The 57,671-nt window shown below is 62.1% G+C and carries 52 protein-coding genes and 2 pseudogenes (1 of these 54 running past the window's edge); 37 read left to right on the top strand and 17 right to left on the bottom strand.

Annotated elements, in window-relative coordinates; translation table 11 throughout:
* The 4 genes from AC57BR_RS09175 to AC57BR_RS09160 all read right to left on the bottom strand — a co-directional run.
* Positions 1–136, bottom strand: the 5' portion of a protein-coding gene (locus AC57BR_RS09175) for a hypothetical protein (RefSeq protein WP_410549942.1). The gene continues 92 nt to the left of window position 1, outside the view; only the first 136 of its 228 coding nucleotides appear in the window; it begins with the start codon at positions 134–136; its stop codon lies beyond the left edge, outside the window.
* A 139-nt stretch (positions 137–275) separates the two neighbouring features.
* The gene (locus AC57BR_RS09170; RefSeq protein ID WP_496359734.1) at positions 276–1,727 is read right to left on the bottom strand and encodes an MFS transporter; all 1,452 of its coding nucleotides are present in this window, start codon (positions 1,725–1,727) and stop codon (positions 276–278) included.
* A gap of 267 nt (positions 1,728–1,994) precedes the next feature.
* Positions 1,995–3,041: an AraC family transcriptional regulator gene (locus AC57BR_RS09165; protein ID WP_496359732.1), complete on the bottom strand. Its 1,047-nt coding sequence runs from the start codon at positions 3,039–3,041 to the stop codon at positions 1,995–1,997.
* A gap of 1,136 nt (positions 3,042–4,177) precedes the next feature.
* Positions 4,178–5,224, bottom strand: coding sequence for an AraC family transcriptional regulator (locus AC57BR_RS09160; RefSeq protein WP_496359730.1), 1,047 nt, complete (start codon positions 5,222–5,224; stop codon positions 4,178–4,180).
* A 261-nt stretch (positions 5,225–5,485) separates the two neighbouring features.
* Between AC57BR_RS09160 and AC57BR_RS09155 the strand changes: the two genes are divergently transcribed.
* The 12 genes from AC57BR_RS09155 (at position 5,486) to AC57BR_RS09100 (ending at position 16,778) form a co-directional block, all read left to right on the top strand.
* Positions 5,486–6,022 carry a flavin reductase family protein gene (locus AC57BR_RS09155; protein WP_496359728.1) on the top strand — a complete coding sequence of 179 codons (537 nt, stop codon included), beginning with the start codon at positions 5,486–5,488 and terminating at the stop codon, positions 6,020–6,022.
* Between the two features lie 73 nt (positions 6,023–6,095).
* The gene (locus tag AC57BR_RS09150; protein ID WP_496359726.1) at positions 6,096–7,298 is read left to right on the top strand and encodes an LLM class flavin-dependent oxidoreductase; all 1,203 of its coding nucleotides are present in this window, start codon (positions 6,096–6,098) and stop codon (positions 7,296–7,298) included.
* Between the two features lie 35 nt (positions 7,299–7,333).
* Positions 7,334–7,855: a cupin domain-containing protein gene (locus AC57BR_RS09145; RefSeq protein WP_496359724.1), complete on the top strand. Its 522-nt coding sequence runs from the start codon at positions 7,334–7,336 to the stop codon at positions 7,853–7,855.
* Positions 7,852–8,802 (top strand): isocitrate lyase/PEP mutase family protein, encoded by a 951-nt coding sequence (locus AC57BR_RS09140; protein WP_496359722.1) that lies wholly within the window; start codon positions 7,852–7,854, stop codon positions 8,800–8,802. Before AC57BR_RS09145 ends, AC57BR_RS09140 begins: the two co-directional genes overlap by 4 nt.
* A gap of 20 nt (positions 8,803–8,822) precedes the next feature.
* A complete protein-coding gene (locus tag AC57BR_RS09135) occupies positions 8,823–9,578 on the top strand; it encodes an SDR family NAD(P)-dependent oxidoreductase (RefSeq protein ID WP_496359719.1) in 756 nt (251 codons plus the stop codon).
* Between the two features lie 43 nt (positions 9,579–9,621).
* Positions 9,622–10,545 (top strand): SDR family NAD(P)-dependent oxidoreductase, encoded by a 924-nt coding sequence (locus AC57BR_RS09130; RefSeq protein WP_496359717.1) that lies wholly within the window; start codon positions 9,622–9,624, stop codon positions 10,543–10,545.
* Positions 10,546–10,618: 73 nt separating this feature from the next.
* Entirely contained in the window at positions 10,619–11,362 is a 744-nt protein-coding gene (locus AC57BR_RS09125; RefSeq protein WP_496359715.1) for an NADPH-dependent F420 reductase, read from the top strand.
* A gap of 42 nt (positions 11,363–11,404) precedes the next feature.
* The gene (locus AC57BR_RS09120; RefSeq protein WP_496359713.1) at positions 11,405–12,595 is read left to right on the top strand and encodes an acetyl-CoA C-acyltransferase; all 1,191 of its coding nucleotides are present in this window, start codon (positions 11,405–11,407) and stop codon (positions 12,593–12,595) included.
* Positions 12,596–12,607: 12 nt separating this feature from the next.
* A complete protein-coding gene (locus tag AC57BR_RS09115) occupies positions 12,608–13,228 on the top strand; it encodes a nuclear transport factor 2 family protein (protein ID WP_496359711.1) in 621 nt (206 codons plus the stop codon).
* Positions 13,221–14,141 carry an SDR family NAD(P)-dependent oxidoreductase gene (locus tag AC57BR_RS09110; RefSeq protein ID WP_496359709.1) on the top strand — a complete coding sequence of 307 codons (921 nt, stop codon included), beginning with the start codon at positions 13,221–13,223 and terminating at the stop codon, positions 14,139–14,141. Before AC57BR_RS09115 ends, AC57BR_RS09110 begins: the two co-directional genes overlap by 8 nt.
* Complete coding sequence (locus tag AC57BR_RS09105) at positions 14,138–15,754, top strand: FAD-dependent monooxygenase (RefSeq protein ID WP_496359707.1); 1,617 nt, start codon at positions 14,138–14,140, stop codon at positions 15,752–15,754. The genes AC57BR_RS09110 and AC57BR_RS09105 overlap by 4 nt, the downstream gene beginning before the upstream one ends.
* Before the next feature lie 208 nt (positions 15,755–15,962).
* On the top strand, positions 15,963–16,778 hold the full coding sequence (locus tag AC57BR_RS09100) for an enoyl-CoA hydratase/isomerase family protein (RefSeq protein WP_163163285.1): 816 nt from the start codon (positions 15,963–15,965) through the stop codon (positions 16,776–16,778).
* A gap of 169 nt (positions 16,779–16,947) precedes the next feature.
* On the opposite strand, the gene AC57BR_RS09095 is transcribed toward AC57BR_RS09100, so the two are convergent.
* On the bottom strand, positions 16,948–17,823 hold the full coding sequence (locus AC57BR_RS09095; RefSeq protein WP_496359705.1) for an isocitrate lyase/PEP mutase family protein: 876 nt from the start codon (positions 17,821–17,823) through the stop codon (positions 16,948–16,950).
* A 175-nt stretch (positions 17,824–17,998) separates the two neighbouring features.
* On the opposite strand from AC57BR_RS09095, the gene AC57BR_RS09090 reads away from it, so the two are divergent.
* From AC57BR_RS09090 to AC57BR_RS09080, 3 genes are all read left to right on the top strand, one after another.
* Entirely contained in the window at positions 17,999–18,826 is an 828-nt protein-coding gene (locus tag AC57BR_RS09090; RefSeq protein ID WP_496359703.1) for a crotonase/enoyl-CoA hydratase family protein, read from the top strand.
* A gap of 264 nt (positions 18,827–19,090) precedes the next feature.
* Positions 19,091–20,347, top strand: a complete 1,257-nt coding sequence (locus tag AC57BR_RS09085; protein WP_496359701.1) for a M24 family metallopeptidase — start codon at positions 19,091–19,093, stop codon at positions 20,345–20,347.
* Positions 20,348–20,389: 42 nt separating this feature from the next.
* Positions 20,390–21,952 (top strand): CocE/NonD family hydrolase, encoded by a 1,563-nt coding sequence (locus AC57BR_RS09080; protein WP_496359699.1) that lies wholly within the window; start codon positions 20,390–20,392, stop codon positions 21,950–21,952.
* Here the strand turns inward: AC57BR_RS09080 and AC57BR_RS09075 are convergent.
* Positions 21,938–22,759: an IclR family transcriptional regulator gene (locus tag AC57BR_RS09075; RefSeq protein ID WP_496359697.1), complete on the bottom strand. Its 822-nt coding sequence runs from the start codon at positions 22,757–22,759 to the stop codon at positions 21,938–21,940. The two genes, AC57BR_RS09080 and AC57BR_RS09075, sit on opposite strands and share 15 nt — an antisense overlap.
* Positions 22,760–22,958: 199 nt before the next feature.
* Between AC57BR_RS09075 and AC57BR_RS09070 the strand changes: the two genes are divergently transcribed.
* The 7 genes from AC57BR_RS09070 to AC57BR_RS09040 all read left to right on the top strand — a co-directional run bounded on the left by AC57BR_RS09070 (position 22,959) and on the right by AC57BR_RS09040 (position 30,895).
* Positions 22,959–23,474, top strand: coding sequence for a VOC family protein (locus tag AC57BR_RS09070; protein ID WP_496359695.1), 516 nt, complete (start codon positions 22,959–22,961; stop codon positions 23,472–23,474).
* A 63-nt stretch (positions 23,475–23,537) separates the two neighbouring features.
* Positions 23,538–25,601: an acetate--CoA ligase family protein gene (locus AC57BR_RS09065; protein ID WP_496359693.1), complete on the top strand. Its 2,064-nt coding sequence runs from the start codon at positions 23,538–23,540 to the stop codon at positions 25,599–25,601.
* A complete protein-coding gene (locus AC57BR_RS09060) occupies positions 25,598–26,746 on the top strand; it encodes an FAS1-like dehydratase domain-containing protein (protein WP_496359691.1) in 1,149 nt (382 codons plus the stop codon). The genes AC57BR_RS09065 and AC57BR_RS09060 overlap by 4 nt, the downstream gene beginning before the upstream one ends.
* Before the next feature lie 210 nt (positions 26,747–26,956).
* Positions 26,957–28,693 (top strand): flavin-containing monooxygenase, encoded by a 1,737-nt coding sequence (locus AC57BR_RS09055; RefSeq protein ID WP_496359689.1) that lies wholly within the window; start codon positions 26,957–26,959, stop codon positions 28,691–28,693.
* A 260-nt stretch (positions 28,694–28,953) separates the two neighbouring features.
* Positions 28,954–29,703, top strand: coding sequence for an SDR family NAD(P)-dependent oxidoreductase (locus tag AC57BR_RS09050; protein ID WP_496359687.1), 750 nt, complete (start codon positions 28,954–28,956; stop codon positions 29,701–29,703).
* A gap of 74 nt (positions 29,704–29,777) precedes the next feature.
* On the top strand, positions 29,778–30,317 hold the full coding sequence (locus tag AC57BR_RS09045) for a flavin reductase family protein (protein ID WP_496359685.1): 540 nt from the start codon (positions 29,778–29,780) through the stop codon (positions 30,315–30,317).
* Between the two features lie 35 nt (positions 30,318–30,352).
* Complete coding sequence (locus tag AC57BR_RS09040) at positions 30,353–30,895, top strand: NUDIX domain-containing protein (RefSeq protein WP_496359683.1); 543 nt, start codon at positions 30,353–30,355, stop codon at positions 30,893–30,895.
* Here the strand turns inward: AC57BR_RS09040 and AC57BR_RS09035 are convergent.
* Positions 30,883–31,233 carry an ArsR/SmtB family transcription factor gene (locus AC57BR_RS09035; protein ID WP_496359681.1) on the bottom strand — a complete coding sequence of 117 codons (351 nt, stop codon included), beginning with the start codon at positions 31,231–31,233 and terminating at the stop codon, positions 30,883–30,885. The two genes, AC57BR_RS09040 and AC57BR_RS09035, sit on opposite strands and share 13 nt — an antisense overlap.
* Positions 31,234–31,285: 52 nt before the next feature.
* Between AC57BR_RS09035 and AC57BR_RS09030 the strand changes: the two genes are divergently transcribed.
* Together AC57BR_RS09030 and AC57BR_RS09025 are read left to right on the top strand one after the other, a co-directional pair.
* The gene (locus AC57BR_RS09030) at positions 31,286–32,101 is read left to right on the top strand and encodes an NADPH-dependent F420 reductase (protein WP_496359825.1); all 816 of its coding nucleotides are present in this window, start codon (positions 31,286–31,288) and stop codon (positions 32,099–32,101) included.
* Between the two features lie 238 nt (positions 32,102–32,339).
* Positions 32,340–32,879 (top strand): nuclear transport factor 2 family protein, encoded by a 540-nt coding sequence (locus AC57BR_RS09025; RefSeq protein ID WP_496359679.1) that lies wholly within the window; start codon positions 32,340–32,342, stop codon positions 32,877–32,879.
* A 98-nt stretch (positions 32,880–32,977) separates the two neighbouring features.
* On the opposite strand, the gene AC57BR_RS09020 is transcribed toward AC57BR_RS09025, so the two are convergent.
* The 4 genes from AC57BR_RS09020 to AC57BR_RS09005 form a co-directional block, all read right to left on the bottom strand.
* Positions 32,978–34,480: an NAD-dependent succinate-semialdehyde dehydrogenase gene (locus tag AC57BR_RS09020; protein WP_496359677.1), complete on the bottom strand. Its 1,503-nt coding sequence runs from the start codon at positions 34,478–34,480 to the stop codon at positions 32,978–32,980.
* A 69-nt stretch (positions 34,481–34,549) separates the two neighbouring features.
* Positions 34,550–36,235, bottom strand: a complete 1,686-nt coding sequence (locus AC57BR_RS09015) for a thiamine pyrophosphate-dependent enzyme (protein ID WP_496359675.1) — start codon at positions 36,233–36,235, stop codon at positions 34,550–34,552.
* Positions 36,236–36,297: 62 nt separating this feature from the next.
* Complete coding sequence (locus AC57BR_RS09010; RefSeq protein ID WP_496359673.1) at positions 36,298–37,605, bottom strand: dihydrolipoamide acetyltransferase family protein; 1,308 nt, start codon at positions 37,603–37,605, stop codon at positions 36,298–36,300.
* A 26-nt stretch (positions 37,606–37,631) separates the two neighbouring features.
* Positions 37,632–39,848, bottom strand: coding sequence for an alpha-ketoacid dehydrogenase subunit alpha/beta (locus AC57BR_RS09005; RefSeq protein WP_496359671.1), 2,217 nt, complete (start codon positions 39,846–39,848; stop codon positions 37,632–37,634).
* A 149-nt stretch (positions 39,849–39,997) separates the two neighbouring features.
* On the opposite strand from AC57BR_RS09005, the gene AC57BR_RS09000 reads away from it, so the two are divergent.
* Together AC57BR_RS09000 and AC57BR_RS08995 are read left to right on the top strand one after the other, a co-directional pair.
* Positions 39,998–40,669 carry a GntR family transcriptional regulator gene (locus AC57BR_RS09000; protein WP_496359669.1) on the top strand — a complete coding sequence of 224 codons (672 nt, stop codon included), beginning with the start codon at positions 39,998–40,000 and terminating at the stop codon, positions 40,667–40,669.
* 22 nt (positions 40,670–40,691) lie between these two features.
* Positions 40,692–41,246: a VOC family protein gene (locus tag AC57BR_RS08995; RefSeq protein WP_496359667.1), complete on the top strand. Its 555-nt coding sequence runs from the start codon at positions 40,692–40,694 to the stop codon at positions 41,244–41,246.
* Here the strand turns inward: AC57BR_RS08995 and AC57BR_RS08990 are convergent.
* Positions 41,243–41,701 (bottom strand): MerR family transcriptional regulator, encoded by a 459-nt coding sequence (locus tag AC57BR_RS08990; protein ID WP_496359665.1) that lies wholly within the window; start codon positions 41,699–41,701, stop codon positions 41,243–41,245. The two genes, AC57BR_RS08995 and AC57BR_RS08990, sit on opposite strands and share 4 nt — an antisense overlap.
* Before the next feature lie 301 nt (positions 41,702–42,002).
* Between AC57BR_RS08990 and AC57BR_RS08985 the strand changes: the two genes are divergently transcribed.
* The 3 genes from AC57BR_RS08985 to AC57BR_RS08975 all read left to right on the top strand — a co-directional run bounded on the left by AC57BR_RS08985 (position 42,003) and on the right by AC57BR_RS08975 (position 45,909).
* Positions 42,003–43,322, top strand: a complete 1,320-nt coding sequence (locus AC57BR_RS08985) for an MFS transporter (protein ID WP_496359663.1) — start codon at positions 42,003–42,005, stop codon at positions 43,320–43,322.
* 518 nt (positions 43,323–43,840) lie between these two features.
* Positions 43,841–44,053 carry a hypothetical protein gene (locus AC57BR_RS08980; RefSeq protein WP_496359661.1) on the top strand — a complete coding sequence of 71 codons (213 nt, stop codon included), beginning with the start codon at positions 43,841–43,843 and terminating at the stop codon, positions 44,051–44,053.
* A 395-nt stretch (positions 44,054–44,448) separates the two neighbouring features.
* Positions 44,449–45,909, top strand: a complete 1,461-nt coding sequence (locus tag AC57BR_RS08975) for an MFS transporter (protein ID WP_496359659.1) — start codon at positions 44,449–44,451, stop codon at positions 45,907–45,909.
* Between the two features lie 593 nt (positions 45,910–46,502).
* On the opposite strand, the gene AC57BR_RS08970 is transcribed toward AC57BR_RS08975, so the two are convergent.
* From AC57BR_RS08970 to AC57BR_RS08955, 4 genes are all read right to left on the bottom strand, one after another.
* Entirely contained in the window at positions 46,503–46,655 is a 153-nt protein-coding gene (locus AC57BR_RS08970) for a hypothetical protein (RefSeq protein ID WP_496359657.1), read from the bottom strand.
* A gap of 728 nt (positions 46,656–47,383) precedes the next feature.
* Positions 47,384–48,796, bottom strand: a complete 1,413-nt coding sequence (locus AC57BR_RS08965; protein WP_496359655.1) for an MFS transporter — start codon at positions 48,794–48,796, stop codon at positions 47,384–47,386.
* 357 nt (positions 48,797–49,153) lie between these two features.
* Positions 49,154–49,702, bottom strand: coding sequence for a P-loop nucleotide/nucleoside kinase family protein (locus tag AC57BR_RS08960; RefSeq protein WP_496359653.1), 549 nt, complete (start codon positions 49,700–49,702; stop codon positions 49,154–49,156).
* On the bottom strand, positions 49,699–50,346 hold the full coding sequence (locus AC57BR_RS08955) for a bifunctional 4-hydroxy-2-oxoglutarate aldolase/2-dehydro-3-deoxy-phosphogluconate aldolase (protein ID WP_496359651.1): 648 nt from the start codon (positions 50,344–50,346) through the stop codon (positions 49,699–49,701). Before AC57BR_RS08955 ends, AC57BR_RS08960 begins: the two co-directional genes overlap by 4 nt.
* 172 nt (positions 50,347–50,518) lie before the next feature.
* Between AC57BR_RS08955 and AC57BR_RS08950 the strand changes: the two genes are divergently transcribed.
* From AC57BR_RS08950 to AC57BR_RS08920, 7 genes and pseudogenes are all read left to right on the top strand, one after another.
* Positions 50,519–51,499 carry a Gfo/Idh/MocA family protein gene (locus tag AC57BR_RS08950; protein ID WP_496359649.1) on the top strand — a complete coding sequence of 327 codons (981 nt, stop codon included), beginning with the start codon at positions 50,519–50,521 and terminating at the stop codon, positions 51,497–51,499.
* Positions 51,492–52,487 (top strand): LacI family DNA-binding transcriptional regulator, encoded by a 996-nt coding sequence (locus tag AC57BR_RS08945; RefSeq protein ID WP_496359647.1) that lies wholly within the window; start codon positions 51,492–51,494, stop codon positions 52,485–52,487. The genes AC57BR_RS08950 and AC57BR_RS08945 overlap by 8 nt, the downstream gene beginning before the upstream one ends.
* Positions 52,484–53,068, top strand: a complete 585-nt coding sequence (locus AC57BR_RS08940) for a VOC family protein (RefSeq protein ID WP_496359645.1) — start codon at positions 52,484–52,486, stop codon at positions 53,066–53,068. Before AC57BR_RS08945 ends, AC57BR_RS08940 begins: the two co-directional genes overlap by 4 nt.
* A complete protein-coding gene (locus AC57BR_RS08935) occupies positions 53,065–53,970 on the top strand; it encodes a sugar phosphate isomerase/epimerase family protein (RefSeq protein WP_496359643.1) in 906 nt (301 codons plus the stop codon). The genes AC57BR_RS08940 and AC57BR_RS08935 overlap by 4 nt, the downstream gene beginning before the upstream one ends.
* Positions 53,967–54,965, top strand: coding sequence for a Gfo/Idh/MocA family protein (locus AC57BR_RS08930; protein ID WP_496359641.1), 999 nt, complete (start codon positions 53,967–53,969; stop codon positions 54,963–54,965). Before AC57BR_RS08935 ends, AC57BR_RS08930 begins: the two co-directional genes overlap by 4 nt.
* A 159-nt stretch (positions 54,966–55,124) precedes the next feature.
* Positions 55,125–55,274: pseudogene (locus AC57BR_RS08925) on the top strand (SDR family NAD(P)-dependent oxidoreductase); the annotation flags it as partial.
* A 20-nt stretch (positions 55,275–55,294) separates the two neighbouring features.
* Positions 55,295–56,296, top strand: a complete 1,002-nt coding sequence (locus AC57BR_RS08920; protein WP_496359639.1) for a shikimate dehydrogenase family protein — start codon at positions 55,295–55,297, stop codon at positions 56,294–56,296.
* A 79-nt stretch (positions 56,297–56,375) separates the two neighbouring features.
* On the opposite strand, the pseudogene AC57BR_RS08915 reads toward AC57BR_RS08920, so the two are convergent.
* Positions 56,376–56,561 (bottom strand): annotated as a pseudogene (locus tag AC57BR_RS08915) (helix-turn-helix domain-containing protein); the annotation flags it as partial.
* Positions 56,562–56,787: 226 nt separating this feature from the next.
* Here AC57BR_RS08915 and AC57BR_RS08910 point away from each other — a divergent pair.
* Positions 56,788–57,087, top strand: coding sequence for a DUF4193 domain-containing protein (locus AC57BR_RS08910; RefSeq protein WP_408978212.1), 300 nt, complete (start codon positions 56,788–56,790; stop codon positions 57,085–57,087).
* The last annotated feature ends 584 nt before the right edge of the window (positions 57,088–57,671 follow it).

The raw sequence follows: 57,671 nt of genomic DNA, 5'->3' as shown, positions 1-57,671 counted from the left end.
CCGCCCCTAGCCAAAGGATCCTGTCGTCGGCCGTGACGGCGTCGACCATCCCTGTCCGGACGAACCGGCCATACTGTCTTATTTGTACGGTTTCCCCAACAAGGGGAAGCCACTCATCCTGCTTGTGGTACATCATTCTGGTGTCCGTTGAGTAGTAGTTTTTCGGCTTGTGAGGCCGGTGAGCAACCCGCGGTTTAGTGGGCGAACTACTCACCGGCCCCGGGGACAGGGCTCGCCTCCTGGCGGCAGGCCGCCAGGATCAGCTTTAGGTCCTTCTAGTGGCTGGCAACATGAACCTTCGTGGGATCGGTCTCTGTGTCGACTGCATGCAGATCTGTGATGCTCTTGGGTGCCAGCACCGCCCAGACGATCACGAAGACCGCGATAATTACGGCGGATGCGATGTAGATACCGGCAAAAGTTGCCTGCGGAATGAATCCGTCGGCAGCGGGGACCAGTACGTTCAGGATGATTGCGACGGCTATCATCGCTCCAACGAACTGGATGATGTTTTGCATGCCCACGGTCACGGCCATGTTGTCCTGGCGGCCTGCGGCTGCAACGAGGGTGTATCCGGTGGTCAGGCAGCTGAGAATTGTGAGTGCGTACAGGAACACCCACAACCAGGACAGCCACACCTGGCCCTGGGCCAGGGCGAGTCCGAGGAAGACGAGGACGGCAGCGGATCCGGAAATGACCAGGACGGTCTTCGGTCCCAGGCGCCGAAGGCCCCACCGGGTCCAGAGGTACCCCAGTGCCGCCCCGGGAATCATAGCGAGCAGTACGAGCGAGGAGTCCAGGGCGGAAAGGCCGTGGCCGTAGCCGGAAGAAGCCGGGGTCTGCAGCCATGCCGGCAGTACGATAAAGATGCCTTGGCCAACCAGGCTGATCAGGAGAATTCCGGAGTATCCGATAAGCGTCTGGCGGATATCCATGTTGCGGAATGACACCAGCGGCTCCTGCGCGCGTCGCTGCTGAATGGTCCATGCAGCCAATGTCACCGCGCTTACGACGAATGCACCAAGCACCAGCGGGGATGTCCAGCCTTGGCCGGGCCCTTCAGCAATGCCGACCAGAAGTGCTGTGACCCACACGCCGAGCCCCAGCGCACCAAACCAGTCCAACTGAACCACAGCACGGGCGGCGGCAGGTGTCTCAGGTGACTTCAAGGCCAGGATCAGCATGGCGCCGTACAAAGCGAAGGTCACCCAGAAGACGGTCTCCCAGGGCAAGCCCAATCCAACGATGAGGCCGCCGGCAATAAGTGCGAGCGGTACAAGGACTGCCATCACTGTCGAGAGCACCAGCGAGACCAGCCGGATTTGTCGGGCGGTGGCCCGTGGACGCAGGAGTCCCCAGCTCAGCGGAATCGTGACCGCGAGGCCCATGAGGAATCGGCCCGCGACCAGAGGCCAGAAACCGTTGGCGGTTGCACCCAGGGCGCATCCCACCAGTGCCAGGAAGATCAGCGCGATGAGGACTTTGCGATGCCCGAAGATGTCACCCATGCGGGCGGTCAGGCTGACGGAAATTACGCTGCCCATCATCAGCGCATTTAGGACCCATCCGATTTCCGAGCCCGTGAGGCCTGATTCTTTAGCAATCACCCCAATAAGCGGAGCGAGTATACCGTACTGGATGTCGAGCGTTATGCCGCTCAGCAGGAGCAGGGCAATTATCGGTATGCTGCGGCCGGTGCGGGACTCGACCGATATTGTTTGTGTCATCTTTGACTACCTTTTGTGTAATGCCCAGCAGTCGCTGGGTTCGTTACTGACCGCGGAGAGCAGCCCATAAGACTGGGTCATTGGTTTGATGTGCCGACGACGTCGACGCCATGCGTTGTCCCACGGACGAATCCGGCTTCTTTACCGGGCTTGTGCAGGCTTCAACGTTAAGTTGGGCCGGCCCCCGTCCGGCACGGCAATCAACGCCGTCCACCTGGGAATGTACGCCAAGGTACTTTGCGGTCTACGAGAGCGGTGCGGGGACGCCTAGGCCATCGATTTGGCGTTGGTTTTGTAGTGGGAAGCTTCCCGATAGGCCGACGGCGGCATCCCCTTCCACCGCTTAAAGGCGATGGTGAAGCTGGCGGGCTCTGTATAGCCAAGTTTGCGGGATATCCGCGCTACCGAAAGATCCGTATTCGAAAGCAAATCGGCGGCGAGGTCACTCAAGGCCTTGTCCCGGAGCTGGGCGAAGTCGTCCCCAGTGAGTTCGAGCTTGCGTTGCAGAGTCCGTGGGGAAACCCGAAGTGTTGCGGCCACATTTGCCAGTTTGCGGTTGAGCTCGGGAGCGGCCCTTATGGTTTTCGCGACAGTGTCGGCCCAGTCTCCGGTCGCCCTGAGGGTGTCCACAATCTGGGTGTCCGCTTTGATCCATGCCGCGTGCTGAAAAGCGTTGCCGAAAGGAAGTTCCTGTGCCGACGTTGCAGGGTCCCACCATAGCCGCAGCGTTTCGGTGCCGCAGTCGATGCTGCAGGGGACGTTTGCCGAAAGTTCGGGGGAAGCTTCTGCGAGAGGAAATTCAATCTGTGTGAAGGGGAATGGGCTGCCGTACAGCCAAGTGAAGTTCCGGGCAATGAAACAAAGGTCCCGGTAAACGCTGAACGGGATCAGTTCTTCCGGGGCATCGGGGTAGGTGAACTCCATCCCGGTTACCGTGCCATCCGATGTCCTGAGCGATGCCAGCTCGAACAGGGCAGGGCCATAGTCAGTGGTACTTGCAACGTCTACCCATGCCTCAATGGTCGGCGCAGTAGCCAGGGCCAGTCCTCTGACCCCGAAGGAGCCCAGTGAGTAGGCACGCGCGGCCCGCACCCAGAGATCGACACGGTCTTCTGTGAGACCGACGAACTGAAGCTGGAAGGCCAGCTCCTTCCTGGCAGGAATAGTGCCTCCCGGGCGGTTGACCGCGTCCGGGTCTATTTCCGCATTCGCCAGCGCAGTCTGCCAATCCAGGTCCGCTTCCTCAAGCAGTCCACGCAGTATGTGAACGCTGAAGTTTGGTACCCGCAGGTTCTGATACGTTCCCCCTTTCACCGTTGCCACCCTCTGCCGCAGGCATACCGGTGCGCCTCAGTATGTTCAGGACCGGTTCTGGGATGCATCGCTCTCCTCTTCTTTGTGGAGGGACGGGCTCCTGCTCGAAAGCGCTTCGGCAAATCCGAGTATCAGAAGGCTCGTGAGGTACGTGAGTAGCTTTGCACTTCCGGAAGCCCTCAACACACAAGAGGTCACGTTTTGGCGCAGTTTCCCACCTACTTGGCGTCGCTTGTCGTGCCGGTCGAACGCCGCAGGCTCCTAACGTTGAAGCTATACAAGGCTCCGCAGTGGAGCGGAATCAACGCAACAAAGGAGAGGAAACGAGATGACGCGCGAAGAAGCCTTTAGACTCTGCCCGTCCGACTCCTACGTGGAGCTCTACGGCAACCAGTGGCTCATCGTTCCGTTTGCGCCGGTCGTACAGCCTCAGTTCTTTGTCTGTACACCGGGCCAGCGAAACTCCCAAGCACGGTAATCGACCCTGTGTACACAGCCACAGCCGAAAGTCCTATGGCATCTTTCATCTTGTGATTGAGCGATGTATGGCTGCCGCGACGATGGCCGGTGGCTGTTAGCCCCGAGTCCGCCGGAGTCCGTTGTCGTAGACCGTCACCCTCTGGCCTCGACGTTCGTACTTCAGACAACGTGGCAGACCAATTCCGGAATTTTGGTGACGGACTTTATGCGGGTGGGGCGCCCAGCCATCACTCGTCCGGCCGGGTAAGCGGCCTCAGCGGGGCAGTCCCTGTGTACCAAGAGGTAAGGATTCATGCGGGGGCTCCGCAGTGTTTCACGCACTCCCCGGCATGATGTGGAAGGCCTACGACAGCGGAGTAAGGGCTGTCAGGGATCACGGACTGCCGGGGCCTCTCGGTGACGAGACGGACGCTGCCCCGCTGGTTTTGCCGCAGGTCGGCTTCCTCGCCTACGACGATGAGCGGATGCTGGGAACAGTCGCCCAGTTGGAGAAGGAGCTACTCCTCACCACCGGGGGCCTGCTGACGCTACCGCACCGAGGCCGGCGTCGACCGATTGGCGCCCGGAGAACGTCCATTCCTTGCCTGCTCCTTCTGGCTGCTGGAACAGTGCCCACGCTCGGGCCGACAGGCAGACGCCATGCGCAGCGAGGGCGTCTAAGCCTTGGACCTCGCGTTGTTCTTGTAGCGCGATGCTTCCCTGTAGGCCGTCGGTGGCATCCCATTCCACCGTTTGAAGGCGATGGTGAAGCTCGTTGGGTCTGTGTAGCCCAGAGTGCGGGATATCCGTGCTACAGAGTGATCCGTTTTCGAGAGCAGATCGGCGGCGAGGTCACCCAGGGCTTTGTCCCGGAGCTGGGCAAAGTCGTCACCCGTTAGTTCGAGCTTGCGTTGAAGGGTGCGGGGGGAGACCCGCAGTGTTGCGGCCACATTTGCCAGTTTGCGGTTTAGCTCGGGCGCGGCCCTGATGGTCTTCATGACAGTGTCCGGCCAGTCGCCGGTTGCCCTGAGATTGTCAAGAATCTGGTGATCCGCTTTGAGCCATGCTTCGTGTTGGAAGGCGTTACCGAAGGGGAGCTCGTGTGCCGATGTTGCAGGAGCCCACCAGAACCGCAGGGCGTCGGATCCGTAGTCGATGGCGCAGGGGACGTAGGGGAGAACCTCGGGGGAGACTTCTGCCAGAGGGAATTCGACCTGGGTGAAGGGGAATGGGCTGCCGTACATCCACGTGAAAGTTCGGGCAATGACGCAGAAATCGCGGTAGACGCTGAACGGGATGAGCTCTTCAGGGGTGTCGGGGTAGGTGTACCCCATACCAGTCACGGTGCCATCCAATGTCCGAAGAGGCGTAATCTCCATCAGTCCGGGGGCATAGTCTGTTGAGCTGCCGGCTTCTACCCAGGCCGCTATGGTCGGCGCGGTAGCGAGGGCCAATCCGCGAATGCCAAAGGATCCCAGTGTGTAGGCTTGTGCGGCCTTCACCCAGAGGTCGACACGGTCTTTTGTGAGAGCCACGAACTGCAGTTGGAAGGCCAGCTCCTTCTTCGCAGGAATAGTGCCTCCGGGGCGGTCAATCGCTTCGGGGTCGATTTCCGCATTTGTGAGCGCAGTTTGCCAATCTAGGTCAGCGTCCTTCAACACTTCGCACAGTCCGTGAACGCTGAAGTTGGGTAGTCGCAGATTCTGATACGAGCTGAGTTTCACTGCTGCCTCCTTTCACCGTTGAGGAAGAGGCGCTCCAGCGTTTAAGGGCGCCAGTACGACGAGTAGCAGCGGCCCAGCATGTGAAGCACGTCACCAGCTTTGCATCCCACGCCATGCATTCACAAGTGGCCCGAGCATGACGCGGTTTCCCATCTCTTTGGCATGTCTTGCCATGCCGCCTACCTCACCTGCGCACCTAACGTTGAAGCCCTGAGCAAAGGCCGGCGGTGAAGCCGGCGCACTGATATCAAAGGAGATCCGGTGAGCTTATCCATCACCCAAAGCCTGGAACCGGCAATCACTGCCGACGAGTTCAAGGCGGCCTTCCGCAACCATCCCGGTGGTGTCGCTGTCATCACGGCTGATGCGGGGAACGGGCCGGTTGGCCTGACAGCAACGTCTGTCATTTCGGCCAGTGCCGAACCTGCGATTCTGGCATTCTCAGTGTCGGAATTTTCGTCCAGCACCCCGACCATCCTCGGCGCAGACACCGTCGTCGTGCATCTACTGGGCGCTGACCAAGTGGACATCGCCAAACTCTGCGCCACCAGCGGGATCGACCGCTTTGCTGACACCTCTCTCTGGTCGCGACTGGAGACCGGCGAGCCCTACTTTGTGCAGGCCCAGGCCTGGATCCGGGGCAGGATCATCAACTCGATGGCCGCCGGCGGGTCATCCATCGTGGCCGTCGAGGCGCTCCAGGCGTCACCGGCGCTGTCAGGCGACGCGGCACCCGGAGACCCGCTGGTCTACCACAACCGGCGCTGGCACGCCCTTGGGGATGCATCCCTGATCTGAACCGTGACCCTGTTGGTCATAAGAAATCCAATCCCCCAGACCCAATTTCTATCTTCCCGAAAGGACGGCGATTATGAGCATCGCATCCCACGAAACTTCCACCGACCGACCCGTTGATCGTGACTTTGTCGCGGATTACACGGTCGAGCGCGACAAAGGCCCGATGGTCGGAGGCGATAACGCTTTCAAAGTCGCGATCTTCGGCGCGAACGTGTCCACGGGGCAGGGCGGCCTGAACTTCGCCGACAACAGCATCAAGCTTGGCAACTGGGGCGAAGTGCAGCATCTCGCGCAGAAAGCGGACCGGTACGGCGTAGACGGATTCATTCCTATCGCGCGCTGGCAGGGGCTCGCCGGTCCCGACCGGCCTTGGGGCCGTCAGTTCGAGACGTTCACCTGGGCGGCAGGAATCGCCGCAGTGACGCAGAATATTCAAATCATCGCCACCTGCAACGTGCAGTTCATCAATCCCGTGATGGGCGCGAAAATGGTGACCACCATTGACCACATCAGCGGCGGCCGCATGGGGCTCAACGTCACCGCGGGTTACTTCAAGCCTGAATACGACATCTTCGGCGTGGAGCTCCCCGAACACGACGTGCGCTACGAGCTCGCCGACGAGTGGATTGAGATCGCCGAGCGTCTGTGGGCCAACGAGGAGCAGGAGTTCGACTTCGACGGCAAATTCTTCAATCTGAAGGGTGCGCAGGCGCACCCGAAGCCCGTGCAGTCCCCCCGCCCGATGGTAATGAGCGCCGGTTCGAGCCCCGCAGGTCAGGAGTTCGCGTTCAAGCACGCAAACGTCCTGTTCGCATCGGTGGCAAGCGTCGAGCACAGCGGCGAGCTCACGCCGAAAATCCGGCAGAAAGCCGACGCGGCCGGTCGCGAGGACCTCGGCCTGTGGGCGGGCGCGCACATCATCGTCAAGGACACCGAGAAGGAAGCACGCGCCTACGCCGACTACGTCACGGAAAACACCGACTGGGAGAGCGCCCTTCGCTACCGCGAAATCATCCGCAGCGGCACCCAGAGCTTCAACTGGGATGAGTACAAGCAGTCCGAGGACTACAAGCGTGACGAGTCCGTGAGGGCCTTTGGCCGCGCGGCGCTCATGCCGATCACGGGCACTCCCGAGATGGTGGTCGAGGAGCTGCAGAAGTTGCAGGCCTCGGGCATCACCGGCATCTGCACCGGCCTCGTCGACTATGACGAGGGCCTCGACCGGCTGCACGAGCAGGTCTTCCCGCTGATGCGCGAGGCAGGCCTGCGCGCCTGACCACGAAACGTCCATCCACGAAGGAGTGAACACAGATGACTTTTCCTGATCCCAAAAAATTCCAGCTCGTCGTCGCGGGACCGAACGAGTCCGGCGAAGCCGACTTCCTCGACGTCGGCCCGGCCGCCGAGTTCGACTTCCCCGGCGTGGCAGCGGGTGCCTTTTATTGGGCCGTGGACGGGGGCCACGGCAAAACGAACTTTGGTGCCCCGCCAAGCAAGGTCGCCCTTGCGGGACCCAATGGATCCACCTTCGGTATCAGCAGTTTCCCAGCGCACTCGTCAGGCGAAGTGGATGCGGCGACGCTCGACGAAAGCATGAGCGCCACCGACGACGACGGTGACGCCGGGATGCACGCGAGCGACACCATCGACTATGAGGTGGTCATCTCGGGCAAGGTGGACCTCGTACTCCCCGGCGGGAAGAAGCGCACTCTCGTACCGGGAGACCTGCTGGTCATGGCCGGTGTGCCCCATGCCTGGAAGAACCCATACGACGAGGACTGCGTCTACGTCGTGGTCACGGTCGGTTTCAACACCCCTGAGGCGGCATCATGAGCCTGACCTCACCCGGCAAGGCGCTGCGTGCCGTCTTCGACAGTCCCGAGACGGCATTGGTGCCGTTCGGCGCCTTGCCGCTCCACGCACAGATGGCGCAGCACGCCGGCTTCGATGCTTTCCAACTCTCCGGCGGCATGTCTGCCTGGTGGCAGGGTGTCTCTGACACGGGATGGCTCACCCTGACCGAGGTGGTTGAGCATGCGAAGCGCACTGCCCGCGCCGCTGACATTCCCATCTATTGCGACGCCGATACCGGCTTTGGCGCGCCGATCAACGTTCAGCGCACGGTGTCCGAGTTCATTGACGCGGGGGTCGCCGGAATCCACATTGAGGATCAGCGGGAGCCCAAGAAATCAGGCGGTGTCGCCGGGATCGAATTGGTGTCGGACGCCGAGGCTATCGGACGCCTGAACGCAGCCGTCGATGCCCGCGACAAATTGGACGGAGATTTCGTAATCGTTGCCCGTACCGACGGCTACGGTGCCGCCGGTGGTGGCGTGGACGAGGCGATCCGCCGCGCCCAGCTCTACAAAGCCGAGACCGGCGCGGACGTCATCTTCTACGAGGGATTCCATACCTGGGAGCAGGCCGAACTCGCGCTGAAGGAGACACCCGGGCCAGCCTACGCCGTCGGGGTTCCGCTGATCGGACGTAAGACCGTCGCCGAGATGACAAAGATTGGCCAGGCGATTCAGCCCGTGGCCTTCGTGCTTCCCGGGGTCAAAGAGGTTTGGCGCTTGCTGATGCAGGTCAAGGAATCAGGCGAGGCCACACCCATCGGCGAGTACATCGACCACTTGAACGATGGCCCCGACAGCATCGGCTGGGGCGCAATGTTCGGCCGTCCCCTAACCGACTACGTGCGTGAAACGGAGGACAGGTTCCTCCCGCAGGAATCGCGCCGCAACTATGACAACAACGTCCACGTTGGAGAGAGCTACTAATGAATGAGGAGAAACTGATGATGCAGGACAAAGCCGGTCTCGTTACCGGCGCGGGCTCGGGCATTGGCCGGGCAAGTGCCCTTGCGTTCGCGAAGAACGGCGCGCGCGTAGTGGTGTCCGATATTGATGAAGCAGCCGGGCGCGAAACGGTGGAGATCATCGCAGCATCTGGTGGGAAGGCTGTCTTCTTCCAGTGCGATGTCAGCGACGAGGAGCAGGTCAAGGCCCTTGTCGATGCGACGGTGTCGAACTTCGGGCAGCTGGACTTCGCTTTCAACAATGCCGGGATGAACGGTGTCTTCGCACCTATTGGGGAGACCGACAGCGCGACCTGGGACAGGGTCATGAAGGTGAACCTGTACAGCACCTTCTACTGCCTGAAGCACGAAGTCAACGCGATGCTGAAGACCGGAGGCGGTGCCATCGTCAACACTGCTTCTGCTGCGGGCCTCGTCGGAATCGCCAACAACGCCCCGTACACCGCCTCGAAGTTCGGCGTCGTCGGCATTACGAGGAACGCGGCCATGGACTACGGGCCCCTTGGCATCCGTATCAACGCTCTCACCCCGGGGTCGACGACGAGTCCCATGATGAAAAACGCCTTCGAGCAGAACCCGCCCGAATTCCGGGAAAAGATCCTGTCGGCGATTCCGATGCGCGGGCTGGCTGAACCCGAGGATCAGGCAGATGCGGTTGTGTGGCTCTGCTCTGACCAGGCCCGCATGGTTACCGGAATTTCCCTGGCGGTCGACGGCGGCTGGCTGGCTGGAAAGTAAATGGCAACGCCATCCGGATTAAAAGAAATGGAGCAACTGAAAAATGACCAATCTTGATTTCAAGGGCCGGGTGGCAATCGTCACCGGCGCAGGGCAGGGAATGGGCCGCGAGCACGCAAAGATGCTCGCCTCCCGCGGCGCGCGGGTGGTCGTCAACGATGTCAACGCGGCGAACGCGGCCGAAGCTGTGGCCGAAATAGCCAACGCAGGCGGCACCGCAGTGGTGGACAGCCATAACGTCGTCACCGAGGCGCCTGAGATCGTCCAGACCGCAATCGACTCCTTTGGGCAGCTCGACATCGTCGTCAACAACGCCGGGATTAACGCCTTCGGCCGCTTCTGGGAGATGGAATCCGACACGTGGTGGCGCATCTTCGACGTGGCCGTCAAAGGCGTCGTCGGAGTCTCACGTGCAGCCATGCCGCACCTCATTGCCTCGGGCAGTGGCCGGCTTATCAACATCTCCTCGAACGGGGTCATGGGCGTGCCAACGGACTCGGCCTACAACGCCGCCAAGGCCGCCATCTGGGGACTCGGCATCACCCTCGCAGCCGAGGCCCGCGAGGTCGGCGTGCAGGTGACGACCTTGATGCCGGTGGCCTTGACGCCGATGACGGAGGACGCCTTCCCAAATCCCGTCATCAAGGACGCCATGCGCACGACGGTTCCGGCGAGCTCGGTCTCTGCCTTCGTGACGTGGCTGGCGCATCAGGACACGACAGTTTTCGGCGAAACGTTTGAGATCGCCGGAGTCGCAGCCGGCCGAGTGGCTATCGCCGGCATGCCGCGAATGAGGGTCGAAGCACCGACGCCCGAGAGCTGGGCCGACAGCGGGGAGGCGCTCATGAAGGACGGCGAGCTGAGGGCATTCCGCAATGCAAGCGAGTCATTCCGCGACCAGATGGTGTACCTGGCACCCGAACTGGACACAGTCCTCCCGGCCGACGCAGCAGACGTGTCGAGGTGACTGTCCCTGCATCAGCATCTCTTAGCGGCAAGATCAAGACCAAAACTGGCTCACAAAACAAACAAGGATTCTTATGAAGATCGGCATTCTAGGAGCAGGATCGATAGGCGCGACACTCGCCCGCAAACTGAGTGGAGCCGGCCATGATGTCAAGGTTGCGAATTCCCGCGGCCCCGAAACCATCAGTTCCGACATTGTGGCATCGGGAGCCCGACCAGTAGAGGCAAGGCACGCCGTCACTGACGTCGATGTCCTCATCACGTCAATGCCGCTCAGCCGGATGCCCGAGGTCAAGACCCTTATCACCGACCTCCCGGCCAACACCGTCATCATCGATACGTCCAACTACTACCCCCTGCGTGATGGGCGGGTGGAAGCCCTGGAAGACGGGAAGGTGGAAAGCGTCTGGATTACCGAGCAGCTCGGGCGCCCGATTGCGAAGGCCTGGAACGCCATCACCGCCGGTTCCTTCGAAGCCTATGGAAGAGAAAGTGGCGACCCCAACCGGATCGCGATCCCTGTGGCCGCGGATCGCGATCGCGACAAAGCGGTAGCAATGGCCCTCGTCGGGGAGACCGGGTTTGACGCGGTCGACGCCGGGTCCCTGGCGGACTCCTGGCGTCAGCAGCCCGGAGCGCCCAGCTACTGCACCGACTTCACGCGCCAGACGCTACCGGAGGCCCTTGCTGCCGCCGACAAGACCCGGCTCCCGCAGCGACGGGACATCGCGCTTGCAGCCATCACCGAACGGTTCCCGGACTATTCGGAAGTCACCGCCGACTACCTTGTCCGACTGCATCGGGCCATCTACAGCTAAACCCGTGACAATTCACCGCCGGCCGCAGGCCAAGGAGCAGAAGTGAACCGCAAGGAAGAAGTAGTCATCGTGGGGGCTGCCCGGACTCCCCAGGGCAGGTTGATGGGCCAGCTCGCCCCGGTGTCCGCCGTCGAGCTCGGCGGAGCTGCAATCGCTGCCGCTTTGGACAGGGCAGGCATCAGTGCTGATGCTATTGACGCCGTTGTCATGGGCCAGGTGATCCAGGCAGGAACCGGTCAGAACCCTGCACGGCAGGCAGCCGTAGCCGGGGGGATCCCGCTGAGTGCCCACGCTGTCACCGTTAATAAGGTGTGCCTGTCCGGGCTGAGCGCGATCATCGAAGCCAGCCGGCTGCTCCAGCTTGGAGAAGCGGTAGTGGTCATCGCAGGAGGCCAGGAATCAATGAGCAATGCCCCGCATCTGCTTCCCGGTTCGCGCGCCGGGCATCTCTACGGGGATGCCGTGCTGAAAGACTCCGTTGCCCACGACGGACTCACCGATGCCTTCGACCACGAGTCGATGGGCCTTAACACTGATCGTGCCAATGACTTACTCGGCATTGCCCGTGCCGAGCAGGACAAGGCCGCTGCAGACTCCCACCGGCGGGCAGCAGCGGCCCAGGGCGCAGGGTACTTCGACGCGGAAATCGTTGCCGTCAAGGTGCCGCGTCGTCGGGGAGCGCCTGAACTGGCGGGCCGCGACGAGGGTATTCGGCCGGACAGCAATGGGGAGTCCCTCAGCAAACTTCGGCCGGCGTTTTCCGCCGCAGGTACCGTGACGGCAGGCAACGCCTCGCCGCTCACGGATGGCGCTGCCGCCGTCGTCCTGACTACGCGCGGCTATGCGGAAGCCCACGGTTTGGACGTCGTGGCGGTACTTGGGGCACATGGACAGATCGCCGGCCCCGACACATCACTGCCGGACAAACCAGCGCAGGCCATTGCGAAGGCCCTCGGCGTCGCAGGTTGGACCGCGGGGGAGCTGGACTTCGTGGAGATCAACGAAGCGTTCGCCTCCGTGGCGCTCCACTCGGCGGCGCAGCTCGGAATTGGGATGGACAGGGTCAACGTCAACGGCGGCGCCATTGCTCTCGGACACCCCATCGGCGCCTCGGGGGCACGCGTCGTCGTCTCCGCTGTGTATGAACTCCAGCGCCGCGGTGGGGGCAAGGCCGCGGTGGCCCTGTGTGGTGGAGGAGGGCAGGGCGAGGCGCTGCTCCTGTCCCTGAGCTGATAGGTGACTGGAGTGTTTGAGCCCATGAAGGAGGCTGCGCCGAACACCGGCAATCCGGCGGAGTGGGCTGCCGAACTGGAGCAATTGCGTGTCCTCGTTGCGAAGCAGGAGTTGAACGAGAACATGGTCCGCTATTGCCGGGGCATGGACCGCAAGGATCTTGACCTGATGAAGTCCACCTACTGGCCTGAGGCGACTGAGGATCATGGCATGTTCGTGGGCCTGTCCCATGACTTCTGCGACTGGGCGTATTCCATGCGGCGGGAGTCCTCCCACAAGGCCAGCCACTACGTGACCAACGTACTCATTGAACTGAACGGCAACCAGGCCAAGCGTGAAACGGCGTTTATCTACCTGGCCGTGCCAGCCGACGGCGGCCCTACCGACCTGCTTTTTGGCCGCTACAGGGATCTGTGCGAGCGGCGCCAGGGCGAGTGGAAGGTGCTCGCGAGGACTTGCGTCTGGGACGGGGCGCAACGACTCGCTCCGGAAGCGGACGTCGCCGAGCTGTTCGGCATCCCGCCCACGTCCAACTTCGGTGACCGCTATCCGCGCGATCCGACCTATGCCACGGATTGGGGAAAAGCATCCCCGGTCCAGACTACGAATGCAAAGGAGCATCTCCATGACTAGCGATCAAATCCTCGCTGGAAAACACGTCCTCATTACCGGCGCCGGCCGCGGCCTCGGCGAGGCGTATGCACGCGCGGCCGCAGCGGAAGGCGCCCGCGTGGTCGTTTCCGACATTAATGCCGAGAGCGCTGAGGCAGTGGCCGAGTCAATCAACCGCGAGGGCGGCGAAGCATTAGCCGTCGCGGCCGACGTCACCGATTGGGACAGTTGCCAGCGGCTGGTCGCTGCTGCCGTGGAACGCTTCGGGAAGCTGGACGGCCTGGTCAACAACGCCGGGTACCTGGAGACGGTGACGGCCGGGCAGGAGACCCAGGAGCACATTCGCCGCCACGTCGACATCAACGTCTGTGGCACTTACTTCATGTCAGTCCACGGGCTCGCCGCCATGGAGGGACGGGGATCGATCGTCAACGTGACCTCGGGTGCGGTTGTGGGTCTTCGCATGATGAGCGCCTACGCTGCAGCCAAGGCGGCGATCGCCTCCTTGACCTTCGCCTGGGCCACCGAGTTCGGCGCCGAAGGTGGAGACATCCGGGTCAACGCCATGGCGCCCCACGCCGACACACCCATGATGACGGCAGGGACCGAGGCGTACACGAAGTTCTTCGGCGGCAACCCCGTCGCGCCGCCGCCTTCCACAAACGCTCCAGTGGTGCTCTACCTCCTGTCCGACCTCAGCGAGGGAGTAAACGGCCAGGTGGTCCGCTTTGCGAACGGGCATGACCTGATGCTGCTGTCGCACCCCGCCATCGTCGATTCCGCCCTCACCCGCGAGACATGGACGCCGCTTGATGTCAGCGCGGCGTTTGATGACGTGCTCCGCGCCAGGATGCAGCCGTGCGGCCAACTGACGTACATGGACTCCCGCAGCACGGAGCCCGAACTGACGGAGTTTGCAGGAGTCAGCCAGTGAGCGTGCCGAACGAACCCGGGAAGCGCAGCGTCGACGTTCTGATCATCGGGGCCGGTCCGGTCGGGCTTTCGGCGGCGATCCTCCTGGGACGGTTCGGCGTCGACACGCTCGTGGTCGAGCGACGGACCGAGCGGTCGCGCCACCCCAGGTCCCGGGCGGTCAGTTGCCGCACCATGGAGGTGTTTCGCGAGCTCGGCCTCACCGAAGAAGTGCGGGCAGCAGCGCTTCCTGGCGGACCACGCCGCCTGCTCGGAAGCGATGCCGTATCGCCGTGGCGCTCAGTCGTCACCAGCAACGCGCATGCGAGTGGACCCGCGGACACCAGCCTCGGTCCGGAGACGCTGGACGTGGTTCTGTGCTCCCAGGACGCGCTTGAGCCCATCCTCGTTGACGCGGCGCAGGCCGAGGACAGCGTCACCCTCCAGTTCGGCAAGACGGTGTCGACGGTGAACGACACAGGGGAAGAGGTCCTCGTGTCCATCACCAGTGACAAGGGCCCCGAAGTCGTCGCCGCAAAGTATGTGATCGCAGCCGACGGCGCCGCCAGCCAGGTCCGCATCGCCTTGGGGATCGGGACCACCGGGGATCAGGACCTGCAGACGGCGGTGAGTGTGCTGTTCCGTTCGCCTGTAATCCAGCGGCGCACGGGCGACCCGTCCAGCTTCATCTATCTCGATAATCCGGACACGATCGGGGCTGTGGTGATCGCTCCCGTGGACGCGACCGACCGCGTGGCGATGCTGGGCCGCCCGCTGGTCATGGACAGGATGCCCTTCGAGGACATCGACTGGACAACGCAGATACGCGACGCAATCGGGGATCCCGATGAGTCGGTGGAATTGATGGACGCCCGGACCTGGACCGTGGGCGCCTGGGTGGCCGACCGCTACCAGTCCGGCCGGATCCTGCTCGCCGGGGACGCAGTGCACGTCATGCCTCCCTACGGGGGGTTCAACCAAAACACCGGCATCCAGGACGTCCACAACATCGCGTGGAAATTGGCAGCCGTTCTCACGGGCTGGGCCGATCCTGCCCTCCTGGCCACTTACGAAGTCGAGCGGCGGCCCGTCGCCGTGTTCAATAACGCCGAAGCCGTCCGGAACTTCCGCTCGATCGTGGGCAATGCCGATGAAGGCCCGCGCTCCTTCCGGCCGGAAAACTTTGTGCACCCCGGCCTGGACATCGGCTTCCGCTACGACCACGGGGCCGTAGCCGGAGCCACGTCACCGGATGCCGGCTGGCCGGTGGGAACCTTCACCCCAACTGCCGCCGTGGGCGAACGCGCCCCGCATCTCTGGCTCAACGCCGAGGGCACGCTCTCAACACTTGACCTGTTCGGGCGTGAACTGACCATCCTCGCCCGCTCCGGTTCGGAGCCTGCACGGGAGGCGGCGCGGCGTGCAGAGATCCACGGCATTCCATACAGCTCCGTGACGTTCGGGCACATGGGGGACTTCGTTGCTGCCGAGGCCGAGTGGGCAGCGGCTTACCGTGTCAACGGGGACGAGGCCATCCTCGTACGGCCCGACGGGCACGTGCTCGCCCGCCTGGACAGCAACGACCGCGGCGCCGTAGACCGCGCCCTTCTTGCTTACACCGGGCGAACGCCGTGATCCCGGCAGAGCTCGACCTGCCGCCGCCGGGAGGTTGATGACAGGTACGGACGCACCGCTATCCCGGGCGCGGATTTTCCATCTCTACTATTGAGAACTCGCGCTATTTGTATATAAGGTTCATATTACGAGAGTATGGTCGGCGGCTGAAGACCTGCTGAAGCCCCAAACTCATCGCTCAACCACCACAGAAATAAGGAGATTCACGATGGCGTGGATAACGTTTGATGACTACAAGGACAAGTACCAGCACATCAAACTGGAACGCGACGAAGACGGCATTCTGCTTGTCACGTTCCATACGGACGGCAGCGACGTCGTCTGGGGTGTAGGAGTCCATGACAACGTTTCATCGCTCTGGGATGACATCAGCAGGGACCGGGGGAACCGCGTTGTCATCATCACCGGGGCGGGCGACACCTTCATCGACAAGGAGGCCCCGATTGACAACAAGAACTGGGTAACCCCCGAGATATGGCTCGGCCTCCATCACGACGCCAAGCGCCTTGTGCTCGGCCACCTCGACATCGAGGTTCCGATGATTGCCGCAGTAAACGGTCCTGCAAGGTACCACAATGAGCAGGCGCTGCTCTGCGACATCGTCATCGCTTCCGAGGATGCCGTATTCGCCGATCATGCACACTTCTCCCAGGGGAACATTCCCGGCGACGGGATGCAGATTATCTGGCCGCTGGTCATTGGTTTGAACCGCGGCCGGTACTTCCACCTCACCGGCCAGGAGATCACTGCACAGCAGGCCTACGAATGGGGTGCCGTGAACGAAGTGGTGCCCAAGGATCAGGTAGTTGCCAGGGCATACGAACTCGCACGGATGCTCGCTGCGAAGCCGACGCTGACGCTCCGCTCCACGCGGATGCTGATGGTGAACGAGCTCAAGAAGACCATGAATGACGCGGTCAGCCACGGAATGATGACCGAGGGTCTTGTTGCCATGGGCGAAGGCTGGAATCCGACTCCGCTCACCGGACCGGAACTCGCTGCAGGCGTCAAGACGCCCGCCTGACGCAAACGGAAGCGCCGACGACTTGAGATGTCGTCGGCGCTTTCTGCTCTTGTTTAACTGCCCTGACCAGGGGCGTTGGATGTTCGCCACGCGAAATGCTGTGAACGACGCAACCGTTCCTGGCCGGGCCCACGGGGCCGGCAAGGAACGGTTGCGTCCCGAAGATCCGTCAGGAATAACCGAAGTGGCGGGCCCGGCGGGCCCACTCTGCCGCATCGATTGCTTCCATGATGGGTAGGTAAGCGCCGCCTTCCGCTTCACCCTCGAGCAGTTCGCCACGCGCCAGGAGGGACAGGTTCTCGCGAAAGCCTGCCACGGCCCCGTTCACTGTGTTGATAACCAGCAGCATTTTCACGCCGGCGTCTTCGAGTTCCTGGCGCTCCTCCAGGGTGGGATTCTTCACGGTCACCATGACGTACTTGCCAGGGACGACTGCCGAGAGCTTGGGCAGATCGAGAAGGGGGAAGCCGCACGGATAGAGCATGTCTGCGCCGGCGGCAGAATAGGCAGCCATGCGTTCAGCGAGATTGTCGAAGCCAAAGCGGCTGGCGTCCGAGCGGGCAACGATCACCGTGTCCGGGGACGTCCGGGCTTCCACGCAGGCACGGATGATGTTGCTCATCTCCTCGACGCTGCGAAGTTTGAGTTGCGGCTTCCAGCGCTCTCCGCCGTCTTTGGGTGTCCAAAAGTGCTTCGTTGCGGGCACCATGTCTTCGACGAGCAGGGCGGCGACGCCGGCTTGTTCGGCAAGCTGGACGCCGCGGAATGCTTGGAGAGGTGATCCTCCCGCATCATCGAAGTCGAGAATGAGTGGCAGATCGGTGATTGCCGTGATGCGCCTGCCGGCCTCGATGAGTTCTCCCTGGGAAATAAAGCCGTTATCCGGCACCCCGTAGTGGAAGTTGGAGTAGGTGCCGCCGGCGATGAGCACAACGTCGAAGCCGGCTTGCTCAATCATTTTCGCCGAGAGTGCATCGTAGGCTCCCGGCGCGATGATCATTTTGGAGTCCGCAAGCAGTTCCCGGAGTCTTTGTGCTGGTTTCATGGGCTTTTCCCTTCTTTTCGTCGGAGTTTATGGCTACGACGGGAAAGAGTTTTCGCGGAACGTAGCAGTGTTACTATCGTATCACGCTAACTACATTCACTATTTGAAAAAAGCCACGACAGGGGAGTCAGCACCGTGGTGCTCTCTCCTCATCACTACGACCTAAAGGATGACCATGCAACAGACCAAGCCCCAAGAGGCAGCCGGCAACACCGTCAGCGATACAAGTGTTCACGTCACCAGTTCGGGAGGAGTTCGCGTTATAACGATCACCCGTCCACACAAGCGGAACGCGATTGACCGTCCCACCGCACTGGCGCTTGCAGCCGCGTTCGATGAGTTCGATGCCGATGATTCTGCAAGTGTCGCCATCCTCACCGGTGCAGGCGGATATTTCTCGGCGGGCGCTGACCTCGTATCGGTTGCAGCGGGCGATGTCCCGGTCCTTGAGGGACGCGGCTTCGCTGGCATCACCCGGCGGCCGCCGGTGAAACCTGTCATTGCCGCCGTCGAAGGCTACGCGTATGCAGGGGGATTTGAGCTTGCCCTTGCATGCGATTTGATCGTGGCCAGCTCAACGGCGTCGTTTGCCCTGCCCGAGGTGAAGCGCGGACTTATCGCCGCCGGTGGGGGACTGCTCCGTCTTCCGGACCGTATGCCTTATCACATCGCGATGGAACTGGCACTGCTGGGGGAACCCATCACTGCGGCACGCCTCGCCGAGCTCGGTCTCATCAACAGGCTGACGGACCCGGGCGAAGCGCTCGATACGGCGCTGGAACTCGCCGGGAAAATCCAGCTCAATGGTCCCGTTGCAATGAAGACTGCCAAGCGCATCATTACGGAGTCGCGGTATGCGGCGGCGGAGGCGCGCTTCGCCGCCCAGGAAGAAATCGTTGCTCCCTTGCGAAGTGGACCGGAAGCGCGAGAGGGTGCCCTGGCTTTCGTGGAACGGCGCGACCCCGCGTGGGTTGTCGCTGCGCAAGGCAATCACGGCGACTGAATACGAAATCTGGCAGTCTGGCGTGGCTTCCTATGTCATTGGCGTTGTATTCCGTGCCGCTCAGCCTCCGGCGGCTCATAGCGTTATCTCAGAACAAAGGTCGGCCGAAATGCCGCAGCACTGACATCAACGAACATTCGGTGGGCTTCCCCAACTTTTACGGAATGCCCGTGGCTCACGGAAGGACCGACCGCATCGCCGCGGTCAACGCCACCCACGCCGCGGACCACCGATCAGGACAAAACAAGAAAGGCCAAGGCAACGATGCCCGAAAACCACCAGAAATTGCACTTCGGACCGGCGCGTACAGAACTGCACGTAGGCGTTGATCTGGACCGGATGCGCCGTGAGCGCGCTGACCGTATGCGGGCACTGATGCGTTCGAAGGGTATACCGGCGCTGCTGCTCACTGGCGCGGACAATGTGCGTTACCTGACGGGTTTTTGGTGGGGGGAATTCTCGCTCCAGGTCGGCTACGCACTGTTCTTCGCAGATGACGAACCAATTGTGTTCGCGCCGGCGGGATCACTGCAGCAAATGCCCGACCAGGCTCCCTGGATCAAGCACTGGCGCCCAGCCATCTCCTGGCTTGGCGGTGTGGCGCCCAGTTCTGCCATTGCCGAACTATCAGCTGTTTTCGCAGCACAGATTCGCGACGAACTCGCATCACGTTCTCTCGCGGGCGAGCGTCTCGCAGTCAGCGAGATCGATGAGCCAGGTATGAATGCCCTGGCCGATGCGGGAATCGAGACGATCCCGGGGCTCCCGCTGTTGCTCGAATGCTCAACGATCAAGACGGCCGATGAAATCTCCTGTATCTCGATGGCGGCGAGCTTGAGTACCGCAGGGTTCGAGGCGACGCGGGCCGCATTACGGCCCGGAACCAAGCAGGCCCAGATTGCTTTGATGGCCCGTCGCGCCATCGAAGATGCCGGCGCGGAAGTGGGGGCGGCCCGCCTGCTTTCCGGACCACTGTCATTCCCCCGGGGGATCAGCGGTGGTGACCGGATCGTTGAGCATGGCGATCTCGCGTACCTGCTCACCTGCGGAACTTCCTACATGGGGTACACCGCGTGCCTCTACCGCCAGTACGTCGTCGGCCGCGCTCCCACCTCAGCCGAGCGCTCGTCCTATACCAAGCTGACGGACCGTCTGGATCTGGCGATGTCGCTCATGAAACCAGGCGCCAGCACAGCTGACGTGGCCGCCGTCCTTGCACCCGCGGAAGACCTCGGTTTTCCGTCCGAGGCGGAATGCTTCAGCATCGAACTCGGGCATGGAATCGGACTCGTTAACGCAGGATCGCGGGCAATCCACTACAACCCTCCGACTATCACGCGCTCGTGGTCGCTTGACCATCCTGAGGAGATCAAAGAAGGCATGGTCATTGCCATCGAAGGGATCGAAGGGGAGCACCGGGTCGGAGGTGTCCGTCTCGAGAACCTCGTTGTCGTCACGGCCAATGGTGCGGAACTGCTTGACCACTACCCGCGCCTCGACATGGTCCAAACCGCCGGGTGAGCATCCCAGACCGACTGCGAAAGCAACACAGCGAAGGTTGCCATGAACCTCATAGTTGAAAAGCACGTCCCCATCGCAATGCGCGACGGCGTTACTCTCTCCGGAGATGTGTATCGCCCAGGTGACGGCGAACCCCGCTCCACAGTGCTGATGAGGACGCCCTATTGCAAGGATGACCCCGCGCACGCCAACACGTGGATTAATGTTTTGCGCGCTGTGGAAAACGGATGGGTGGTGGTGGTTCAGGACGTACGGGGCCGGTTCCGGAGCGAGGGCCAGTTCGTGCCTTTTGTGAATGAAGCCGATGATGGCGTGGACACTATCCAGTGGGTGCGCGAACAGTCATGGTCCGACGGCAATGTAGGCATGGTGGGCGGCTCATACGTAGGTCTCAGCCAATGGTTGGCGGCAGCCAGAAACCCTGAAGGCCTCATTGGCATTGTTCCGGCTGTGACCGCCGACGACGTCCATTCCGGCTGGCTTTATGAGGATGACAACGTCGTGTTGGGATTCCTTGCACACTGGGTATCAATTCTCCTCGCAAGCAGCGGAATGGATGAGAAAAGCCGGCCGCGGATCGCAGCCCTGGAGCAAAACGTCTCAGAGGGCCGCATCCGCACCTTCCAACAGCTGGTTGAGGAAGCCGGGGAATTCGCGCCCTATCTGCAGGACTGGCGGGATCGAAGCCGTTCCTTAGTGGATCCAGAGCTGGCTGGCCGGACTGACGTGCCCGCCTTCGTCATCGGAGGCTGGTTCGACATTTTCCTTCCAGGAACGGTTGCCAGTTTTGTGCGGCGGGAGGCCGCCGGCACACAAAATCCCCACGACCGACTGTTGGTTGGGCCCTGGGCGCATGGGCTGATGGGCGGCTGGTTCCCGGCCCGCTTCTTCGGTCCGGCATCATCGTTCGATAGCCTCGACCCGACGTCGCTCCAACTGGGTTGGCTGGAGGAGGTACGTGACGGCCGCAATAGCTCTGACCACCCTGTGAGTGTTTTCTCCATGGGAGCTGATCAGTGGCGATGCTTTTCAAGCTGGCCACCTGAAGGCGCCGACCGGGTGCACCTTCGACTGCGCCCCAGCAACATTGAGCATCCCACGGCCAGTATGGATGCCCGCGCAGGGCTGCTAGCGGATTCGCCCGTTCCTACGATCGGCGGGCGGACATTTTTCCCTGGCTACAAGGTGGGTGCGAATTCAGGTCCGCGCATGTTGGAGGCATTGCATGCGCGCAATGACGTGTACGCCTTCGTTTCGGATCCCCTGGCTGACGACATCGAAATCCTGGGCAGTGTCGCGTGCCGACTTAGGGTGACCACTGCTGACCCGACGCCGGTCGTCGTCAAGCTGGCAACGCTCGACGGTACTGGTGCCTCTGAGCTGCTCTGCGAGGGGTCGTCGTACAGCACCCCGGACGCTGGAAACGCAGAGCCAATCACCGTGGATCTGGGTTCCACTGCGATCCGGGTGGCGAAAGGAATGCGCTTGTGCGCCTATGTCGCCGCGTCAGATTTCCCCCGCTTGGAGGACGGACCCCGGACATCCTTGAACGTTTGTGGAGAGGAGGGGCCGGTACTGGAGCTTGACGTACTACCCCTGGATTGAGTTGCCTTCTTCATTGTCCAGGCGGCGGGCTTCCGTGAGGGCATCCAGGCACCGCTGGAAGTGCTCCTCATTGGTAAAGCGGTGAAGCGGGACCGTAATGGACAAGGCGGTGCGGGGGCGCTGCGATCCTTCGAAGATTGGAACCGCCATGCCGCATACGCCCAGGACGTATTCCTGGTGGTCCAAGGCGTAACCACGTGATCTGGTCAATTCAAGATCGGCCAGAAATTCAGGAAGGGTGGTGATGGTGTGCTCGGTTCGTTGTGTGAGTTCACCGTCTACGGCCCGGACCCGTTCCAGTTGTGATTCCGGGCCGAAGGCGAGGAGGGCCTTTCCGGAGGCGCGTGCATGAATGTCGCCGGAGACACCGACCCGAAGATCAGCCACTCTGACAGCGTGGCTGCCTTCCTCCACGGCCACCACAGTGACAGTGCCACCCTGCCATGCAGAAAGGTACGCGCTTTCGCCGGTAGCATCGACCACCATTTTCAAGAGACTCAGTGCCAGGGGCGAGGGGCGCCAGTCTTCTTCCACGCGCGAACTCAAATCCAGGATTTTCCCGGCAGCGAGTTTGTAGGTGCGCTCGTTACGTTCCAGGTAGCCGGCATGGACAAGCGTCGCCAGCAAATGCGACGTCGTCGCAATGTGCAGATTTACGGCGCTCGCGATGGATTGAGCCCGCATCGGCTCCTTGGACGCCGCAACGACATCAACGATATTGAGGGCGCGCGCAACCGACTGGACCAAGTCCTTCGGGGCTTCGACGTCGGTGGGCCGTTTGTCGGCTGTCTTAGTTGTACTTGCCATGCGGAAATCATACGCACATGGCGAAAGAAGGGCTACAAGCCCATGAGAAGCGCCCTGGTTGCAGGGACCCCATTTCTGGCCGTTGACAGCAAGCAGAAGGAAGCGTAGTTATTACATTATGAAAGCTACTATCACAACAAGAGAGTTGGCGGACGGTGGCAACGCTGCCAGGCCCACTGCCAGAGAGGAATCCGCAGACTTGGCAGCCGCTCAGTCCGCAGGTCCTGTTCCGATCGGGAGCGTGGGGCAGGTGGGGATCCTCGTGCAGGACCTCGACGAGGCCATCGACCTGTACGGACGCATCTTCGGCATCGAAGAGTGGAATTGTTACCACTACGACCAGGAGTTCATGCCCTGGTCGCGCTTTGGCGCCGAGGAAGGCGCTTTCGCGATGCGCCTTGCCATGGGCGGTTCCAATCCCCAGATCGAACTCATCCAGCCACTGGCCGGCCCGAGCATTTACCACGAGTTCACCGAGCAGGGCCGCACCGGCCTCCATCACCTGGGCGTATTCGTTGACAGTCTGGATGCCGCGATCACGCTTATGGAGGGGGCCGGATACCGGGTCACACAAACCGCGCGCGGTTATGGCCAGGCCGGTGACGGCGGATTCGCCTACTTTGACACCGAGCGTGATCTCGGCGTTGTGATCGAGGCAATAGAAATCCCGGCCAGCCGCAGGCCGGCGACCGTGCGACGGACTGGAGGAATGTAAATGTTGGATAGCAAGGCTGTTTTGAGCCCCGTTCGGATAGATAACCCGTTGAAGGCAGAGAGTGTGGCTGTGGTTGGTCCCTCCCGGGACCCGTGGAAGACCTCAGGGCGGACACTCGATTACCTCGCGCGCCTCGGATTCGAGGGGCGGTACTACGCGGTCAGCAGTGTGCACAAGGAAGTGCTTGGTGTACCCACGGTGGAGACGCTCTCCGACCTCCCCGAGGTGCCCGACGTTGCCGTCCTCGTGGGACCCGCCGACAGGGTCATCGAGGATCTGCGCGAGTGCGTGGCGCTCGGCGTCCCCTTCGCGGTGGCGTTCGCTGCCGGCTTCGGTGAAACCGGCCGGCATGACCGCGATGAGCTGCTCCGTGCGGAATTGGCCAAGGGCACCACCCGACTCATCGGCCCTAACTGCATCGGCTTTATGCACGTGGGCCGGTCGCTGACCGCAACCTTCTCATCGGTTCTGCAGCGTAGCGCGATTCCGGCCGGTCATGTGGCGATGTTCAGCCAGAGCGGCGGACTGGGGAACGCGCTGATGCAGTCCCTCGCCGCACGCGGTGCGAGCGGGTTGAGCGCCTGGGCCAGCTCCGGAAACGAGATTTCGACGGGCTTTACCGACTGGGCGCAGTGGCTGGGCGCTGATCCGGACACGCATGTGCTCACCTGCATCGTCGAGAGCTTCAGCGCAAACGATGACCTCGAGGCCGCTGCAACCGCCGCGGGGGACCGCGGTATCCCTGTGATCGTCCTGAAGCTGGGACGGTCCACCCGTGGCGCGATGAGCGCCCAGTCGCATACTGGCAAACTCGCTGGCAGCGGCCGCGTCGCTTTAAGCGTCCTCCGCCACCGTTTCGGAATGGTGTGCACGTCGCCGGAGCAGCTCCTTGACCTGACCGAGGCCTTCGACGTCTTCCACGGGCGGCTCTCCGGCCGCGACCAGGAGCTGACCGTCGTCACCACCTCCGGCGCCCAGGTGGGGCTGTGGAACGATCTGGCCGATGACCGCAACCTGACGTTCCGCGATCTTGAACAGGAAGCGCTCCGCTCGATCGGTGACGCGGTGGGCAGTAGTCACCTCGGCAATCCCATCGACGTTGGAGTCCAGTCAACAACCGCCGACTACCTGCGCATCGTTGAGCGGGTTCTCACCACGACGTCGGGCGGGTGGGTTATCGTGACGGCGACCCGGCTTGCGCACGACTTCGATGAGCTGGCGGCCGGTATCGCCGCGATGACGATTCCGGCGGAAGTACGTGTAATGGTGGTCCCGCTGTCCGAGGACGACCGGGTCACTGCGGCCCAGGCCGGAATCCTGCGCAAGTCAGGAGTCCTGTCCCTGCCTACAGCGGGGCGGGCACTGGATGCCATCGCGGCCGCATCCTCCTGGGCGCAGGTCCAAAGCACCCGTGCCAACCGCGGCGATCTGGTGGGGGCGGCATTGAAGGCGGTGACAACGGGCGGGACGTGCAACCTGACTTGGCGCGAGGTGGCCGAATCCCTGGCCAAGTCCGGTGTTCCGGTACCGGCAAGCCGCGCCGTCCGTGATGTCGACGGCGTCGTCCGGGCTGCCGAGGAGATCGGCTTCCCCGTAGCGATCAAAATCGATGATGCTGAGATCCTTCACAAGGCCGACGCCGGAGGCGTCTTCATCGGCGTAAATGACTCCGACAGCGCCCGCGCGGCAGCCTCCCAGCTCACATCCATCCAGGGGGAGGCCGCGACGATCTCCGTCCAGGCGATGGCGCCAGGGAAGACCGAAGTCCTCGTAGGGCTTCGGCGTGATCCCGAGTTCGGTCCAGTCCTCGTCATCGGCGCGGGAGGCGGGATGACTGAGGCGATTGACGATATCAGCATCCTTCCGCTGCCAGTGTCCCGGCCGGAGGTCCGCCAAGCCATTTCTGACACTCGCGTGGTGGCCACAAGCCTTCGCGGGGAGGCCGGCGGGAAGACCCTCGACGCGCTCACCACTACTGTGATGGACATTCTTGCCTGGGCGGAACAGCACGGGAACATCCACGAGTTCGAGTTCAATCCGATCCTTGCGGACCCGGCAACAGCAACCGTCACTGTCGTCGACGCTGTTGTGTCGGTCCACACCACCTCGTCAGGACCAACAACATGACCACCGCCACTACCGGCGTACCTGCAAAGCAGATCACCGATGAAGACGTCGCCTACATGAAGAGCTTCATCGGTGAGTCAGCCGTTGTTGTGCAATGGAACGAGGAGGCAAGCACCGACTCAATCCGCCACTACGCGTGGGGGATCGGTGACGAGAACCCGCTGTGGTTGTCGGATTCGTACGCGCAGACAACGCGTTACGGCACCCGGATCGCACCCCCCACCTTTCTCTACTCCGTGTGCGACGCCGAAGTCGCGATGGGGATGTCGGAGGGCATCCAGGCCATCCACCTCGGTGCCGACCTCGACTTCCGCCGACCGGTCCGCCTGGGCGAGCGGGTCCGCGCCCGCGCCTTCGTCGAAGACGTCCGCGAACGCGTGGGCCGCCGCTCCGGTCGCCTGGTGGAGCAGGTGGGGCGCACCGATTACTTCGTCGGCGAGGAACTTGTCGGGATCGTCCGCAACACGATCGTCTGCGTGGCTCGAAGTTCCGAGGGCCAGCGGATGCACGAACCGCGCGACCCCCACGTCTACACGGACGAGGAGAAGGAACAGATCCGTGCCGCCATCCTGGCCGAGGAGATCCGCGGCCAGCGCACGCGCTTTGCGGAGACGGTGTCCGTCGGCGATGTTGTACCGCAGGTCGTCAAGGGTCCACTCGACCTCATCACCATGACCGCGTACTATGCCGGAGCGATCGGTACCGCCGGCTACCGCGGCGTCGAGACCCGTGTTCGCCAGCAGGAACGGGTGCGAAACGGCGACCCGAGCGCGCCCACAAACCTGGGCCCCGAGCACTTCCTCTCCGAGCCTTTCCCGAGTCTGGGGCACCAGGATGCTGCCATGGCGCACGCGATTGGCATGCCGGGCGCGTACGACAACGGCAACCAGCGCGTGTCGTGGATGGCACACTGCGTGACTAACTGGATGGGGGACGATGCGGATCTCGTCTCGCTTTCGGCGCGCATTAAGCAGCCTGGTGTCTTCGGTGACACCCAGTGGATCGGAGGCGAGGTCACCCGCGTGTTCCGCGATGAGATCCATGGAGCATGTGCTGAGGTCAGCGTGAAGGCCATCAACCAGCTGGGCGTGGCGACCACGAGTGCCGTAGCGGTCGTCTCGCTGGCCGAGACCCGGAGCAGCTGACCCGCGCACGGGCTTAGCAAGAATTGCTGACGCATTTTCCCGCCTTATTGGCGTCCATTGCTATGCCGGTCCTGACCCGGCGGCTCTTAGCGTTATTTGTGAACGAAGATCGGCAAAGTTGCCGATGCACTGACATCAAAGGAGATCCGGTGGGCATTTCAAAAGTACGAAACCAGGATGGATTGCTCCATCCAACGAGTGGTGACGCCAGTGACCAGTGAAGACGCGCGTCCAGGGAGCGAAGCCATGCCAAACAACCACATCCAGAACCCGACGGGTGAGACTGAGGAATATTCCGTCGTCGTGATCGGCGCGGGCATGGGGGGCATTTATGCCCTCCACCGATTCGCAGATCTGGGACACGACGTACACGGCTTCGAGGGAGCAGACGGCGTCGGCGGCGTCTGGTATCACAACGCCTACCCGGGTGCCCGCGTGGACTTGGAGAGCCATAGCTACGCCTTTATGTTTGATCCTGAGCTTTACGCGGGATGGGACTGGAGCGAGCGGTACGCCGCACAACCCGAAATTCTGCGGTACCTCAACTATGTGGCGGACCGCCTCGATGTGCGCCGCAACCTCTCACTGAGCACCTGGGTGACGTCCGCCGAGTGGCAGCCCCACGAGAATAAGTACCTCATCAAGACCAATACCGGCCGGACGGTTTGGGCCCGCTATCTCGTGATGGCGACGGGACAGCTCTCCAAGCCGCGGAAGCCGGACTTCCCGGGACTCGATGAATTCGAGGGGGAGTGGCATCAAACATCCCATTGGCCTCAGACTCCCGTCGAGATTGCCGGCAAGCGCGTGGCCCTTATCGGAACAGGATCTTCGGGTGTGCAGGCTGCCACGGAGATCGCCAAGACCGCCGGGCACCTCTATGTCCTGCAGCGGACCCCGAACTATTCGATCCCTGCGCACAACGGGCCGGCGGACAGGAGGAAGAAGGCCCGCCTCAATAGGAAGGTTCTGCAACTGCGTGACGAGTCCTACAATTCCCCGGTCGGCTATGTCATGCAGGGCTTTGCGGGTAAGGCTTCAGACTTCTCCGAGGAACAGCAGCAGCAGATTCTCGAGTCCAGATGGGCGTTCGGGGGCCAGACCCTGCTCGGAACGTTCTCGGACCAGGGGACGAACATCGATGTCAATAACGTGGTCGCCGAGTTCGTGCGCGGCAAGATCCGCGACATGATCGACGATCCCGAGACAGCCGAGAAGCTGATGCCCACGTCCTACCCGATCGGCATCCGTCGGCTCTGCATCGACACCGGGTATTACCCGATCTTCAATCAAAGCAATGTCAGTCTCGTGGACTTGAGAAGTGATCCGATCGAGCGCATCACCAAGACCGGCATCAAAACCAGGAACAATGAGTACGAGGTCGACCTGATCGTCTTTGCCCTCGGCTTCGAGGCCTTTACGGGCGCCCTGGACCAGGCCAACGTCCGCAACGAGCACGGCCAGCAGCCGAGCGACCGGTGGAAGCATAAGCCGCAGACCCATTTGGGGGTCATGACGCATGGATTCCCGAACCTGTTTATGCTCACCGGCGCGCAAAGCCCAAGTGTGCTCGCAAACTTCTTCGTGGGGAACAACCAACACGTTGACTTTGTGGCGGACATCATTGCGCACGCCGAAAAGAAGGGCGCCGTCCGCATTGAGGCCAGCCTTGAGGCAGAGCGGGAGTGGGGCGACCACTGCAATGAGATCGCGGCGCCGCTCTTGCGCCGTGCCGTGGACAACTACATGGTCCACGTCAACAAATATGACGGCTCGCGCTATTTCATTCCGTATGCCGGCGGCTTCGACAAATACGTCAAGAAGGTCGAAGAAGTTGTCTCCGACGACTACCGCGGCTTCGTGTTTACGAAGGCGTTTGCACCTGGGAGTTCAGGACCAAGCGCGAATGAAAGCCGGAGCCGTGAGGCGGTTCTCACGGCAAAGTAGATAGACAGCCAACGTGCTCCCCGGAAGCCGGACTGGTCACCCAGTTCAGCTTCCGGGGAGTTCTTTTATACCTGGATGCAGCGTGTTCGCCGAAGTGCATCGCCAGGGCTTTTGGCTTGCCCTCACGAGGGGACACACTTTGGCGCAGTTTCATTCCTTGTTGGCGCCGATGGCCATGCCGGTGCAGCCCCACCCGCTCGTAGCGTTGATTGTGGGCGAAGTCAGCAACGAAGCCGACGCAAGGACATGAAGGAAAAACAATGAGCAACGTACTCGAAGGCAAGACGGCAATAGTCACCGGTGCCGGCTCAGGCATGGGTTTGGCAACTGCCCGCCTGTTTCATCAGCAGGGCGCAAACATCGTTTTGGCGGACTTTTCCGGGGCCCAGGAGAAAACAGCTGTGGAGCTCGGAGATCGCACAGTGCCGATCCAGGCTGACATCTCAAACGCCGCAGACGCGAAGGCCATGGTGAGCCTGGCCATCAGCGAATTCGGCGGACTGGACATTCTGTGCAATATCGCGGGCGCAAATGCTCCGATGGTTCAGCACCATGAGGCGCTGGAGTCCGACTTCGACAAGATGATCAACGTGAATCTCCGGGGTGCTTTCCTCACGATGAAGTTTGCCATTCCGGCCATGCTGGAGCGCGGCGGGGGATCGATAGTCAATGTGGCTTCAGCCGCAGCCTTGATGGGAACGCCTTTGTACGGCAGCTACAGCGCTGCAAAGACAGGCCTCCTCGGGCTGACCCGCACCATCGCCCTTGAATACGCGGAGCAGAATATCCGCGCGAACTCCATCTGCCCTGGCCCCATTAGGACTCCAATGATGGAAGAAGCACTCGCGGAAAACCCTGCCGCCGCCGACTATCTCATCAATATGGTTCCGGCACGTCGTGTCGGAACCGCAGAAGAAGTAGCGAATGCCGTCCTATTCCTCGCCTGTGAGCAGTCTTCGTACATTACCGGCGTCGCACTGCCTATCGACGGCGGCCAGACCGCTGCATAACCATCCGCCGTATTCGGTCTGGGAGTGATCGCAGGGCGATCACTCCCAATCGGGCACCGAGAGGAAGAAAACTGATGACCCAAAAGTTTATGACGCGGCCGAAGGTAAGTGTATTCGGCAACGACCCCTTGGCGGTGCGAAGCGCGTTCGCGCAGTTTCCGTCCGGCGTTGCGGTGCTCGCGGTCGAAGCCGGCGACGAGAAGCACGCGCTCGTCGCGTCGTCGTTCATGGTTGGCGTGTCGCTCGACCCGTGCCTCGTCGCAGTCGCCGTGCAGAAGTCGTCGGAGACCTGGGAGCAGATCAAGGATGCTGCTTCACTGGGGGTCTCGATCTTTGGCAGGGGGCAGGGACATCTGACCCGCAAGCTCGCAGGCAAGGACCGCGCTGCACGCTTCGAGCAGGTGGCCATCGACGTCAGCGACGACGGGGCAGTGTTCATAGAAGATGCCGCATTGTGGCTCGAGTGCTCGGTCCATGAGGTTTCAGCGGCCGGCGATCACTGGATGGCGCTGCTTGAGGTCAAGAAGCTCGGAGTCGGCGAAAACGAGCCGCTCATTTGGCACGGTGCCAAGTTCCGCGAGCTTGTCAACGCCCAGTCGATCGACGTCGTGTAGCGGACTGAGCGGTTGCTGCGCGTTGAAAGGAAAATATGAGCGCCATTGATGCGGCGTCCGGCGTCGGGATTCCCTCGCGCGCTGCGCATGACATCCCTGCGGACCGCACCGTGATAGCGGCCGTCGTCCAGTGGCGGGACAAAATTGCCCTCTTCAGAAGAAGCGGAAATCTTGGCCACGACAGTGGCCTTTGGCACTGCATTACCGGATTTATGGAAGCCGGGGCCACGCCTGAACAGCAGACCCTTGAAGAGTTGCTTGAAGAAACCGGTCTTCAAACCAAAGACCTCCTGGGACTCCTGCCGGGACCGGACTTGGTGGTGGCTGACGGCTTGGGCAATCCGTGGCTCATCCATACCTTCACTGCCTTGACGTCCCGACGGCGGCTGAAGATCAATTGGGAAAACGACGCCTACCGGTGGACCGCTCCGCACAAGACCAAGCGCTTCGCTAACCGCGTGGACTGGCTGGACAACGTACTCGATGCGACCGGTCATGTCCCGCGTACCGTTCCGGCGCCTGAACCCGGGGCATCCCCGGGATGGAGCCTGGGTGCAGCTCCACGTCAGGAGGCCTGACGATCCCCGCGGTTGAAGTGGGCAGCCTCCTGGAGGATCAGTTTCAGCAGGCCGGGAAAGCGGACTTCCAGGTCATCGCTGCGCAGCCGGCTCATGCGGCGGACGCCCACGTCGTGCTGATGGATCACGCCAGCCTCACGCAGCACTCGAAAATGGCGTGTCCCGGCAGACTTTGTCACTGGCAGGGCAAAGTCGGTGCACGGTATGTCCACGCTGCTGCCAGCCAGCTGAATGACGATCCCCAGCCGCACCGGGTCAGTCACGGCCGCCATCAGGCGGAACAGGTCCAGTTCACTGACGTCAGGGTGCGTGAGGGGGTTGGAAGTTCGGCTGGCCATGTGCCCAGTCTATCGCTAAAAGCGCCTATGTTTACGCTGACGCGAACATAGGATACGTTTAACGCCAGGCCCACCCACCAGTGCGTGCCACCAACGGGCCGTAGCTTTCAGGTTCCCGCCCCATCCACGACTCTCGACTGAGGAAACAAAAATGCCCACCCTTGGAATCATTGGCACCGGGAACATCGGTGCTGCCATCGCTCGTCTCGCCGTAAATGCTGGCATCCCTGTAGTGCTGTCCAATTCCCGCGGCCCGGAGACACTCGCCGGCCTCGTCTCAGAGTTGGGACCCCTGGCTTCCGCCGGCACCATTGAACAGTCCGCGGCGGCCGGAGACGTTGTTGTGCTGTCCGTGCCGCTCACGGCGCATACCGCCATTCCCGCATCCCTGCTGGAAGGGAAGGCGGTACTCGACACGACCAACTACTACCCGTTCCGGGACGGAAGGGTAGCTGAGCTCGACGAGGAACGGCTGACTACGAGCGAGCTCGTCCGTCGGCACTTCCAGGGAGCCGGCCTGACTAAGGCCTTCAACAACATCCTGGCCCACCACATCCCCCAGCTGGCACGTCCCTCCGGCGCACCCGATCGCACCGCCCTGCCCGTGGCGGGCGACGACGCTACCGCCAAGGCGAAGGTCGTGGGGCTTATCGAGCAACTGGGTTTCGACACCGTGGACGCCGGTACTCTGGCTGAGAGCTGGCGCTTCGAACCGGAAGCCGGTGCCTACACCAGGCTTTACCTGGCGGACGCCGCCACCCCGGACGACAGCATGCTCGAAGCTCCAGCCGCACCTGTGTCCGCTGAGCGGCTGAGCGACGCACTGAAGCGTTCCGAACCGGTGCGGGTTGCCGCGCGTACCTTCTAAGAACGGTTCCAGCCAGCTGGCCTTAGGGCAGGCCTTTGACGGCGGCACTAAGGCCAGCGGGCCATACAGGCGTTTGCGCGGTGCCTGTAGAGGCGGCCCCGGTACCCGGCACGTGGCGTTGCTTCCTAACTGCATGGCGCCCAACATGCTACCCGTCCAGCAACTCCGGCTTCTAGCGTTGTTTCTAACGAGGGCAGCAAGGACGCTGCCTGGCATTTGGAGTAGAAAGTCTGGATATATGTCCCTCACAGATGCTCAACTGACTGAGTTGTATGACAAGCAAGCCCTCCATGACAACCTGATGCTGTATGCGAGGGGCGCGGACCGGCACGACCGCGAGCTCATGAAGTCCACCTACTGGCCCGATTCATTCGATGATCACGGCGCCTACGTCGGAAACGGCCATGGCTGGGCTGATGCAGCCATGACCTGGCACGACAAGATCCATAGCTGCAGCCACCACATTTCCAATGTCCTGTCCGAGATCGACGGCAACCGGGCCAAACGCGAAAGCATGTTTATCTGTGTGGTCCCGTTCAGGGATCCCGAAGTAACCATGTTCCAGGCCGGCCGCTACCGCGACTTGTGCGAGAAGCGCGATGGCGTGTGGAAGATCCTTCATCGGACCTGTATCTGGGACTGGATCGACGTCCGGCCCGTCAACTCGGACTGGGATGTCGTGAATGTCCCTCGGGTCTCGCACTGGGGAGCCTGGCATCCCGAGGACCCGATCTACCTCGACTGGATCGACAGCCCGCCGACCGAGTTCTCCCGGTAGTTACACCCGCCGCGGCTGGCGTCCCTGCACCAACATCAAAGCGCCTGCCGGCCCCTCTCACGGGGGCCGGCAGGCGCTTTTAGTGCATTCCGGCGGGTTTAGTCCGCGTACGGATCTGCGATGCCGATGTATTGGGTGGTGGTGTATTCGGCGATGCCTTCGGAACCGCCTTCGCGGCCGAGTCCTGATTGCTTGACGCCACCGAAGGGTGCCGCGGCGTTGGAGATGACGCCGGCGTTGAAGCCGACCATGCCGAACTCGATCTGTTCGGCCACGCGCAGGAGCCGGTTGAAGTCGCGGCTGTAGAGGTAGGACGCGAGGCCGTATTCGGAGGCGTTGGCGAGGCGGATGGCGTCTTCTTCGGTGGTGAAGGTGGTGACGGGGGCGACGGGTCCGAAGATCTCCTGGCCGAGGATCGCCGCGTCGTTGGGCACGTCAGCGAGGACGGTAGGCGGGTAGAAGTACCCGGGCCCCTCAACCGGTGCGCCGCCGGTGACGGCAACTGCTCCGGCGTCGACGGCGGCGGCCACGAGGGCGTGCACGTCGTCGCGGGCTCCGGCGTCGATCAGGGGACCGACCTGGGTGCCGGGGTCGGTGCCGCGGCCGGTGGCCAGGGCGCCCATGGCAGCAGCGAACTTGGCGGTGAATTCGGCGGCGACGGTTTCGTGGACGAGGAAGCGGTTGGCGGCGGTGCAGGCCTCGCCCATGTTCCGCATCTTGGCGGCCATGGCCCCTTCGACGGCTTTGTCCAGGTCCGCGTCCTCGAAGACGATGAACGGCGCGTTCCCTCCAAGCTCCATGGAGGTGCGGAGGACGTTCTGCGCGGCGTCGGCCATCAGGCGTTTGCCCACCGGGGTGGAGCCGGTAAACGAGACCTTCCGCAACCGTGAATCCTTCAACAGCGGCCCGGAGATCCCGGACGCGCTGGAGGAGGACACAACGTTCAGGACGCCGGCGGGCAGGCCAGCGTCGAGCATGGTCTGGGCGAACAGTTGGGCCGTGAGCGGGGTGAGCTTGGCGGGTTTGAGGACCATGGTGCAGCCGGCGGCGACGGCGGGGGCGACCTTGCGGGTGGCCATGGCGAGCGGGAAGTTCCACGGTGTGATGAGCAGGCACGGGCCGACGGGTTTGTGCTGGACGAGGATCTTGTTCTTGCCCTCGGGGGTGGTCAGGTACCGCCCGTAGTCGCGGACGGTTTCCTCGGAGAACCAGCGCAGGAACTCGGCCCCGTAGGTGACTTCGCCGCGGGCTTCAGCCAGCGGCTTGCCCATTTCCAGGGTCATCAGCAGCGCGAAGTCCTCGGCCCGCTCGGTGACAAGGTCGAAGGCGCGGCGCAGGATCTCGGCCCGTTCCCGGGGCGCGGTGCGTGCCCAGGAGGCCTGGGCGGCGTCGGCCGCGTCCAAAGCGGCGAGGGCGTCCGCGCTGGTGGCTGAGGCGAGGGTGGCGAGTACCTCCCCGGTGGCGGGGTCGTGGACATCGAACGTGCCGCCGTCGGACGCGTCCCGCCACTGGCCGTTGATCAGCAGGCCGGTGGGCATGGACGCGAGCAGCGCAGCTTCTCGCTCAGGGGAGAGGGCAGGGGAAAGCGCGGGAGCAGTCATGAAGGGAAGTCCTAAACAGTTGTAGGGGTGTGGGCGGGCTCAGCCGAGCCAGAGGCTGATCAGGGAGGTTTAGTAGGCTTTGACCCTCTGCTCAACCACCAAGTGGATGAGTGCAAGCGTTTGGTCTTCATCGATCGCGTGAAGTGCCGCTTCGATGGCGCCGGGTATGTCGGCGTCGCGTTCCACCTTGATTCCGAAGCCGCCAAAGGCCTTGGCCATGAGCGCGAAGTCCGGGTTCTTCAATTGGGTGCCGGAGACCCGCTGAGGATAGTGCCGTTCCTGGTGGGTGCGGATGGTGCCATATTCCTGATTGTCCATCACGATGACCAGTGGAGTGGCGCCATACTGGGTCGCGGTGGCCAGTTCCTGGCCGTTCATGAGGAATTCCCCGTCACCGGCAATAGTCACCACGCGCCTGCCGGGGTATTCCAGAGACGCTGCGATGGCGGAGGGGATCGAGTAGCCCATGGAGCCGTTGCGGGCGCTGATCATGGAGGCGTAGCGCTGGGTGGGGAAGTAGCGGTGTGCCCAGTTGGTGTGTTCGCCGGCGCCGAGGGTAACCATGGCGTCATGCGGGAGGGTTGGGACGAGGTTGGCCATCAGGGTGTCCATTCGTGCCGGACCGGCCGACGGCGTCGCCGGGGGGAGCGCGGCGAAGGCTTCCTGTTCGGCGCGCATTTTCGATGTCCAGTTCACCCATTCGTCTTTGACCGGAAGTTCGATTTTGGCCAGGTCGCGGATAAAGACGTCCGGCTTTGCCAGGATTTGGTACGAGACGGGTCCGGAGCGGCCGCGGAGGGAGGGGTCGATGGTGACGAGGAAGTTCTTTTTCGTCCAGTCCTGACGGCAGAGGAATCCGTCTGTAATAACGTCTCCGGGGACCGTGCCCACAAAGATCAGCAGGTCGGTTTCTTCCAGCAGGTCGTACGTGGGGCGGGGCCGGCCGTAACCGATGGGGCCCACGTAGGAGGGCGAATCAAACGGGATGGTGCCTTCGGTGCGCCATTCGGCTGCGGCCGGGATGCGGTGCTTTTCCAGCCATTGCGTGAGCTGGTCGGCGCCTTCCTGGGTCCAGTCGTTTCCGCCGGTGACGAAGAGTGGCTTGCTGGATGCGGCCAAGGCATCTGCCAGCGCGGCCGCGTCCACAGTAGTCATTCCACCGGAGGCGACCGGTATGGGAGGGTGCAGCTCGGCGGGGATCTGCTGGCGGATGACGTCTTCGGGCAGGCCAACGACGACCGGACCTGGCCGTCCGCTCATCGCCGCGAACAGGGCTTCAGCGACGATTTCGGAGGCACGTTCTGCGTGATCGAGGACCATCACGCGTTTGGCGCCGGTATCGAACCAGGCTTTGATGTCGAACTCCTGGAATGCCTCGCGGTCCCTATGGGCGAAGGGGATCAGCCCCACGAACAGAACCATGGGGGTGGAGTCCTGCCACGCGGTGTGCAGGCCGACATGTGCATTGGCAGCGCCGGGCCCACGGGTAACCATCGCGATTCCCGGCAGCTGGTTCATCTTGCCGTCAGCCTCGGCCATGTACGTGGCGCCACCTTCATGGCGGCAAACGATGGTTTCGATGGACGAGTCGTGGAGTCCGTCAAGAACGTCAAGGAAGCTCTCTCCCGGCACCACATGTGCCCGCTTGATGCCGTGCGAGGCGAGCGTATCGACGATGACGTGGCCGGCGGACTTGCGCGATGCCGGCAGCAGGTCCCCTGGCAACTCGTCTTGCTCGGCCGTTACTTGAGTCATGGGTATAAACCCTTTCGCTGGATGCCGCGTCTTTGCGCAACAGGATTAAGTCGGAGATGCAATTACAGGAGAATGCTGAGCGGGCTCTCAACGCGCCTTTTAAAGGCGGCCAACAATTGGGCTGCCACCGCGCCGTCGACAACCCGGTGGTCTGCGGAGAGGGTGCAACTCATGACCGTGGCAACTGCCAACTGTCCGTCGCGCACCACCGGGCGCTGCTCCGCAGCCCCGACGGCCAGGATCCCGGCTTGGGGCGGGTTGAGAATTGCGGAGAACTCCCGCGTCCCGTACATGCCCAGGTTCGTCAGGCTGAAGGACCCGCCGTCGAGTTCTTGCTGTCGGATACGGCCGACGGCGGCACGTTCTTTGTAGTCGCCCATGGTCCTGCCCAGGGAGCTGAGGGAGAGGTTTTCCAGGCCGCGCACCACCGGTGTCAGCAGGCCGTCCGTGGTTGCGATGGCCACAGAGACGTCGACGGTGGAATAGCGGCGGATAGCGTCTCCTTGCCAGGAAGCATTTGCCGCGGGCACGTCCACAAGGGCACCTCCCAGGGCTTTCAGGACAAGATCATTGACGGTTGCCTTCTGCCCCGCAGGGAGCGAGTCCTGGTTAATTTGCTTGCGCAAAGCCAGGAGGGCGTCCATTTCGACATCGATGGAGACATAGAAATGGGGAACGGTAGTCTTTGACTCGGTCAGCCGCCGTGCAATGGCTTTGCGCATGCCCGAGAGCGGTTCGTCCTGGAAATCGCCTGCAGTCTCCTTGGACGCATTCGATGGGGACGATGCGGCAGGTTCCCCCACCCCTGAAACAGGGACCGGACCAGTTGTTTGCAGCCGGAATGCTTCAACATCTCCGCGCAGAATTCTGCCGTTGGGTCCGGAGCCCGCCAAAGCTGAAAGGTCGATGCCAAGGTCTTTAGCGAGCTTTCGCGCCAGGGGTGACCCGAATATGCGCGAGTCCCGTCCCTGAGTATTGCGGGACGGCTCCTGGGTCGCGTCCGGAGCCGCAGGCCGCGTATCCCGCCGGGTTGTTGGCGCTTCAGTGTCCTCGGGCACGGGATGCTCGGCACCGCTGTGGGAGGCGCCGCCCGCGGAGGCGATCTGCTTGTCTACGGACGCTTCGTCTTCCCCCGCTTCGACGAGCACAGCAATGGGCTCACCGACACCCACGGAAGTTCCCGGCTGTATTAACAGCCTTCCGATAGTGCCGGGAAACTCAGCCTGCAGTTCAACTGTGGCCTTTTCAGTTTCAATTTCGGCGATGGGCTGACCTGCGGCGATGGTGTCGCCTATTTTTACGAGCCAGTCCTGGAGTGCTGCCTCGGTGGCGTCTGCAACGACGGCCGGCATGGTGATGATGGTTGCCATGGTGAATGTCCTTCGTTGGATCCGGTTCAGGAAAGGCCGAGGTTGCGGGCTATTTCGTCGAAGCCGGCAAGGACGTCGTCGAGATCGGCATTGGCGGCAGCTTCAAGGACTTTCGAGATGCTCGGCGCGGCTTCCTTGCCTGTGACCCTTTGAACGGGCTGGTCGAGGTAATCGAAGAACCTGCGCTGGATCTCGTCCGAGAGCCAGCCGCCATATGAAGTACCGCGGGCACCCTGCTCGACAATCAGGACGTTGTTGGTTTTCTGAATGGAGGCCCCGATCGTGTCCCAGTCCAGGGAGGCCCGGTCAAGCCAGCGCAGATCGATGATCTCCGGATCGAGGTCAGGGCGCCGCTCGGCAGCCTGAAGCGAGACATCCACCATGTTCAGGTAACTCAACACAGTGACGCCGTCGCCTGTCCGCCGCACGGCGGCCTTGCCAACGGGCAACTGGTAATCGAGATCCCCCTCAGGGATGTCTCCCTTGGTCCCGTAGAGGTCGACGTGCTCGAGCACGAGCACCGGGTCCTGGAGTTCCAAGGCTGTATTCATCAGCCCGATGTAGTCGTGCGGTGTTGACGGCGCTACGATGCGCCAGCCCGGGTTGTTGGCAAAGATGCCTGCCGGATCCATGGAATGCTGGGAGCCATAGCCCGCTCCCATTGCCACCTTGGAGCGCAGAACCACAGGCATCGCGGATTGGCCGCCGAACATGTGCCGCGCCTTGCCGATCTGATTGAAAATCTGGTCAGCGGCTACCCACAGGAAGTCCGAGTACATGAATTCAACGACTGGTTTGTAGCGCCCGGTCATGGACAGGCCGCCTGCGAGACCCGCGAAGGCGTTTTCGCTGATCGGAGTGCCCAGGACCCGGTCGGGATATGCATCTTTCAGCCCGCGGGTAGCGCCGTTGGTGCCGCCTTTGAGCCGGTGCACATCCTCGCCGAGGACCAGCACGCCCGGGTCCAGGTCCATTCGGCGGCCGAGTACATCTGCAATGGCATCTACGAAGCGGCGCTCCACAGTGCCGGCTTCGGTTTGTCCGCCGGGTGCTGCGCCGGTCAATGCCAGTTTGCTCCTGATGTCGGTATCCACGGCGGCGGGATCCGGCCAAAGAATGGGGCGGATCCGGCGGGCGCCTTTGGCGCTTTCCGGGTCCTTCTCCGTGATTTCGTCAACGATTCGGGTAATTTGCTCGGTGATGTGCGAGGTGAGGTCGTTCAGTTGTTCGTCCGTGAGGAGTCCGCGCCGGGTCATCTCTGCGGCCAGTTTGGCCAAGGGGTCGCGGTCACGCCACTGTTTCTCCTCCTCCTTGGTTCGGTAGCCGAAGGCGCTGCCGGGAAAAGGGCCGTTCTGGTGGAAATAGCGGTAGGTTTCCGCCTCGATGAGGGTTGCTCCCTTGCCAGCGCGCATGTGATCCACGGCTGCCTTCTGGGCAAGGTAGACCGCGAGGGGATCCATGCCGTCCACGCGCCAGGACCTGATTCCGAAGCCGGGGCCACGCGCCGCCAGCCGAGGTTCACCGGTCACGTCGGAAACATGGGTCGAGACAGCGTAGAGATTGTTTTCGATGTAGAAGCACAGCGGCAAACGCCAGGCAGCAGCCAGATTCAGCGTCTCCAGCGTCGACCCTATATTTGAGGCGCCGTCACCGAAATAGGTCACCGTGACCCCCATCCCTCCTGCCGACCCGCCGTCGTCGTGGACTTCTGCGTCATGGCGCTGGGCCCAGGCATTGCCTGCGGCAAGCGGCACTCCGCCACCCACGATCGCGTTCGTGCCCAGCGCTCCGGCCTCAAGCCACTGCAGGTGCATTGAGCCGCCCCGGCCACCGCTGAATCCGGCCTTGAGACCCAAAATCTCGGACATCGTCCGTCGGATGAACTCCGTGACCTGGTCGTTCTTTATCCCGTCGATGATCGACAGACCGTCCGGGGACAGATAGGCAAGGCCCTTTGCCAGGAATTGGTGATGGCCGCGGTGGGTGCCGTTGACGCCGTCAGCTCCCCGCAGCGCCAGAACGGATCCCACAGCTGCTCCCTCCTGGCCAATGCTGGAGTGGGCGGGGCCGTGTACGAGGCCATCTGCTGCCAGCTGCAGGACAACTTCCTCAAAAATCCGGATGGTGTGCATCTGCACCAGCATGGATTCGAGCAGCTCCGGAGCTGCTACGTCCCAGTCTTCGCGGGTTGTCCGCAGCTCTGTGCACTCTGTCGAGTAGGTCAAGGGCGTAGTGGTTGACATCTTTGGCTCCCATGGGGCGTACGTGCATCGCTTTTGCTTTCGTCCCACGATAGGCAGTCGATTGGATCCAATGCAAGGCGCGTAACCCGGTTTAGTGCGCCAATTAACCTCGAATGGATCCATTCACGGTGAGTCCGTATGCTGTAGGCATGGCAACGGAAGCTGTGCTGTTAAAGAAATCCGGCGCTGCAAGCCAGCGCATCGCAGACGAACTAAGTCAACGGATTCTCGACGGGGACCTCGCACCCGGCACGAGGATCCGCCAGGAGCAGATAGCGGAAGAGTTCGGCGTGAGCAGGCTGCCGATCCGTGAAGCGTTGCGCATTCTTGAATCGCATGGGCTCGTCACACTGGTTGCCTCCTCTGGGGCCTGGGTCAGTTCCATGAACCTCGCTGAGTGCCAGGAGACGTATCTGATCCGTGAACGGATTGAGCCGCTCGCGCTGAGCCAGGCCATCGGCAGCGTCAGCATTGAAACCTTGGATCGGCTCACTCAGCTGGCCAGGGAAATGGAGAACTGTCAGGTGGTGGAGGACTTCGTCGAACTGGACCGCGAATTTCACCTGCTGAGTTTTCAGGACGCGGGCATGCCAACCTTGCTGGAGATGGTCGAAAGGCTCTGGAACACCACCCAGCATTATCGGCGCGCGTACGTCCAGTTGATCGGTCCCGAGGGGCTCGAAGACACGCATTTGGAGCATCGGCTCCTTGTGGCGGCCATCCGCCGGCGTGACATCCGCTCTGCGGAGGAACTGTTGGCGATGCATGTCCGCAAAACTCGCATGGCCCTGCTTGATCACCCTGAAATATTCGATCGCTAGAGATAGTTGCTGGAGAAACCAAATGAACCAGGACGCCGAACAGCAAGACATTGCCCTCAAAGAACGGCGCGGACTGCCGGGTATGCGTGGGACGGACCACATCGGATTCACCGTGCCCGACATGGAACAAGCTCACGAATTCTTCGTCAATGTCATTGGGTGCCAACATATTTACTCCCTGGGGCCTTACCCGCAGGACCCTGAGCTGATGCGGACCAAGCTTAACGTCCACCCGGAGGCGACACTGGCGGAGATACGCTTCTACCGCTGCTTCAATGGGTCGAATTTTGAGGTCTTCAACTACTTCTCCCCTGATCAACGGCTGGAACAGCCACGCAACAGTGACATCGGCGGCCACCACCTCGCGTTTTACGTTGACGATCTCGATGCAGCAGTCGACTACCTGAAGGGCCAGGGGATCCAGGTGCTTGGGGAACCGACCTTGAGCTCAGGAGCCAGCACGGGCCAGCGTTGGGTCTATTTCCTGGCGCCATGGGGGATGCAGTTCGAACTCGTGTCCTTTCCGCAAGGAAAAAAGTACGAATCGCAAACGCCCCTGCGGCTCTGGATGCCCTAGGGGGAGCTGGCGCTCCCGCAATCTCTGTCAACATACGGGACGAGGACAACGCCACAGCCGGCCGCCTCTAGCTTGCGGGGAACTTGCGAACGGGTGGCGGCGTCATCCAAGGCTTCGATGTAACGGGTGATCGCGTCGCGGTTCTGGATGAGTAGGTCGATCTTCTGCGACATCCGCTCCCGCTCATGAACCAGCAGCTCTCGAAGTTCTGGATCGGGGTCCGCGACCACAATCTCTTGCGGTTGATCCAAGCACGGCAGGATGTCACTGATAATCCTTGTCGGAATCCCAGCGTCAATCAGGCCGCGGATTTTCTGCACCCGGTCCAGGAGATGGTCGTCATAGACGCGGTAGCCGTTATCGAGCCGGCGCGGCACGACCGGGCCCTGCTCTTCGTAATACCTCAGCATGCGTGCTGGCACGCCTGACCGCTCTGCCAATTGTCCGATACGCATGGCGCTCCTCGGTCGTCGGTCCAGCCTGACGTTAACACTAATGTCAATGCTGGGAATATGCCTCGAATCAAAACACTCGAAATGCGAAAGTTCCGCTCTTTCTATGAAAGTTTTTCTTGACGGCGAGCCCGGAGCGGAAGTACCGTCGGCATACCGATCCCGATTCGCGAAAGAAGAGAAGCTTCGGGCGGCCATCATGCATCCCAGCCGCCTTTGGCGCTGGCATAACGCACTCAGGAGAACAATGCGGACAACGAAGTCGCAGGCCATAACTGCTGCTGAACCGACGGCGGAGCAACACATGGCTGCCACCGTTCTATCCCCGGCAACGCCCACTGAGTTCGGGCCGCAGCAGAGGAAGCTGTTGCGCCGGACCATCGCCGGCAGCGCTGTAGGCAACATCATGGAGCAATACGATTTCGCTCTGTACGCGTCGGCGGCCGCGCTAATCTTCGGAAAGCTGTTTTTTCCAAGCTTCGACCCGACTGTCGCCCTGCTTGCCGCGTTCACGACCCAGGCCGTTGGATTTATTGCACGCCCGCTCGGCAGCCTGGTAGCCGGGCACGTTGGTGACCTCCATGGTCGAAAGCGCGTCCTGGTCGCCATGCTGCTCATCGCAGGCATTTCGACCACCGCCATCGGGCTTCTTCCGACCTACGCTGCCATCGGGATCTGGGCACCAATTTTCCTCGTCATACTGCGCTTCGTGCAGGGCTTTTCCTTCGGTGGCGAATACGGAGGCGCCATTTTGATGGTGAGTGAGACGGCCCCCCGGGAAAAGCGGGGCTTCTACACAGGATTCATTCCGGCATCATCAGCGCTCGGCGGCCTGCTTTCGACAGTCGTACTTTTCGCCGTGACTCTCTTGCCACCGGAAACTTTCGAGGCATGGGGCTGGAGAATCCCGTTCCTGCTATCAATTATCCTCGTCGTGACTGGCCTCATCATTCGGCTTCGTCTCAAAGAGACCCCGGTATACAAAGACGCAGAGGTAAAGGGAAAAACCACCCGCAAGCCCATCCTCGAAGTGATTAAGACCAACCCCAAGCAGCTACTCCTGGCCGCGGGAATCAGTTTCGGATTCGGCACCCTCAATTACGTCGTACTGGGGTGGCTGTTGAGCTACACCGCTGTAGACCTCAAGATTGGCGCGGGCGTGGGCCTGATTGCCCTGGTGATTGGCTATGTTTTCTATGGCATCAGTGACTGGGTGAGCTCTGCGATCTCCGACCGGGTAGGTCGACGCCCCGTCATCCTCACTGGTGGAATTGCTTACGCGGTCTGGGCATTTCCGATGTTCGCTTTGGTCGATACCAAGAGCCCGGTACTCATCGTGGCGGCGATGGCCGTCTCCCTTACTCTCAGTGGCATGATTTACGGGCCGCTGGCCTCCTTGATCAGTGAGCTCTTTGCCACCAAATTCCGGTACAGCGGTGCGTCGATGGGTTACCAGCTCGGACAGACCCTGGGTGGTGGATTCTCGCCGCTGATCGCAACCGGCCTATACGCAGCAACGCTGGCTTCCTGGTCGGTCGCCATCTATCTCATAATCGCCGGGCTTATCACTGCAGCATGCGTATTTTTCCTGACGGAAACCAAGGGTCGAGACCTCACAGAATGACAGAGAGCAACCTCAACTCTGTCTATTGCCGATGTCTCCTGACGCGTTGGGCCTGCGGTGGAACCCACCTTGAGCGAGCTCATTACGACGCTCATTGCCGTTTGCGGTACAGACTTCGCCGTTCGGAGCTCCACCTGGATTTCCAGGTTCGCGGAAAGGACCCGGCAGGCGGCCGCCTGCCGCGGGGTAAGTGCCCAGCCTGCCGACGCCACTGTGCACGTACTTGCGCCTGATGAGGGCAGGCCGTTCAGCGGTTCGTCTGGCTCAACTCCACACAAGAGTCTCACTTTGGCGCATTTTCCGGCTTCGTTGGCGTCGATGGTTATGCCTGCCCGGCGCAACCCCCTCTTATTGTTAATCCTGAACAAGGCTTGGCAAAGAACGCCATCGCACTGACACCGCAGCCGCGCCTAACTGTGGGCATTGACGAGGAACTGTGGGCAACCCGCCGCCGGTTCTGCCATAACCCACCACGCTCGGCGCGGAGAGCACCAACACTTCGAAAGGTATCCCGACGGATGAATCACAGCTCGGAGAATTCCATCACCTTAACCGTCCACCGACGCTCCGAGCTGGAACACCGGCTCGATAGTGCGGTCGGCAAACTGCTCAAAAACGCGAAACAGCGGAAGCAGGGCATGCTCGTGACGCGCAGCAGCCCGGAGACCTTTACCGTCAGCCTGAGTGAAAGAGTGCCCTACGGCATGACCATGGAGAAAGTGAACTGGTAGGCGACACCGGTCATTACGGCATTCTACCGAAATAATGCACGTCGGGCATGGACGCTGAGCCGGCAGAAAAGCCAAAAGAGGAAATTGAATTGCTCGGACGGGGGTTATCGCCCCTGGAAATCAGATATCGAGTGACGTATCCGTGACTGTCTGACCCTGCTGGAGAAAAGCACATATTCGCGGGCGGCCAGCAAGAAGATGCCCCGACGAATGAAAAGCCAGAGCGCTCATGCGCGAACCGCTGTTGACCTGAACCAACCTCGTGGCTGCTTGGCCCTTGGCCGTCGCAAGATGCCAGCTTTTCTTGACCTGCAGAAGAGACAGCGAAGGCAACAGCCTTAAGGAACCGGCTCTGCGCTCACGGCGCGCGTGGATGATAAAAGGAATGAGTTTTAGTGACGACAGCGACTGCCGAGGGAGTCGGGTTCCGTTCCCGGCGGGGGCCCATCCTCATTGCCCTGATGCTCTCCACAGGCTTGGTGGCGATCGATTCGACGATCGTTGCGACGGCGGTGCCCTCGATCGTCGATGACGTTGGCGGGTTCACTTCCTTTCCGTGGCTTTTTTCCGGCTATCTGTTGGCGCAGGCCGTCTCGGTGCCGGTTTACGCGAAGCTCTCGGACGTCGTCGGCCGTAAACCGATCATCCTCAGCGGTATCGGCCTTTTCCTGCTCGGTTCGGTCCTCTGCGGAGTGGCCTGGAGCATGCCGGCGCTCATCGCGTTCCGTGTGCTGCAAGGCCTGGGCGCGGGGGCAGTCCTGCCGGTTGCGATGACCATAGTCGGCGATATCTATACGCTGACGGAGCGGGCGAAGGTGCAGGGTTACCTTGCCAGCGTGTGGGCGGTCTCCTCCGTCGTTGGACCGACGCTCGGGGGCGTGTTCGCCTCGCTGGGCATCTGGCGTGGGATCTTCCTGGTGAACATTCCACTTTGCCTCCTCGCCGGGTGGATGCTGATCCGGACGTTCCACGAGAATGTGGAGCGCGCGAAGCGCCGGGTCGACTATTTGGGGGCGGCCCTCCTGACGCTTTCGCTGAGCCTGCTCATCCTTGGGGCCCTCGAGGGTGGCCAGGCGTGGGCCTGGAACTCTTCCGTCAGCATTGCCGTCTTTGCCGTCGGCGCACTCCTGTTCGGCGTCTTCATGCTCGTCGAGCAGAAGGCAGCGGAGCCGGTCCTCCCGCCGTGGGTTGTGTCCCGGCGGCTGCTGGCGACGACGGCGATGACCTCTTCCGGCGTAGGTGCCGTCATGTTTGGTCTCACCTCCTACATTCCCACGTTCCTTGAAGGGGCCCTCCGGACCTCTCCGATTTTCGCCGGGCTCGCCTTGGCGGCACTGACCGTCGGCTGGCCGATCAGTGCGTCCCAGGCGGGCCGGCTCTATCTTCGGATCGGGTTCCGGAGGACTGCCCTGATCGGCGTCACGGTCACCGTCATCGGTGCATCCTTTCTGGCCCTCACTGCCTCCGCACCGAACGTTTTGGTGGCAGCAACGGGTTGCTTCGTCGTCGGACTTGGACTGGGGCTGGTGGCGACCCCGAGCCTCATTGCCGCCCAGTCAAGCGTTGAATGGAATGAGCGCGGCGTAGTCACCGGCACCAATCTTTTTGCGCGTTCGATCGGCAGCTCCATCGGCGTCGCCGTTTTCGGGGCAGTGGCCAACGCGATCTACGCCAGCGCGCCCGGCGGCGTTTCCGATCCGCAGACAATCGTGTCGGCGTCGACCGCCGTATTCCTGGCCGTACTGGTCTGTGCAGTACTCACCGCTGCCGCCGTTATCGCGATGCCCGCCGTAGACGATGAGAGCACCATCCCCGAGGGGGCCGCCGGGGCCAGTGTGGCATCCTCCCATGGTTAGGATCGTCTTCAGCTCTGTGGATACATGCGTTTGGAACTTGTCCTATTGAGCCTCCGATATTGGGGACTCCGTCAGGCTGGGAACGCGCTGGGCACCTTGGCTGTCCGATGCCCCTGTGGGGCGAGGTCCGGGGTCATGCCCTCTTCCGTGGTCTCGCCGATGAGATGTTCGAAGGAGGCCACGACGCCATGGCATTCATTGAATCCCAGCCCTCGGTTTGCTCCGCACCGAAATGCTCAGCCGATGTCGTTCGTCGAATTCCGCCTGAGCCCGGAAACATGGGTGCAAGACGGACTGACGTAGGGCGTGGAGAAGGATCCTCCACGCCTCAGGGGGCCGTGACAGCTGCTGGGTGCTGCAGCAATATGATCCAAAAAGAGGGTGTGGACAGCGTCCACACCCTGGGCTTCGGATTCGGTTGTACCGGCATCGGACTCGGCCCGACTGCGGATGTTTTCGGGGGAGTGGCGGTTTTTCGGGGGGAGCGGCTGGTTTCGAGTCCCACCTCGGGCACGTGTTTTCCCTGTTCAGGGGCTTTTTAGCCTCTGAGTGTGCACATTTTGTTCACTTGTGGGCCCCTTCGGGGGCCTTTTCTATTGGTGGCCGGTGCTGTGGCCGGGTGCCTCCTTGCCTTCCTGGATGGACGGGTTGTTGTTCGTTACCAGTTCATGGGCGTTCATGGGTCGGCCAACATGACCTGTGAGATATTCGGTGCGAGTTTCTTTGGTGCGTCGCTGGGTGTTCACCAGGTTCCTCCCTACGGCTGTTGGTGGCTGTTCTTCTTCTTCATGGTGGGTGCGGGGGAGGGCGGCATGACTTGCGCGATACAGGTGGTAAGTTCCTGGGCCGGGCGCGCCCGGGCTGACTGATACTGCCCGACGGCGGGCCAACGGCGCCCTGCGTTGGAGCCCATGATGCTCACCGCCTTCTTCCTGGGATCGAGGGTTTTTCTGTTGATAGTTGTTCATGGTCGCCCCCGGGAGTCGACGACGTGACGCTGTGGATTTCTTGCCGCTGTGTCCCCGAAGTGAGGTCCTGGTGTCTGGCTGGTCCTTCATAGTTGTTCATTGCCAGCCTGTTGGATGAGTGCATGACGGAATGAAGAGTTGCCGAGCCGCCCTTAGTGGCGAAGAGCCCATAGGCCAGGCTGTGCTGCGGCTCTGTCCTTTTGGGCCACTTGTGCAGACGTCCGGATAGCCTGTCCGCCCGGCATGGCCTCTCTTGCCAACCTGTCTCGACCTCTCTGTGGCGATGCGTGGGCTGTCCCAGTCATGTTGGCGTCCAAGAGTTTCGAGGGCCGCCGTCAGAAACGAAGGAAACGAACCCTACCCCGACAGCTGGCAGCTCCCTGCCTGACGTCAGGTTGGGGTGTGCCTCATCTTGGAGCCGGCCCCCGGCCGGGAAGGGGAAAGCCCTCGACCGGAGCGGGTCGAGGGCTTTCCTCATGTGCAGTGTTGCGGAGGAGATGGAAGGTCTACGGCTTGGAACCGTTCGTCTGGGTCCCGCCGTGTGGAGTCTCGAAGAGCAGGTGCTCGCCTTCCAGCACTTCGGGGTCTGCCGGTGCGACGGTGGCACGTCGGCCCTTGAATCCAGTCTCCGGGAGCGTGAAGTAGACGATGAGGGAGAGGGTGACGATGGCGATCATGTAGTACGCAACGAACATGGGCTGTCCGGCGCCGACGAATGCAGCGGCAATCAGTGGTGCGGTGCCACCGAAGACGGCGATCACGATCTGGTGCGCGAAACCGATGCCTGCTACCCGGACTGAGGCCGGGAACAGCTCTGCCTGGATTGTCGGGTAGACCGCCTGCCAGATTCCGAGAACCACCCAGCCGGAGGCTGAGACAAGAACGTAGACCCAGAAGCCTGGCTGGTTCAGCAGCAGAAGCAGTGGGTAGAAGAGCACGATCATGCCGATGGCGCCGATGATGGGGAAGATCTTGCGGCGGCCGAGGCGGTCGGAAAGGTATCCGCAGACCGGCACGATGACCACGAGCAAGACCAGCCCGATAACGCTCCCGGCCAGGGTGGAGGACAGGTCCCGGCCGGTGGTCAGCTTGGCATAGGTGGGGAGGAAGGTGGCCCAGGTGTAGTAGGCCACGGCCGGGGCAGAGAGTGCCGCTGCCTGGAGCAGAGCCTTCGGGTGTTCGCGGAGCAGGTCCTTCAGACGCGCCAAGGGGGACTTTTGATCGACGAGGGCAGCTGCCTCAAACTCAGGGGTCTCATCCGAGCGGGCCCGCAGGATGAGACCGGCGACGCCGAGGACGCCGCCGATGAGGAACGGGATGCGCCAACCCCAGGCTGCGAGTTCGGCGGGAGCAAAGGATGATGTCACGATTGCGGCCGAACCGGTCGCTGCAAGGGTAGCAAGGCCGCTTGCCATGTTGGAGAACGAGCCGAACAGGCCCCTCCGGTTTGCGGGAGCGTGTTCGACCATGAACGCGATGGCGCTTTGCTGCTCGGTGCCGGCCGAGATTCCCTGGAGGATGCGTGCAACCAGGAAGAGAACAGGTGCTGCGTAGCCGATCGTCGCGAATGAAGGGGTGAGGCCGATGATCAGAGAGCCGAGCGCCATCCCGGAGATGGACAGCGTCAGGATGAGCCGGCGGCCGTAGCGGTCGGCCAGCGGCGAAATGATGATTCCGCTGAGCGGGCGTATAACAAATCCGACCGCGTAGGTGAGCAGCGCTGCGACAAGGGACGCGAACGGGTTCTCGCTTGGGAATATCTGTCCCGCGAACACCGCTGCCAGCAGCCCGTAGATGTACCAGTCGTACCACTCAACAAAGTGGCCGATCGTGCCTGCCACCATGTTGACGGAGCGCCGGGGCGGCTCGGGCACTTCCGGAAGGCCCGAGCTGTCGAGCGCATCTTTTGAGGTCTTCATTGAACTCTCCATACTTTCACGTTGCTGAGGAGGGGTTACGGATTGAACCGGAGGCAATCGGTCCTCCGGCTTTTCACCGGAACGAATAAGACGATTGCTGAGATCGGTTGCTGAGATCGGTTGCAGAGATCGGTTGCAACAACACTAAGGTCGGCAAAAGAGACTTGTCAACGTCTTTTTGTGAGCCGGGTCGCAGGTTCTGGCATTTCCGATTCCGGGGGAGGGTGAAACGCTTTGTGCACTGGAGGCAGACGTGCTGCCTCGCCCCGTTTAGGGATTGCATGGCCCATTCATGCTGGGGCTGCAAGAGCGGCCCGCGTGGAACTGACCGAAATGAGGGCTCTCAGGGTTGAGCTATCACTCCTCTGCCGGAAGGGGTGTCTCGTTGTTGAAGTCCAGGTACTGCACGCCTGACCACGCGCATTCCAAACTCCCGTAGACGGACCAGTACTCATCCCAATGGGAAAGTTTCCACTGGTCCCGTTCCAGGCCGCGGCGGGTGATCCGGTCCCGCAGAAGGTCCTGGGGGACCCTCACCCGCACCACCGTGGTTTCAGAAGGTGGCCAATGAAACTTTTCTGCCGCGCGCGTCAGAAAATCCGGATCGTCGAAGTAGGCTCCGAAAGGGGCATCGAGCACGACGGACCGACCCAGGCGAAGGTTTGCCCCGGCGACGTCCATGAGTGTCTCGTACTCGAGGGGTAGCAGGTTGTCGCGATAGTAGTCGTTGGATTCCCGGTCGGTGGGGTTGTGTCCAGTTGCCTTCAGCGCGAACTCGACGAAGCGTCCGCATACGCGGTCCTTGTCCAGGTATGCCGCGTTATGTTCTTTTGCTGTTTTCTGCGCGACCGTCGTTTTACCGGACCCGGCCGGGCCAATAACAATATGGACGCTGGGGACCGTCATCGGCGGGCCTCTGCCACTGCTGAGAGGAACTCCTCGGCGGCTTTGGTGACGCGGCTAAAGTCGCCGTCCGGCTGCCATGCTTTTGTCACGTAGCTGCCGACGCCGACACCTGTTACGCCCGCTGCAAACCATTCACCCACGTTCTGCACGGTTACGCCGCCTGCCGGCATGATCGGCAGATGCGCGAGCGGGGCGAGTACGGACTTGGCGTAGGGGATTCCGCCGGCCTCAGTGGGGAAGAGCTTGAGGATGTCAGCACCCGCCTCGGCGGAGTTAACAAGCTCGGTGGGTGTGTAGGCCCCGCTAATGGTGGGTATCTGGTAACGGTTTGCTGTCCGGATCATTGCCGGGTTCAGCTGGGGACTGACCAAAAATTCGGCCCCGGCGCGGATGCACTCATAGGCTGAGTGCTCGTCCAGCACCGTTCCGGCGCCGATCGCGACTCCATTGGCCCCATGCTTGGCGGCGAGCCGGCGGATTACCTCGACGGCACCCGGGACGGAAAGCGTGATTTCAAGGGCGCGGAAGCCTCCTGCAATGGCGGCTTCGGCAACGCGTTCTGCCACGTCGGCGTTCTCGAGGCGGACGATCAGGACGGCGCCGGATTCGTCGATGGTCTGCAGGGTGCGGAGTTTCTTGTACATGGTGGCCTTTCTTGGGCCCAGGCGTGTTGATGCTCAAAGTTGCCTGGGCCACCGTTGAAGTGTCGTTGACAAACTTTCCCACCATCCATACTGTTATTGCAACCGATCTCAGCAACCGATCTCATAAAGGCGTTGAGAGCAAGACCCAATACTTAGCAAAGGAGCTGGCAGGGTGAGCAAAACACGCACAATCATTCTTGGTGCTTCACACTGGCACACTCCGCTCTACGCAAACGCCATCGCTGAAGTGCACAACGTCGTTGGCGTCAGTGACGACGACGTATCCCTAGTCAAAGGGCTTGCCGATGTCTGGGAAGCGCCGGTGGAAGTTGACTGGCGCAAGCTGGTTGACCTTCCCGATATTGGGCTCGCCTACGTATTTGGACCTCATAGCGGGATGGCGGAGAAGTGTCATGCCCTGATCGAGCGTGGTGTTCCGTTCGTGGTGGAAAAGCCGCTGGGAACGTCCCTTGCCGAACTTACTGCCGTGCGAAAAGCCGCCGAGGCAGCCGGCGTGCCCGCCACCGTCCCACTGATCCAGCGGGACGGCCCCACCGACCGGTGGCTCGCCAGAGCCGGCCGGCCGACGTATCAGCGGACCTCATTTATTGCCGGACCGCCCTCCCGCTACCTCGATAACGGCAATGCGTGGATGCTGGACCCGGCCAAGGCCGGCGGAGGGTGCCTGGCTAACCTTGGTCCACACTTCGTGGACCTGTTCCTGCAGGGCTGTAACGCAACCACAGTTCGTGTGCAGTCCCGGCTTTCGTCAACGTTGCACGGCGGAGACGTGGAGGACCACGCCAGCCTCATCATCACTACGCCGGAGGGACGCGAAGCCATCGTGGAGGTCGGATACGCCTTCCCGGGCTCCCCGCTGAAGCGCTACTGCAGCTACACCTCGGTCGGTGAAGCAGGATACGCCTCCGTTGACTCCGATGGTTCTGCCACATTCACCGCGTTGGACGGGACAAGCGAGTCCGCCACGATCAACGTGGACAGCGACCTTCTCTACGATCCGTTCGTGCGGCGGGTCGCCCAGACGCTGGAAGATGGATTCAAGGGCTTGCCGACGCTGGCCCAGCTCGAAAACGTCATGCGCCCCATTTGGCAGGCCTATGACGACCAGCACGGAGGAAGAGAACATGCCTGATCTGAGTATCGACGTCGTCGCCAAAGCCGCCGGTGTCCACCGGTCCACGGTCTCCCGGGCATTCTCCCGCCCGGAAGCGGTAAAAACTGAAACCCGGGAGCACATCCTCCGTGTCGCCGAGGGCCTCGGCTACACGATGAGTCCACTGGCCCAGGCGCTTCGACGTAAAACCAGCACTTTCATCCCGCTGATCGTTCCTGACATCACCAACCCGTTCTTTGCAGAACTTGCCAAGACGATGACGCAGGCGGCGGACGAGCGCGGCTACCAGCTGCTGCTCTGCGTCACCAATGGGGACCCTGCCAAGACCGACGGATACTTCACCGCCATGCAGGCCATGTATGCCCCCTTCGGTATCGTCGCACCTTCCACAAAGGTCGACACCGAAGCCCTGAAACGCTTCGACTTCGGCCACAAAGTCGTCGTGATCGACCGGGTGGAAGGCGACGATGCGGTCCCAACGGTCACCGTCGACAGCCGCCGCGGAATCATGCTCGCGCTGGACCACCTGCATTCACTGGGGCACAGTTCGATCGGCTACGTTTCCGGCATCGCCGGAACCCACACCGCCCAGGACCGGATGGACGCGTACCTGGAGCTGTCCGCCGATAGCGGCAGCGCCCCTGTGGTACTGGACAGCGGGTCGGATCTGGATGCGGGCACGCGTGGGGCAGAGCATTTCCTCGAGATGGAGAAGCCGCCAACGGCCATCATCGCGGCCAACGACATGGTGGCCTTTGCGGTCATCTCGGCCCTCGGCAAAAGCGGCGTGCGCGTACCGGAGGACGTGTCGGTCATTGGCTTTGACGGCCTGGCTTTGGGGGCCCGGTTCAACCCTCCCCTGACGACCATCCGGCAGCCCATCGCCGACATGGGACACATCGCCATCGAACTGGCCGAGAAGCAGAACATCGACGGCTCCGTGGACCACATCGTCCTCGAACCTGAACTTCTGGTCCGTAGCTCCACCACGGCACCGCGCAAATGACCTCGCAAAGGAACGATGCCGAAGCAGGCACACTGCGGCGGTTGCCGGGGCTCCAGCACACGGACCACGTCGGCCTGACCGTCCCCAACCTCGAGGAGGGTATCCGGTTCTTCGTAGACGTGCTCGGGGCCGAGGAACTGTACCGCTCAGAGCGGGGGCCCGACGAAGAATTCATGCCCACAAACTTCGACGTCCCGGCAGATGCGAAACTCACGCTCGCCATGCTGCGACTGCCCCCGAACCTCAATATTGAACTCTTCGAGTGGAGCAGCGCTGAGCGGCTCGAAACCCCGCCGCGGCATTGCGATGCGGGCGGGCACCACCTGTGCTTCGTCGTGGACGACGTCGATGAAGCGATCGCCGTGCTCCAGGAAATACCTGGGGTGCGGGTGCTGGGTGAGCGCAAGGAAGTCGCAGGCGACAGCCCGCGCGTAGCCGGCAACCGCTGGACCTACTTCCTTACCCCCTGGGGGCTGCTGATGGAGATCGTCGATCGGTCCCGCGTCGCAGCCCCACCCCGGCTGGTCGGTCCTGCGGACTGGGCAGCGGCTCCAAACACTTCCAGAAAGGACACTCAATGATGCGGCTTGCAGGTCACACACTCGGAACCCCGGACCACACGGTTCCCCAGGCACTGGCGCTCTTCAAAGCCGCCGGTCTCGACGCCGCGGAGGTCATCTACCAGGACGACTACCTGTCAGGGTTGCCTCTGGGTGACCGGCGCGCCGCGATGGAGGCATTGAACGCTTCCGACAGCGAAGGCGTACCGATCGTAGGCCTTACGCCCTACACGACAGCCATCAACTCCCTCGATGACGTGGAGTGGCGCGGCGCGGTCGATGAATTCCGGGGTGCCATTGAAACCGCGCATATGGTCGGGGCTGACCGGGTCCGTGTCTACGCCGGGTCCTGGCATGCCGGGGACTCCGACCATGCCCGCCGGTGGGCAAAGCTCGTGGATGCACTGCAAACCCTTGCCCCTGAAGCTGAACAGGCAGGTGTGCGGCTGTGCGTTGAGAACCACTTCGGCACCATGACCCAGTCCGCGGCCGAAACTGCAGCCCTGGTCCGCGAAGTCGCGCACCCGGCCATCCGCGTTCTATACGATCAGGCGAACCTGACCTTCACCCATGACGAAAAGTTCGAACAGGCCCTCGCTGTCCAAGGCGACCTGATCGGCCACGTACACGTGAAGGACCTTGTCTTCACCGATCCCAACGCCGCCTTCCGCGCAACCGAAACAGCCCGGGTTAACGCTTCCGAGCGGGCCGTACGGTCCCGCGTCGTAGGAAGCGGCGTCGTTCCCTGGCCCCAAATTCTCTCCGGGCTGGTGCAGCACGGCTACGACGACGTGCTCAGCATCGAACTTGAATACCGCTGGCACCGGCAAGACCTTCCCAAGCCCGAGGACGGATTCAGGGAATCAGCCGACGTCCTGCGCGCCATGCTCTCTGATCCCGCCCATGTAAGGAACGCCCGATGAACACCAACCGCCTCCGCGTCGGCGTCATCGGCGCCGGGAACATCGCAACCATTGCCCAGCTGCCCACACTCGTCCAGCGCGACGATGTTGAGCTGGCCGCCCTGGTGTCACGCCGTGAGGATCCGGGCAGCCTGGTCCGGCGCTGGGGCTTCGGCTCCGCCTACAAGTCGGTCGAGGACATGCTGGATGCGCAGGACCTGGACGCCGTCTTCGTCCTCACACCCCGGTCCGAACACGCCCACGCGGTCCAACTGTGCCTCAGCCGCGACGTCGACGTGTTCTGCGAAAAACCCCTGGCTCCGGCCACCGAGGAGGCAGAACGTCTCGCGGACCTCGCCGATGAGCGCGGCCGCATCCTGATGGTGGACTTCAACCGCCGCTACGCCCCCGTTTACACCGCAGGCCGTGAGCTGTTTGGCACGAAGGGCGCTACCTTCTGCGTCGCACAAAAGAACCGCCCTGGATCGGAATACCGCGCCACGTTCGAGAACGCCATCCATATGGTCGACCTGCTCCGCTGGTACTGCGGCGGCGAACCCGTGGACGTGGCCGCACACGCTGCCGGTGATGACCCCTGGGAAGAAGACGGCGTCGCAGCCATGATCCGCTTCAGCACCGGCAACACCGGAGTGCTCATGGCAGCCCGGACAGCAGGAGCCTGGAGTGAAAAACTCGACGCCTACGGCGACGGCAAGACCGTGGAAGTCAGGGCACCGGAAACCGTCTCGACCACGGTCAAGGGAATCACCACCTCGCGCGAGCTCAGCGCCGAGGCCTACGGCTGGGCCACAGCGACCGATACGCTCGGCTTCTCCGCCGCCGTCCACCATTTCCTGGACCGGGTCGCCGACAGGGCCCAGCCACTGACCTCCGGCCGCGACGCCGTCCATACACAGCGGCTGCTCGACCGGATCCTCGCCGCCTCAGGCCTGCCCACAGAAGAACAAGAAGGCCGGCAATGGGCAAGCCACGCCACCAGCGCGAACAACAGCTAGTCAGCACCGGCACGTACGCCACCCTGGACCGGGGGATTGCAGACAACAGGCTTCAACAGTGCGGCAGAAGGTCGGGCACGGAGCGACGCCCACTGAAGCAGCCGCGCCCGGAGCCCTGGCACACCCTTTGGGAAACACCTCAAGTAAGGACCTAGAAAGATGAAACGAGCAGACCAAGTCGTTCTGGTGACCGGATCAAGTGGCGGAATCGGCGATGCAGTCGTCAGCGCACTCACAGCCGAAGGGGCCCTCGTCATAGGTGCCGACCGTGGCCCGAAGGAGGGCCAGGAACTGGCCGGCTTCTTGTCATCGAAGTCGTCCAGGTCCGCGTGGCTCCCGAAATCTTGCAGGACAGGCTGCGCAAGCGAGGCCTTGAGCGCGACCTTGTCAAGCTCGCACAGTGGGACGAGTACTGGGCTGAGCACGGCGACCAACTCTGCTCTTGGACAGATGTTCCAGTGACGGAGCTGAGTGCACCGCGCAAACGGGCGAACCCGATGATCAGCGGAACGACGACGCTCATCGCGCACCTGGGATATCCCACGCACACGTTCAAGTCGTCTCTGATCTGCAACCCATGGTTTGAAACGCACGCGATCGATGCAGTCGTCGTCCCCATGGGGATCAAACCGGAGGACTACCCCGACTTCTTCCGCTCCGTCTTCACGCTAACCAACATCCGAGGCGCGCTTGTCACCATGCCGCACAAGGTGGTCACCATGAACCTCGTCGACGAGGTCAGCCCAACTGCCCAGATCGCCGGTGCCACCAATGCCGTCCTCAGGCGAGATGACGGATCACTGTTGGCCGAGCAGTTCGACGGAGCAGGCTTCGTCCGCGGCGCCCTGCGCAAAGGATTCGACCCTCACGGCAAGCGGGCCCTGGTCGTCGGCAACGGCGGCGTGGGCTCGCCGATCGCCGCCTCACTGGCCGGCCTCGGACTTGCCGGCATCGGCTTGTTCGACCCCGATACAGGTGCCTCCGACGCGCTCGCCCAGCGCATCAGCGCGCACTACCCTGACGTGCAGATCGCCATGGGGTCCAAAGATCCCGAGGGCTACGACCTGATCGTCAACGCCACCCCGCTCGGCATGAGGGACGGTGACCCCATGCCTGTCGACATCGACCGGATCACCCCCGGCTCCTATGTCGGGGACGTCGTGCTGAAGGCGGGAATGACCCCATTCCTGCAGGCCGCCAAGCAGAAGGGATGCACAGTTCAGGTGGGCAGCGACATGCTGTTCGAGATGATCCCCGCTTACCTCGAGTTCTTCGGATTCGGCACTGCGACAGCCGAAGAACTGCGCACAACAGCGCAACTGCCCTTATGAAGAAAGGCCTTCGTGACGATGAGGTGGTTGTGAGTGAGGTTCTTCCTTTGATCCCTGAGCGGCCACATGAGTTCCTGCACAATAGCGGTGCGCCGACCGTTGTCTCGAGATCTCGCACAACAACGCTGACGGCGGATTGCGCGATGTGCAGCTCCTTGGCGGCCGCGGTGAAGCTGAGATTCCGGCGACCGAAACCAAGATCTGCAACTTTCGGTTCGCAACCTGCGGAAACGCTGCATTCGTCGTTGGACGGGAGTTCTCGCAGCTACTTTTACTCCCGTTGTTTTTACGCCGATAACAGCGATTCGGGTAACTTGTCTCTCTCGGCCAAGTCGGCCGGCTTCGACGTAGCGCGGGCGTTGGCAGAGGCCTTTCCTCTTCCCGATTAATAGGGGAGGGGAGGAGCAACACCGCTTTTTTGGGGAATTCTTCCCATGTCCTGTACGTTGCAGGTCCGGTAACCCACCCCAACAGAGAAGAGATGCACCGCTGTGGCAACCGATTACGACGAACTGCGCACCGACGTTAAGGAGTCCCAGGAAAATTCGCTGGAGGCCCTGAAGTCCGCCAAAGCGCCGGATGCGAAGTCTGTGGTGCAGGAGCTTGACGAGGTTGACACCCTCGACGGCCTGACCCCGGGCGGCGAGTTCATTGCCGAAGAGCTCGTGGTGCAGGTCATCCCGCAGGCTGATGATGAGTTCACCTGTTACTCGTGTTTCCTAGTCCGCCACCGTTCGCAGAAGGCGCGCGAGAAGGACGGCCATGCCTACTGTGTCGAATGCGAGGGCTGAGGCCCCCGCTATTGGCCGACTGTCCCGGAGCGGGTCTGGGACTGGGACAGCATCCGCGAACGTGAGGCTCGACTCTCTTGTAGCGAAAAAGGAATAGGGAAGCCTTCCAGTGCCTTGTTGCTGGTGGGCCCGCTGACTGTTGGCTGCCTCCTTCGAAAGGACCCTTTTGCCCACAGTTTTCATTCCCTTCACCATGCGCGCGTCAGCCCGCAATGACCAACGCGGCACCTTCCGCACTGACATTGAACGACTGAGCGCCGGACACCGGCACTGGGCACCCCGTGACGTGCTCAGGTCCACGAATACCCAGGCTGTTTTCCGCGGTGCCGTCCCGAAGGGCGCACACACCGCGACTGATGCGAGCCTTGCACGCTTCCTCCAGGATCGTCTCGCCACTGCTGAAATCCATCTGGACCTCAGCGTCACAATCGAGCGATAGCCGGCCCCAAAGCCCCGGACCATGGGGACTGTCCGATAAACGGTGTGTGGAGTCCGGCCGGTTTTCATTATTGAGTGGTTCTTTCGAACCGGCCGGCGAAGGTAATAGCGAACGCGTTCAGCGCAGGCTTCCACCTCATCACCCA

The organism is Arthrobacter sp. BGA-UO-ETr-C19 (assembly GCF_059568005.1).
Note: the sequence above shows the minus strand (reverse complement) of the source record. Positions and strands in the feature narration are given on the sequence as shown.

Coding starts and splice junctions, on each gene's coding strand:
- AC57BR_RS08990 (WP_496359665.1), bottom strand. CDS start 41,701: ATGCGTATCGGACAATTGGCAGAGCGGTCAGGCGTGCCAGCACGCATG.
- AC57BR_RS09005 (WP_496359671.1), bottom strand. CDS start 39,848: ATGTCAACCACTACGCCCTTGACCTACTCGACAGAGTGCACAGAGCTG.
- AC57BR_RS09130 (WP_496359717.1), top strand. CDS start 9,622: ATGACCAATCTTGATTTCAAGGGCCGGGTGGCAATCGTCACCGGCGCA.
- AC57BR_RS09075 (WP_496359697.1), bottom strand. CDS start 22,759: ATGGCAAGTACAACTAAGACAGCCGACAAACGGCCCACCGACGTCGAA.
- AC57BR_RS09080 (WP_496359699.1), top strand. CDS start 20,390: ATGAACCTCATAGTTGAAAAGCACGTCCCCATCGCAATGCGCGACGGC.
- AC57BR_RS08935 (WP_496359643.1), top strand. CDS start 53,065: ATGATGCGGCTTGCAGGTCACACACTCGGAACCCCGGACCACACGGTT.
- AC57BR_RS08955 (WP_496359651.1), bottom strand. CDS start 50,346: ATGTACAAGAAACTCCGCACCCTGCAGACCATCGACGAATCCGGCGCC.
- AC57BR_RS08980 (WP_496359661.1), top strand. CDS start 43,841: ATGAATCACAGCTCGGAGAATTCCATCACCTTAACCGTCCACCGACGC.
- AC57BR_RS09015 (WP_496359675.1), bottom strand. CDS start 36,235: ATGACTCAAGTAACGGCCGAGCAAGACGAGTTGCCAGGGGACCTGCTG.
- AC57BR_RS09010 (WP_496359673.1), bottom strand. CDS start 37,605: ATGGCAACCATCATCACCATGCCGGCCGTCGTTGCAGACGCCACCGAG.
- AC57BR_RS09140 (WP_496359722.1), top strand. CDS start 7,852: ATGAGCCTGACCTCACCCGGCAAGGCGCTGCGTGCCGTCTTCGACAGT.
- AC57BR_RS08960 (WP_496359653.1), bottom strand. CDS start 49,702: ATGACGGTCCCCAGCGTCCATATTGTTATTGGCCCGGCCGGGTCCGGT.
- AC57BR_RS08965 (WP_496359655.1), bottom strand. CDS start 48,796: ATGAAGACCTCAAAAGATGCGCTCGACAGCTCGGGCCTTCCGGAAGTG.
- AC57BR_RS09020 (WP_496359677.1), bottom strand. CDS start 34,480: ATGACTGCTCCCGCGCTTTCCCCTGCCCTCTCCCCTGAGCGAGAAGCT.
- AC57BR_RS08985 (WP_496359663.1), top strand. CDS start 42,003: ATGGCTGCCACCGTTCTATCCCCGGCAACGCCCACTGAGTTCGGGCCG.
- AC57BR_RS09100 (WP_163163285.1), top strand. CDS start 15,963: ATGGCGTGGATAACGTTTGATGACTACAAGGACAAGTACCAGCACATC.
- AC57BR_RS09085 (WP_496359701.1), top strand. CDS start 19,091: ATGCCCGAAAACCACCAGAAATTGCACTTCGGACCGGCGCGTACAGAA.
- AC57BR_RS09110 (WP_496359709.1), top strand. CDS start 13,221: ATGACTAGCGATCAAATCCTCGCTGGAAAACACGTCCTCATTACCGGC.
- AC57BR_RS08940 (WP_496359645.1), top strand. CDS start 52,484: ATGACCTCGCAAAGGAACGATGCCGAAGCAGGCACACTGCGGCGGTTG.
- AC57BR_RS08995 (WP_496359667.1), top strand. CDS start 40,692: ATGAACCAGGACGCCGAACAGCAAGACATTGCCCTCAAAGAACGGCGC.
- AC57BR_RS08945 (WP_496359647.1), top strand. CDS start 51,492: ATGCCTGATCTGAGTATCGACGTCGTCGCCAAAGCCGCCGGTGTCCAC.
- AC57BR_RS09035 (WP_496359681.1), bottom strand. CDS start 31,233: ATGGCCAGCCGAACTTCCAACCCCCTCACGCACCCTGACGTCAGTGAA.
- AC57BR_RS09145 (WP_496359724.1), top strand. CDS start 7,334: ATGACTTTTCCTGATCCCAAAAAATTCCAGCTCGTCGTCGCGGGACCG.
- AC57BR_RS09090 (WP_496359703.1), top strand. CDS start 17,999: ATGCAACAGACCAAGCCCCAAGAGGCAGCCGGCAACACCGTCAGCGAT.
- AC57BR_RS09125 (WP_496359715.1), top strand. CDS start 10,619: ATGAAGATCGGCATTCTAGGAGCAGGATCGATAGGCGCGACACTCGCC.
- AC57BR_RS09050 (WP_496359687.1), top strand. CDS start 28,954: ATGAGCAACGTACTCGAAGGCAAGACGGCAATAGTCACCGGTGCCGGC.
- AC57BR_RS09040 (WP_496359683.1), top strand. CDS start 30,353: ATGAGCGCCATTGATGCGGCGTCCGGCGTCGGGATTCCCTCGCGCGCT.
- AC57BR_RS09170 (WP_496359734.1), bottom strand. CDS start 1,727: ATGACACAAACAATATCGGTCGAGTCCCGCACCGGCCGCAGCATACCG.
- AC57BR_RS08930 (WP_496359641.1), top strand. CDS start 53,967: ATGAACACCAACCGCCTCCGCGTCGGCGTCATCGGCGCCGGGAACATC.
- AC57BR_RS09025 (WP_496359679.1), top strand. CDS start 32,340: ATGTCCCTCACAGATGCTCAACTGACTGAGTTGTATGACAAGCAAGCC.
- AC57BR_RS09060 (WP_496359691.1), top strand. CDS start 25,598: ATGACCACCGCCACTACCGGCGTACCTGCAAAGCAGATCACCGATGAA.
- AC57BR_RS09000 (WP_496359669.1), top strand. CDS start 39,998: ATGGCAACGGAAGCTGTGCTGTTAAAGAAATCCGGCGCTGCAAGCCAG.
- AC57BR_RS09045 (WP_496359685.1), top strand. CDS start 29,778: ATGACCCAAAAGTTTATGACGCGGCCGAAGGTAAGTGTATTCGGCAAC.
- AC57BR_RS09150 (WP_496359726.1), top strand. CDS start 6,096: ATGAGCATCGCATCCCACGAAACTTCCACCGACCGACCCGTTGATCGT.
- AC57BR_RS09095 (WP_496359705.1), bottom strand. CDS start 17,823: ATGAAACCAGCACAAAGACTCCGGGAACTGCTTGCGGACTCCAAAATG.
- AC57BR_RS09135 (WP_496359719.1), top strand. CDS start 8,823: ATGCAGGACAAAGCCGGTCTCGTTACCGGCGCGGGCTCGGGCATTGGC.